This is a genomic window from Bradyrhizobium sp. i1.15.2, assembly GCF_040548425.1.
Classification (GTDB): Bacteria; Pseudomonadota; Alphaproteobacteria; order Rhizobiales; family Xanthobacteraceae; genus Bradyrhizobium; species Bradyrhizobium canariense.
In genome coordinates this window covers 114,534-172,204 of the sequence record NZ_JBEPRQ010000012.1, presented here as the reverse complement: position 1 = coordinate 172,204, position 57,671 = coordinate 114,534, and the positions used below count along the sequence as shown (strand labels likewise).

Below are 57,671 nucleotides of genomic sequence, written 5' to 3'. Positions count from 1 at the left end.
CGTTTGATCACCAGGCCGCCATGATCATGAAATCGTTGGCGAGCACCGCGGCACCAACAAACAATGCGAGCGCTCGGCCCCTGCGGCGCGGCAAAGGTTCATGCCGCGGCCGCGCATCAGCACCGAGATGCGCCCCTCGATGCCGGCGCGAAAGCGCTGGCCTTGCTTGAGCGCCAGAGATTGCTCCAAATTTGGGCGCCGCGGCGTCTTTCTGCTGCCGCGCCGTGGAATGCACACCTTCGTGACAGCGTCGCGCACGCAGGTGCGCCACGCTCTTCTCGCTGAAGAAGCAACGATCGCGCCGAAGGGTGTATCCCACCGGCGGCGACCGGCGGCGGCCGCCTTGTGTAGTTTGAGCGGCGGGCCGAGGATTTGACCTTAAGTCTAGCTTTAAGCTCACGTGGCGAATGCAGGTCAATGTGCTGGGCGCCGAGCGTCGGCGGCGATGGAGTTACGACGAGAAGGTTCGCCTGGTCGAAGAGACCTTGCAGGCTGGCGAGACGGTCTGCGGCGTCGCGCGCCGCCGGCACGGGGTGGCTCATAGCCTGCTGTATGCGTGGCGTCGACAAGCGCGCCTGGGTCGACTGGGCGGAGATGTCGCGCCTGCTCTTGTTCCCGTCGAGATCACACCTGTGGCGGCTCCGATCTCGGGCGGCGTGCCACAACCACCGTCTTCACCGCCTGCGCAGCGTGCAAGGGCTGGAATCATCGAGATCGAGCTTGGCGGCTGTCGCGTTCGCGTTGACCGCGACGTGGACGTTGAGGTGCTGCAGCAAGTTCTTGAACTCCTGCGGCGACGATGATCCCGATTCCGAGCGGCGTCAGGGTTTGGATCGCCACTGGCCACACCGATATGCGTCGTGGCATGCGAAGTCTTGCTCTAACAGTTCAGGAGAGCCTGAAGCGCGATCCCCACGCTGGCGATCTCTACATCTTCCGTGGCCGCCGCGGTGATCTGGTCAAGATTCTCTGGCATGACGGGTTGGGCCTGTCGCTCTACGCCAAGCGCCTGGACCGCGGAAAGTTCATCTGGCCCTCGGCGTCGGCCGGCGCGATATCGATCTCAGCGGCACAAATGGCTTACATGCTTGAGGGCATCGACTGGAGGACTCCCCAACAAAGTTGGCGGCCGCAGAGCGCAGGCTGAGCAGATTAATCTGCAGCTTTTTTTGCATTTTGGGGAGTCACATCGGGTCCAATCTGTGATTCACTGTGTCGGATGAACGCTAATCATGACGCTGTACCGGATGACATTGCCGCCCTGAAGGAGGCGCTGACTGTCGAGCGCGCGAAGGGTTTGGAGATCGCCGCTGAACTCGCGGTCGCCCGCGCGAAAGCGTCGGAAGACGAGGCGCTGATTGCCCAGCAGAAGCTGCAGATCGCCAAGCTAAAGTATCAGATTTACGGACAGCGGTCGGAGCGTTCTTCGCGCCTGATCGAGACGTGACGCGGACGCTGGAAGTGGTGCCGCGCCAGCGGAAGGTGATCGAGACTGTGCGGGAAAAGTTCAGCTGGATGGGCCTGGAGCGTGATGACGTCGACCTCGACGCCGGCGTGCTGACGGTCCGGCTGACCAAGTTTGGCAAGTCGAGGCTCGTGCCATTGCATCCGACGACGAGAACCGCGCTGCGCGACTACGCCCACCGGCGCGACGCGATGCTCGGATCACGCTGCGGCTCGACCTTCTTCGTTGCCGAACAGGGAGGCCGCTCTCTGCACCAGTACGTTCATCGCGTCTTCTGGCGATTGTCCAGAGAGATTGGGCTGCCCAGGTGATCATACCGGGCCACGCGCGCACGACTTCCGTCATCGCTTCGCCATCCGGACGTTGCTCGACTGGTTATAGCGCGACAATCTGGATGGGAAGCGCATCCAGATGTCGCGCGCAGTCGACCATGGCAGACGTCGTAGGGGCGTGCTGCACGGTATTGGAGCCGCTGTCGCGGCTCTTGGAAGCCCACGTCATGGCAGCCGAACGCCTCCATGGCGACGACACCACCGTGCCCGTGCTGGCCTTGGGCAAGTGCGATGTCGCTCGATGCTGGGTCTATGTGAAGGACGATCGCCCCTTCGGCGGCTCAGATCCGCCGGCGACGATGTTTTATTACTCGCGCGATCGAAGTGGTGAGCATCCGCAGGCGCATCTGGCCAACTACACCGGGATCCTCTACGCCCTATGCCGCGCGCGGCATAGGGCAGAGACGATGAGGCTATACATGGCGGCGACTCGGCACCCTCCGCGGTCGAACCCACAGAATAACCGCGACTTTCTGCCCAATCCGATGCCGCGCACCGCTCTTTCGGCGTCATTGTTCGAGAGGCAGACGCGGCCATCGTCGAGGAAGCGCGTGAAGGAGGCCCAGCGCTTGAACATATAGTTCATGGCCTTGGCCAGATCGTGACCGCGGGAGAGCTTGGCGCACTGCTCGCGCATATTGGCTTCCAGATCGGCGACGAGCGGCGCGCTCTGCGCCTGGCGAACAGCCTTTCGTTGGTCGGCATTTCGGCCATTGATAGAGCGCTCGATCTCGAACAGAGCGTCGATGCGGCGCACGATCTCCACGGCGACGGGCGAGATGACGATCTCCTTCTTTCCGGCCGCTTTGCGCCGCGCGTTCCTGTCGGCCCTCGGCGCGAACGAGTATCTCGCTGGCGCGCCAGTCGATATCATCGAGCGTGAGCGTCGCTACCTCGTCGGCCCGCAGGCCGAGCTTGGCCAGCAACAACAGAATGGCGTAGTCGCGCCGTCCCATCACCGTCTTTCGGTCGCAACCGTCGAGAGCCTTCCGCACCTGAGCGGGCGGCAGATAGGTCGGCAGAGTTGCGAGCTTCCATCGCCGCATCGATGGAACGCAATTCGCCAACGGGCGCCCCGCGATGGAGGAGGTAACGAAGAAAGGCGCGCAACGACCAGCACATCGCCTTGCCTGTTTCCGGGCTCCTATCCTGGGCGTGGCGCTCAATGTAGCGGATCACGTCCTCTTGGCTGATCTTGCACAGGTCGCCGGCGCCGCCGGAGCACACCTCGTGCAGGAACCTGCGGATGACCGGAGATGGCGGACGATGGAAGGCGGCAGCACCAACGGCGCGATCGCGCCTTCCGCGCGCAGCACCGACAGCCATCGCTTGAGCGCGGCCCGGTCACCGGGTTTGGGCAGACTGCTTCCCGCTCGATGTCGGAGGTACCGCTCAACGAACTGCTCATCGAGATCGGCCAGCTTATAGCGACGGCCCGCGATCCAACTCAGGAGCCCGCCAACCACATTGAGGCAACGCCAGGCGCTGTGCCGAACGAGCCTCTCTTCGACGAGACGAACGGCGTAGCACTCGACGAGCCGTCCGTGCGGCCCGCTTCTGAGATGCCGGTACAGCCGGCTTCTGCCCAAGTACTCTTCAACTTCCATCTTCCTGTTCTCCGCTGTTGAAAGCGGAGGCACAGAACGAACTATGCCGAACCGACCAAATGCCGGTCAGCCAGAAATCTGGGGAAAACAACCCGACTCGGCATAGTTCGGCGGGCGGCATAATCTGCCAAGATGAACGCAGTTGACCCTCAGGCCTGGCTCGCCGATGTACTCGCTCGCATCGCCACCGACCCGCCCACAGGCTCGATGAGCTGCTGCCCTGGAACTGGAAGACTGCGCAACAGCAGGGCCTTTCGGCGCAGGCGGCTTGATGGGGCACGTCAACAAAGTCAGCCACGTGTTCACTCTCAGCCATGTCGCTGAGATGCTCGGTGAAGACGAGGAATGGCTGTTCGAGGTCGCCGAAGAAATGGACACCGAGGATGGCCAGCTATGGGTCGTCGGCGTCGGTGAAGACGGGGTGATGGCGTTCACCGATGACGGGATCGAGAACCTCAAAGAGCTGATCGCAATCCACAAGGACACCCGCAGCATCATCGAAAAACGCCGCCAAGCGCTCGCTGCGATGATGAAGCCGAAGACCGAAGAGTCCGACGAGATCTAACCGCTAACCGGATAGATCAGCGCGCTTGCGGCCTACAGCGCATGGTTACCGAAGGGTTTGGCGGTTTCACTCTGCAAGCGCCACATGTACCTCGTCCGCAGGATTCCCTTCAGCATGTCATACGGGTGATCATTCCCAGCACTTTCGGCGAGAAACACCTTGTGGCTCGAACTCGACAGGCGTGCGCGCACTTTGCCGCGCCTGGTCGGGTCTGTATGCGGCTCGAAGATCGAATAGATCTTGTCCGCATTGGCGATCTGCCCGCTGCGGCGGGAGGTCTCTCGGTCACCCGGGCCCCTCGTCGCGGCGGCGTCGATTTCAGGGCAGTCAGCACGTCCGTAGTGCCGGCGTTGTCGAGAGCGGTCCCGGCGTTCACATCACCTCTTCGGCAACGTCGACCAGCGCCCGGTGGGTTGTTCCCTCCGGGGATCCGGCGGCCTGGCGCTGGCGCGTCGTCTTCTGAATCTCGTACATGCGCCGGTGCGCGGCGCGCCGGGAGTTGGAGAGCCCGAGAAGCCCCGCAATACCTCGCCATTTGCTTTCCGAGTGTCGGTGCCGCGGTGCGGATCGTATAGGGTCCTGCACCTTCGCGTATCGGCATCGAAGGCTTCGACGACGCAGTTGGAATGAGAGGCTCGCGCCGCATTGTTATGAAATCCTCGACGAGGCAGTTCCTGTCGACGACTATGCGGCCGTGGCAAAGACTGCTCAATTGTCGCCGATCAGCCGACTCTTACGGCGAGCACTTGCGCGGCTGCGTAAGATCAAGTCCGCCGTAGGAAGCTTACGCAGGCTCGGTTTTGTCGAAACGATCAACACGGCGCCGCACCTCCTCGCCGGTTGTCCAAGTAAGCCAGTCGTCGTCGACAATATTCTCTTCCACCAGCTGCAATATCGATCCGCCGGGTTCATGATGCCGGTTTTCGTATTGCGCAACGACGCCCTTATCCAGTAACCAGCGCGGTACAAGCCCACACAAGAAGTCAGGGGCCCACATGGCTAAAGACACGCCGTGCGATATTCCTGCCATGATCTTGGGCATACCCTGTCCTCTATAGTCTTTGCGAACCCAAAGATCCCCGTGATAGGCCACTTTGCCGATCATCTGCTTCGCGCTCGGTGCTGTGCAAATACAACGGTCCTCAGGATGTGCATGTATGGTCGGGTCCGCGTAAAACGCCTTAAGGGATTGAAGATGTTCTGCAAAGTTGCTGTGCGAAAGCTCATACAATCGAGCAGCCTGTAAAAGCGCGACATCGTTGTTCTTGTCGACACCTATCATCCAATATCCCTCGCCTGGTTTAATTGGCGAGCGATCCGGCCGGAAATTTGGATATGTACGCCCCTTTGTTGGAGTGGCACGTGTGATTGACACATACTTATGAAAATCGAACCCTACCGATAGGCTGACGCCTTTTTGAGCAGCGGCCTCATCATATATTTGAAGGAAGCGCGAGACATTCAACGGATTAACTACGCTTGCCATTGCTGCCCCCAGTCCACCGTGATGAGTTGCGTCTTAGTCTGTACGGCTCGTTACCAATTGACCTTACGCCACTAACAAAAAATTGTGACCTACTCGATCTAGTGAGGAATATTGTATCGATATTGAGAGTCCGGTCGCTGTCCGCCAGCCGCGTGTGCGCGACCGCGAGGCGGCGGTCACCGATCCTGACTGCATCCGGTTCTCTCCGTCGATCCTGCCGCCGTACATGCGTCGCTAGAAGTCGATCGAGCGATCGAGCCGCGAAGCCCGCCTCGAGGACGAAAACAGTGCGTCCTCGTGCTGATCGGTGATCGGTGCGACGCCGGAAGGGAACTGGTCGGCTTCACCGATGGCGCCCGCGGGAGTGCGCACGACTGGCGCGATCTGAAGCGGCGCGGGCTCGACGCTACGCATACGACGAAGGCCGCCTGATTGACGCATGCGCGTGAGGGCCGGGTAGCGCTATGAAGGCGTTGCGTGAAGATCAGGCAGCCTGCTGATCGGCGGGAGTGTCGCCTTGGCGGAGGAGCTTCCATTCCCAGGGCAGCAGTTCGTGCAGACGCGATGCGGGACGATCGGCGATGATATCGGCGAGCCAGGCCTTGGGATCGACATCGTTAAGACGACAGGTGGTGATCATCGTCAGCATGATGGCGGCGCGGTCGGCACCGCGCAGGCTGCCGGCGAAGGTCCAATTGGAATCTTCGGTGCCCCATACGTTGGACTCGTACGCCTGACGCGGCACGCCTTCCGGATCTGTCACGCCATCGGCGATCGTCGCAGGGGCAGATACGAGTAGCGCCTAAGCAGCTCCTCCCTTGCGCTATCGGGAAGCGTAGGTGCGCTCGATCCGGACCGACGTGACAGACTCGCTCCCACTGCAGCTCGCGGGCATGTATTCGGCTATCAGCTACCTGCGGTTGACGCGGGGTGAGACGAGCCCATCGTGATCCCCACGCAGCCGGCCGAGCCTTTCAGATCGGTTGTTGGCTTCCCCTCGTTGGGCATGACATGGCGATAAACCTAGCTTGCCGCTGCCGTTGAGCCGAAACGCGCATCCGTTGATTCATTGTAATCGGCCGCAGTACGCCGCGAGTTCCTTCTCGTTGACTGGGCGCGCCCCAGTCATTTTACCAGAGATTAACTGGCGGCGAAACCATAAGGTGTCGCTCTGTCCGAGGTTGGCTACGCCACGCATGTGCCGCGCCTGATCCTTTCTAAATTTCCGATGACCTCTCTTGACGTGCCGGTTCGAGGCCACAGTTCACGGGATAAAAGCTTCACATTTTGACGCTCAGGGGCAGAATTGCTGCGCTGTGACTGGTGATATTGCTCGAACGCAGATCCCGCGGCCCGGTACTATTAATTCGAGATCATTCTTTGCACCGGCCGGCCCGGCGCACCTGTTCCAACCGGTGTACTTGCTGCCGCTGATTGAGCTGTGCGCCGGACGGCGCACGGCGCCCGATGCTGGGGCGGCGGAGATCTACCGGCGGGGATGCACCCGCTCGGGTTGCGTAACGGTGGGATCGTTAATCGAGCAACGGGCATTCAAGTAGTCGTGGTCGAGGCTCACCAAGCGCCCGAGGTCACGGACCACAGCAGCAATGGAGCAACCGATGAATCGGCCCGCCAACATCCATAATGACCAATCCAGCAGTAACTCGCTGGATCTTACAAGCCTCACTGTCGAAGGCGTTCAAGCTGGATTGGCAATCGGAGCGTACACGGCCAAGTCGTTGGTCGAGGCAAGCCTCGACGCGGTTGAGCGGTACAATGCGAAATACAACGCGATCATCTTTCTGAACCCCTCGGCCGTCGACGATGCGAAGGAAATCGATAGGCGCCGTACGGCCGGCGAGCGCCTTGGTCCGTTGGCAGGCGTTCCGGTCGTCGTAAAAGACACCATAGACATGGCCGGCCTTCCCACAACTGCGGGATGGTCGCTGCTGTGCAGCACAACGGGCGGGGTCGATCTCACGCCGGAGCGTGACGCACCGGTCGTGGCCCGGTTGCGGGAGGCGGGCGCAGTGATCATCGGAAAGACAAACGTTCCCATTCTAAGCTGCAGTAGTTCTCACGCCAATAACAGTTGGGCAGGGCCGACACTGAATGTCGTGATACCCGAGCGCGTGCCAGGCGGCAGCAGTTCAGGCAGCGCCTCTGCGGTCGCCGCGGCTATGGTTGTGCTCGGCCTGGGCGAAGAGACCGGTGGTTCGATTCAAAATCCTGCTTCGGCGCAGGACCTCGTCGGCATCAAGCCAACTATCGGGTTGGTGCCCAACGCGGGCGTCTTTCCTGGATCGGCCAATCGGGATGTCGTCGGTCCCCTTGCGCGATGTGTGCGCGACGCGGCCATTTGCCTGGATGTGCTTGCCGGGTACACGTCAGAGGATCCCAAGACCCTCGCAAGTGTCGGCAAGAAGCCAAAGGGAGGTTACACCTCAAAGCTTGACGCGGATGCGCTTAAGGGCAAACGGCTTGCCCTTTACGGCAGCGGATGGCGCAATCAGGGTCTTTCAATGGAGGCGGAGGAACTCTATGGCAGAGCAAAAGACGAGCTCGAAAAAATCGGCGCAGTTCTGATCGAAGATCCCTTTGCCGGCTCGGGATTTGCGGACCTCCATTGGCCGATTCCTCCGCTTGCGAATTTCGACGCACGCGGCCTTGAGTCCGCTCCCTACGACCTTCACAAATACCTCGAGCGGCTGGGCTCTAAGGCCGCTCTAAAGACGTTTCCGGAGTTCGCCAAGGCGACTGCGAAGGAAAATCCGTTCGGGCCGACCGGCATAGCGTACTTCCTGGCCAATCTACCGCAGTTCGCAGCGGTCCTGGCAAACCCGTCGCACCCGCCGAACATCAGTGAGTTCATTGCTCTCAAGGAGGAGTATCTTGCGATATTCGATGAGGTGTTTGCACGTTATCACCTCGACGCCTGCGTCTTTCCCCAGATGCTTCAGGAGCTGCCGGCGCTGCACGGGACGGAGCTCATTCGTGCAACAACTGTCGACCAAATCAACATTGGTGGTTTTCCGGGGGTCACTGTTCCTGCCGGCTACTACGCGTCGGGGTCACCGTTCGGCTTGATCTTTGTGGGCGGAATGTGGAGTGAGGCCGAACTGTTGTCTTACGCATACGCATATGAGTGCGCAACCCGGCACCGTAAGGTACCCACTCTCAGAAACGAAGCTTAGCGCCTCGGCGCTCGCAGGACTAGTCAGGCTTGATCGAACACCGCGCATTGCGTACCTCGCACTTGAGCAGCCGGCGGCAGTTGACCTGTCGAGCTGAAGAGGTTGAGGATCCAAGATCCACGCGGGATGCTGAAACAGACTGGCGTCGCCTCCGCATAAGCGCGAGGTCGAGCCCGGAAACATGCGCAAGGACGCCCTGATCGTCAGTGATGTTGTCGGTCTCAAGCCGCAAGCGGGTCATCTCCCCAATCCCTGCACTCCGCTGGCCGTTTTCCACCTCTGTCGTGGGCGGCCTTTCAGGTCGTATCCGATCCTCGACATATGCCTCGTATCGCCACTTCGTGTCCGGCGCTCTCTCTTGTTGTTGAGCTCGATGGGCTCCGCTCGCTTCAACTCAAGGGGACAGCGCGTTCATGGCCCTCGTACATAGGCATCATCCACCTATGGCGTGCAGTTCCGTCCCGGATCAATACTGATCCCAACAGGGGGGGAGGTGCTGCTGACGGAGTTCCTGAAACTCGCAGAGAGTTCACAAGCGCATCGGTGAGCCCCGGAGCCAGCCGCGAACATTTCGACTCCCGCAAACCTGCACGCTGGTGTGATATCGGATCCGCGAGCTATCGCCAGATTGGCCAAGAGAGGACAGCCTGAATCGAGATGAATTCGACCAGAATCGCGCGGGAACGACAACAGGCGTCCCGGCCGATCTGAAGCATTGCTGCTACAGACGCAGTCGGCCGCTCTTCGGCGTGATTTCCCTGTTAGGCGCAGAATTTCGGCTGTGCGACGCCGCATTCGGGAGATTTGGTCTTTTGGCACACGATATGATTTTTCCCAGCAATGACGTTCTGCCCGCAGTAGAGCGACGCTTCGGAGCGCTCTCCTGAAGAACGGGCCAGGTACACCTATCGAAAAGATGAAGCAGAGAGACTGTGATGGGTCTGCTCGAATTCGACGGAAAGCGCTATCTCGACGGCCGTGCTTCCGATCCGCGTGAACTCGGCTGGATGTGTGGTGCGCCGCCGCCTCCGGAGAAGCGCATCACGTTCGAGAGCGATGCGTTTATCGATTTTCCTCAGATTCGCTGGTCGCTGTCGCACATGCGCGAACTCGGGCCGACCGCAAACGTGTGGCGCGGCCCCGGCGCGCCTTCACAATTTGAGCGTGTGGACAGGACCAGCGAGATCGAGGCGCTGACCTTCGCCGATCTGGATGGCCGTACCCGCCGGTTCGAGGACGCCCTCTTCGACACCTATGCCGACGGCATCCTGGTGCTGCATCGCGGACGAATTGTCTATGAGCGGTACTTTGGTGAGCTTGAGCCGCACCTGCCGCATGCGTGCCACTCGGTCACCAAGTCCTACACGGGTTCACTTGCTGCAGCATTCGTCCATGAAGGCGTGCTCGACGATTCAAAGATGATCCCGCACTATCTTCCCGAACTGAGGGGCACTGCATGGGACGACGCCACGCTGCGTCAGGTGATGGACATGCACACCGGCCTTGACTACAACGAGATCTACGCTGATGAGCGCTCCAGCGTTCGAGTACTTGGCCGCGCTTGCGGCAGGCGGCCGCGGCCGGCCGGCTACGACGGGCCGCGGACCTTGTGCGACTACCTGCGCACTGTACGCAAGGAAGGGGCGCATGGCGAAAGCTTCGCCTACAAGACGGTGAACTCAGAAGTCATGACGTGGGTCATGACGCGCGTGACGGGCCGCTCGTTCACGCAACTGATGCATGAGCGACTCTGGGCCCCGCTCGGCTGCGAGGAGGACGGCTACGTCAGTGTTGACCCTGCTGGCACTCAGATGGGCGGTGGTGGCATGTGCGCGACGCTGCGCGACGTGGCGCGCTTCGGCGAGCTGATGCGGCGCGAAGGCGAGTGGAACGGAAAGCAGCTCATTCCCGCAGCGGTCGTACATGACGTCCAGAAGGGCGATCACCCCGCGAGGTTCGTCTCCCTGGGGGTGACTCGCTCGTATCGCAGCCAGTGGTGGGTAACGCACGACGAGCTCGGCGCTTTTCAAGCCTCGGGCATTCACGGCCAGCGCGTGTATATCGCGCCCAAGGCTGAGATGGTGGTCGCGCGTTTTGCGTCGCACCCAGTGGCATCATCTGCCGCGAGTGAGCCGATCGTACTGCCGCAGATGCTGGCTCTGGGGCGGATGCTGCGCGAGTAACGAACACGACGACAAGGCTCGGCCCCACGCGCACCACGTTCAGCGCGGAGCACGCGCTGGCTAGGCGATCCCCCGGCGCCGGCGCGCGGAAAGATGGCGCCGAATGTTGCAGACCATGTCAATGATCTGCACTCAGTGGCTGGCAGAAACAGACACGCGCAGAGGATCAGCTTCTGACGACAGCGGCGCGCCCAGTGCGCGTTGTTTTCAGTACCTGCTGAATTGCGGCGGAAATCGGCCCGCACCCCTGGCCGCGGCGCGGATTTGCGCGGAACGATTCCCCGTACCGATGGATGCGCAGGGGGACGAGCGCTTCGTGATTTGCCCCAAGCCGGGACGCCCTGACCATTAACAGCTTGAGTCGATATTGCCGAGCTGCCTGTGTCGTCGCAGACCCCGCCCCCCGGACGGCTCAGCGCTTTTCGTCGGAGAAGGGATAGACCCGATCAACCGCAACATGTCTATATGGTAGGCTGCGCAAATCTGCAGGTCCCCAGTCCGGAGTGTCGACAATAAGAATGGCCGCGGATGCAGACTCGAAAAATGCGCGGAAGTGCGTCTTGGAGCGCAGGACGACGTAGTCGAATTCGTCCAGCGTGCGTCCGAATTGCGTCAGGCAATCGTCGTCGACGGCAGTACTTGGCAACGAAGTCAACGAGACGATTGCTGTTCCCGTGTCTATTACGGCGGTGTCGCCCAGCGCTACGGTGCGGCCAGTAAAGTAAGGACCGGTCGCGCGGTAACTGACGTGCCCCACGTGAACCACCTTCCCTTCGACCAAGACCGCCCCGCCCGCACGCCCACTGCTCCTTCCGCCGACCTTGAGATTGACTGCGGCGCCGACGCCGGCGGACACCGCTTCGGCAACTGCTTGAGGATCCCACAGATAAGGAACGGCCGTTCGCGGCAGCCTCTGGCTCAGGACCTCACGAAGGATATAAGTCGAATCATGCATCCGATCGGCATGTTCAAGCAGAATGACCGGGCGTCTGCCTTCGGATACGAGCTTCTTGGCCGCGTCGATTCCGCTGACGACGGAGTGCAGCAGCTCGCGGTGATTCAGAGCTTCCCGTTGCGTCCAGATCCGAGACGAGAAGCTGTTTGCGAGCTCGAGTGCGGTCGAACGGTCTCTGTCCACTACCACCACAACCGAGAAGCCACAGTTCGGTACATCGGCGTAGGAAAAGCCGGCGAAGATCGATACATCGAGATATCGGTCGCTCCGATCGCTCGCAGAGATTGACTGGGAGACGATCGACTTGAGTGGATTCAGGTTCGTCGTGCTGAAGATGCTCGGCACCATGACACCTGGCTTCACGAGAACGCAGACCGGTGTGATCTCTCCTCGCAAAGAACGAAACAGGCACTCCGCCGCGCGCTTTCCTGCCAGGCCCATGTCCGTGTGTGGCGAGAAGCGACAGCCGAAGACAGCATCCGCCGCCGCGATTGTTCCCTCGTCGAGATTGGCATGATAGTCGAGCGCAACCATGATCGGGATGTTCGCTCCGACAACCGCTCGGACACGTTCCAGTGTCTCCCGATCAGCATCAAGACGTGTCGGCGTCGCCATCGCCCCATGAAGATCCAGCAGGACGGCATCAAGCTTGCCCGCCGATCTCAGGCCCTCGACCAATCTTTCGACATAGTGCTCATAAGCTTCGTCGCTGGTCGGGCCGGCAGCCCCGCCTGAAGTACAGAACAGAGGAACGATCTCGGCACACTCGCGCTCGCAAACGTCGATCATCCCACCGACTCCGGTGTTGGTCCCCCGATACTTGTCGAGCAGATCCGGACCGGAGGTCTCGACCAGCCTGAATTCTTCAAGAGGCATCTGCTTGTCGATGAACGTCACCGATTCCTGGATGAAGCCCGCAACAGCGATACGGTGTCCCGTGCTGGCGTTAGAAGACATCAGTCATCTCCTTTTTGCGTCCGCTGCCGACAATATGCCGCCAAAACCGGTTGCCAGTCTCCTACGGACACGGCCTGACAATTATTGATCATGTTCGTTCATTTGGAGGACATCGGCAATCGGGCTCCCTCCGGGTTCGTTTGGGCGCTTTCGCAGTCGAGGACGGACGCGGATACATGGAATTGCATGATCGACGTTGGTCGATCGTTCCGGGCAGACCATTCATGCCTCAATACCGTTCTCCCGCATCAATCGCGCTCCAGATGCCTCGGTGAGAAGAATGCGGACGTCGAGGACGTCCAGACCATCGGGATGGACGAGGACCGGGTTAAGATCGAGTTCAGCGATCTCCGGGAATGCCTCAACGAAGCGCGAAATCTTCACCATGAGGTCTGCAAGCGCATCCCGGTCAACCGGGTCTCCTCCGCGTACGCCATCGAGAAGCGCTTTCGACTTGATTTCACCCAACATCGCAGCGGCATCATCTGGCGAAATCGGAAGCGCGCGGAAAACGACGTCAGCGAGGACTTCGACCAGGACTCCGCCGATTCCGAACATCATCACGGGGCCGTACGCTAGGTCGCGCACGACGCCGACGATGACTTCGACTCCCTCCTTTGCTGCCATCGGCGTGATCAGGACACCGGAAATATCCGGATTCGCTACAGCGGCCCTGGCATTTGCAACGATCTCGACAAAACTGCGTCGCGCCGATGCGACGTCAGCCACGTTGAGTTTTACTCCGCCTGCCTCCGTCTTGTGGATGATGTCTCGAGACACGATCTTCATCGCGACTGGCTGTGCGCCGAGGCGGAGAAACGCCTCCTCGGCATCCGCCTCGCCTGCAGCCAGCAGAGCCGGAGCGAACTGCAAGCCGAAGTCCTGCAGGCTTGATCTGCCTTCGTGTTCGAGTACCGCCTGCCGACCCTCGGCCCTGCAGCGCGCAAGAACCTGTTCAAAGATGCCGTTGCGTTCCGCGCGGCGTGGCGGCAGCTGCGCAAGGGCGCGACGCGCCTCACCATACTCTGCGAGGGCCTGCAGGCATTGCACGGCGGTTTCCAGGGAACTTTGCACGGGGATGCCGGCTCGGCGCGCGTACACAAGCGGCAACGGTCGCAGATCTCCCTGGAGAGCACCATACAGGCTGTGAATGATGATGGGCTTATCATATCGGCGCGGCATCGCGCCTATCGCGTCCGTCGCATCGAGTTCGACCGCGAGCAGGTCTTGCGAGAAACGGACCGCGTACCCGCCATAGAGACCGGATATGAGAAGGCCGTCGACTGCCGAATCCTGCAGAAGAATCTCGGCGGCGGCGGCAAATATTGACGGATCAGCATCCGTGCCGCCAGCGACATCGACAGGATTGCCAAGCGATGCGGCCGCAGGGAGAATTGCCGCAAGCCGCGACCGCGTCTCTTCACTCAGGCGGGCGAGCACCAGCCCGCGCTCACACATTGCATCGGCAGCAATCGTTGCGTGACCTCCGCCGTCGGCAAGGACGGCGATGCGGCGGGAGTTCAGGGCTGGCATTAATGAAAGCGCCTCCGCAACCGGCAGAATTTCATCGGATCGGTGCGTGAGGATCGCGCCGGCCTGCCGCAGTGCGCCCTCGCTCACCGCGTATTCACCGGCAAGAGCGCCGGTATGAGATCTCGCGGAACTCCTTCCCGCACTTGTCCGCCCCGCTTTGTAAATCACGACCGGTTTGACTGGCGAGATGCGCCTCAAAGCTTGCAGGAAGCGGCGACCATCCTTGAGACCCTCAATATAGGCGATCACGACGCTGGTGTTGGGGTCCGCTGCGAAATAGTCAAGATACTCGTGGAATTGTATGTCGACCTCGTTTCCAACGCCAACGTACGTACTCAGACCGACACACCCGTTGGCTTGAGCTTCCGTAACGAGCGACAGCGCCATGTTGCCGGACTGGGACAGGAGCCCGATCGTACCTTTGCGCAAGTCTGAAAACCCAACGATGTTGCAGGCCTTATGAGTATTGAACATGCCCGAAGTATTCGGTCCGATGATTCTTACGCTGCCGGCACGTGCGGCGGCAAGCATTGCATCCTGGACCGCTCGGCCATCGTCCCCGGCCTCGGCGAAGCCCCCCGCCAGAACTATGGCGCCGAGCACTCCTCTTTCCGCGCATTCGGTCATGACCGAAGGGACAGTGGCGGCCGGAGTACAGACCAGCACGAGGTCGACGGGGCCCGGCAAGCCATCCAGGCTGGAGAAGCACCGTACCCCGCAAATTTCATTCTCCTTTGGGTTGATCGGATAGATCGCTCCGGAGTAGCCGTCATCCAGCAGCGTTCTCAGTGACCGATAGCCGCGCTTGGCCGGATTCTGCGACGCGCCGATGATCGCGATGGAGTTTGGATATAGAATGTCGATCAGATTGTTCGATGCCATTATTACTCCCCGCGGAAGATCGGCAGACGCTTTTCGGCGAAAGCGTCAATGCCCTCCTGCCAATCACGCGTCTTCGAACAGAACATCATGCCCTCCAGCTCAGCTGTAAGCGCAGATTCGAAGGTCCCGTAGGCAGCCGACGCCAACTGCTCCTTGGCGAGCTGCATCGAGAATGGCGCCTTCTTTGAGAGTTCGATTGCCAGGATACGGACGCCTTCGGCAAACTCGTCGTCGCGGAAACACCGCGAGGCGAGCCCGATCCGGACCGCTTCCATCGCATCGATCTGATGGCCAAGGAAGATCATTTCACGTGCTTTTGCCAGGCCGACCAGTCGTGGAAGGATGTGCGTAGCGCCACCGCCGAGAAATGCGCCGATCCCGATCTCAGGAAGTGCGATGCGCGCGGATGTAGCCATCGCGATGAAATCGCAAGCAATCGCCATTTCAGCACCGGCACCCAGTGCATAGCCGTTTACGGCCGCAATGATCGGCTTTGGATGTGAGGCGAGACGCCTGCAGACCCTCTGTTCGCTCATCAGATATTGCCGTCTATCGAAGGTCGTGCGGCCAGCCTTGTGCTCCTTCATATCGGCGCCCGCACAAAACGCCCGCCCCTCTCCGGTCAGGACGATCACGCGGACGGCCTCGTCATTTTCGGCCTGGTCGAGAGCCGCGAGGAGATCGTCGTAGAGTTGCTGCACCACTGCATTGAGTCGGTGAGGCCGATTCATGCGAATTTCGGCGATACTGTCCTGGATCTTGTAGGTGGCGGTCTCCACAACATGTCCTTCCACTTGATCCGCCCCGTTCGATCAGGGGTCGTCATCAACCGAAAACATAAGCTTAAGAGTAAGAAGAAAATCAACCGCTTCCGTCCGCGCGCGCCCATATCATGCGAGTTTTTTGTTCTGGCGCAGGGATTCATCGTGGAAACTGGGCACGCGGCTGCATTGGCCCGGTCTGCTTTTCTGGGACAGGAATTCATGGGATCGAGCGGACGCGTGGAGATCGGCTGCAGAGAGCTGATATGCTGACACGGCGCACTCAGCCCGTCGTGAAATTGCTGGAGACTTCAACTTCCGTGCAGCGGGACCTGAAGTGGCTCAGCGGCGTCCGCTCGGCCGTTCTCGACGGCAGCCTGGCCGCCCATACCATTTTTGCGGCAGATGTGTAGCTACCTGCCGAACATTGGAGTGATCGACGCGACGAGTAGCATCGTTCTGGCGCCCAGCACCTGAAGGCGGTCCAGATGCCAGGATGCCAATCTGGGCGATGCAGGTCTGCCGGAACGGCGTGCGGCCTGGCGAGGCGTAATCGCAAGATGGGCTTTTCGTGCACGCTCGAGAGCCTGGATCTTGAGTGAGAAAGGCCCCCGGCGGGCATGCCGGAGGCCTTCTTGGAGGTTAAACTTGGATTGTATGAGCCGTTACTTGTCTCCTTCTGTCAGATTTGCCGATACTCAGAAGTTGCGCTGAGCGCGGAGCAGCAGCACGAGGCTGTTCTGGTCCTTGAGTTCATACGTAGCAGCCGGCTTCGCGATGCCCGCTTGCAAGGGCAGGGTCACCGTGCTCCCGCTCGCGTATTTCTGGTCGAGCATCATGTAGGCGAGCTCGGCCGAGAAGGTCAGGTTCTTGACCGGCGTCCATCCCGTCCTCGTACCAACGACGGCATAGTTGAAGTCGGGGTTGCAGCCACCAAGACCGCTCGAGAGCGCGAGGTTTGCGACGAACGCTCCACAGATATAGCCCTTGGCCGTGTTGTTATAGCGCACGGCAGCCCATGCGCCGAAGATGGACGTATTCCAGTAGGGATCCCAATTGTGCGTGTAACCACCATTGAAGCCATATGTTGTGGTCAGCTCCTGGCCGGCACCGGTCACGAACACGGAGTCCGACACACCGGCAACCCCGAGACTTTGATAGGTCCCGGCCACATTGCTACTACCGTACATCGCAAAGGCGGTGCCGACGTAGTCATGGAAATTGTAGCGGCTTGCACCGTTCGTATACACGCCCGTCAGGTTAATCGTGTCACCGGCGCCGGTTGGCAGGTTCTTGATTGACAAGGCCAACTGCCCGGCCCAACCCCACTTGTCATCCGGATGGCCGGTCAACTCGGTGGCACCGTAGTAGGCAGCATGATTGTCATGCGCGGCGAACGATGCCTGGAAGAGGCCCCAAGCCTGGTCCACGCGAACCCTCGCGACGAGGTCTGGAGCTCGCGAGCCACCAATGTCGTTGGCACCATACAGACCGATCGCGTTACCTGCAGCCGTCGCGCCGCTTACGTTCCAGATGTTGGTCTGGTAGTTGGCAACCTGATCCTGCGCCGAGAACGACGCAGTAATCCCCTGACCGAAGTCGGTGGTATACGAGATCTGGTTCACAGGGTCCCAGCCGGCGCTGCCGGGAAGCTCGAAGGAGTTCGCCGGATATTCGGCCCACGGCGTCCTGAACTGCGACTCCGCTTTGCCGAACGTAAACCCGCCGAACTGGATGAAAGCGTAGAAGATATTGAGCGTACCACCGGCAACCTGAGAAGCGGCCGATGTAGTGTAGGCTGTCGCGCCGTTCACGCCCGTTGTGCCAGCCCCACTGTAGGTGCCGCTTCTCCATGTGAAGGCCAATTCGGCGAAGGTCCGGACCACACCGTACTCGGTCGCGGTGCGCGTATCGATTTGCAGATCTTGACGGGTCTGGGTCGTGAAGTAGTTGCTGAGGCGATTCCGCGCACCAGCGACGCCAGCGCTGGCAGCATCAAAGTCAGCGCTCGTGCCCACAACGGTATCGGCGCGCAAATAGCCCCCTAACTTGATGCAGGTGTCAGTACCCGGGATGTAATAGAACCCGGCCCCGTATAGCGAGCACACCTTCACGTACTCGATCGGCTTGGCCTTTACGGGCAGATCGGCCGCCTGCGCTCCCGCCCCCGCGAAAATTGCCGTAGACCCCAGAACAAGACTCTTCATCACTTTCATCGATGAACCTCCAAGTTGGAAACGTCGTTTCCGTCCTTCAAAGATCCGCCACTGCCAACTCTCGGGCAGGCGTTTGACGGAACGACTTCGAGGACCCCCCTCGCCGTCCCATCGAGATGTACTTGTCATATTGAATTGTAGCAATTAATTAATTGACGCTACTGTTGTTTAGATTGAAGGCGTTGTAATTCGGCAACTACCCCCGAGTTTACAGAAGAAATAGAGGAATTTTGGCAAAAAAGCCCCTAGGGGGCATCCCAGGGACTCTGTTTGGAGATTTAACTATGACCAATGGAGCTGAGAGCGCAGCGATGATGCGGAATGATATCTCAAATCAATTGTATTAGTCAATTTCGTTTTTGACATTGCTTTCATGTCTTGTGCAGTCTTTTTCGAGCTGCCCACGACGAATAAGAGGAGGTAGCCGCTAAATGAAGAATCACCCGGGCGCGGCTCACGGTGACAATGAGCTTTCGCGGAAAGACCGACATGGCCGACAGAGAACGACTCGATAGAGCCCTTAGCGATTTCATCTGGAACATCGTCGAAATCCATTCCCAGATCGAGGAGATTCACAAAAGCTGGGCTCAGATGCTGGGCGTATCAGAACCGCAATGGTTGATCCTGATGGCGATCGATGAGCTCGATGAAAGTCGCGGCGTCTCGGGAATAGCGGTTGCAAACAAGCTGCGGATCCATCCTGCCTTTGTGACGAACCAGACGAAGAAATTGGAAGCAATGGACTTTCTTGCCCGCCGGCCATCGCCTGATGACGCACGATTTCTGCAAATGTCATTGACCCAAAAAGCGCGGGCTGAAATCGCTAAGCTCACAATCAAGAGACAAGCTCTGAACTCGACGATGTTCGACGGGTTAGATCAGGCGTCCGTCGACTACCTCAACAAGCGGCTGACCTCGATTGCCAAGAATAGCCGGCTGGCGTCTCAAAAATTGAGCATAGGCGTGCTGTAGGCGCGGTTCGCAGACGCCCAGCTCGCCGTTTCGGCAATGCTTTTCCGATTCAGGCCGTAATAACCTGATCGCAAGCTTACCCTGTGCATCGAAGGGGCTGCAGCCAAACGTTGCAGATGTATCGAGGCCTTACCCCGCGCCGTCTTGCGTGACGATTGTCCGGACCGAGATCTCATGTTGTTCGAACCTGAACTACATGTCCGTCCCTCGCCCTGATGATTGAAGTATCGTGCGCCGAAATCAAGTTGCTCGAGGAGGTCTTCACTTCAACTTCACTGCTGTTACCAGGCTGACCATGGCGACGTGGCTGGAGTGCTTGCAAGCTGACTCTTCAGCCATCCAAAGGTAAAGTCGTCGGAGGTCACGAAGTTTTCGATCTCGCCCATCGGCGTTCGAGTCGTGTGCGGTATGGCCAATTCGAGGTCCTTGCCTGTTGCAACACACTCAGCTTGTAATTTTATCGCTTCTGAAACACTCACAGTCCCACGCCCACCCGCGACAACGAGAACAGGGCACCTTAACCGTCGCACCAATCGCGAGCGACCCGCCAACACCGCGTCCGCATCCAATATGTCTGCGGCCCTCGTCATCCAGCCTACGGACGCCACAGTCCGCGCCCAATTCCAAAGGCCCCCGTCGCATACCGCCGCAGCAACGCGGTGATCAGACGCGGCAAAATCAGTCGCTAGAACGGCCGAAAAACCTTCTCCGTAGACGCCAATCCGCCCCGGATCAACCTCGGGCCGACCTGCCAAGTAATCCAGACAGCAAGACAGCAAGATATCCGCTCGGCCGCGCAAGTGTGTTGAAACGTCATCGTGAGAGACAATGAGAATCGATATGCCTCGATCAACGACCGCGGGCAAGAGCCTTCCGAGCAGTGTCTCCGCTGTTTCTTCTTCTCGAGTGATGCAAATGACTGCCGAGCCGGCCAAGTCACCTGCGCGCAAGAAGCAAGCGGGAAATTCGGCCTGATCGCAGCACGCGATCTTTACACGCTCTACCTTCTGCTCGAGGTTCAGTCTGAGCCTGTGAATGCCAGCCTCGATCTTAACCAGAACGTCTCCACATTGTGGATCGTTTTCGTCAGCGAGGCGCCTCGCAATCTCAAAGGCGGTCAGAGCGCAAAGCCAAGCCTCGCTCGCTTTATCCAGGGCGCCTTTTTTGATGTTCAGGTCAGCAAGAACACAGTGGTCATCTCCGACGCTGGTCCATCTTGTGATCCAGTTCTGCTGAACTGCGCTCCCGCATATCTCCTCCAGACTGTTCAGGAATATCGCGGCGCCTCGCCTTACGGACGAAAGATCGCCATTCACATGAGGCCAGCCTGCGTACTTCATCCCGTTTCCCCCAGGGCCTGGATCTGCCCCCCCCGCTCGGGGATTGGTCAGATGAACTTGATCGGACTCCACGGTAACGATCGGAGCTTCCTCGTCTCCATCGGCGAGGCACCCGGCTCTCACCCTTCAACCTCGGTATTTCACAAAAATATTACAACGCAGCCAAGTCGAAATTCTTCGATGTTGGCGGACACAAGTTCGAAATGCTGCACTTTTCCCTGGGAATATGCAGTTTTTCAGTTAGTCAGCGGGCAGCGCTGAAATTGCCGATGGCACCTCGGAAGTGCGTGTAGCGTTCGTAGCTTCAACTGGCCGAATGCGTCCTGCGTGACGTGACACTGTCTGATACGATGACCATCTAAAGCAAAACACGCTCCTCGCCTCGTCATCATAGCGTCAGGGTTTTGTTCGCGCGGTCTTCCGTTCCGTTCGAGCACTATCAGTGATAGGCGACCTTCTGTAGCTGTCCGAAGTCACTCAGGCGGTCCGACTAGCGCGCATGTGATCGAGCGAAATTTGTCGTTGCTGCAGCGTTCCGACCGATCGTTGTCAGGAACTCAGCAGATCGAGAATGTATCGGACGGTGAGCTCCGTCGCCGGTATGATCTGTTCATCGGACGCAGCGAATGTAGGCGTATGCACATATGAGTCGTTGCTGGGCGAGCAACTACCGAACAGGAAATAGATCGATGGCACGCAGGCGGCGTAGAAGCCGAAATCGTCGCTGCCCTCCCCCTGCCGCGGCTCGCTGAAGGCGTCGCGGCCAGCCGTTTCCTGGACGAGTTGCCGGAAGCGCCTCACCATCTCGGCATCGTTGATTATGGCGGGCTCGCCAATGCGGATGATGCATTCGGCGCGCCCCCGGTGCATTGCAGCGACGCCTTCGGCCACTTCGCGCACGCGCTGCGCGAGCAGCGCCCGACGCTCCGGGCTGCGGGTCCTGATTGTCCCCTCCATGACAACTAACGGACAGATGATGTTGGTCGCTTCGCCACCGTGGATGGTCCCGATCGTGACAACCGCGCCATCGTCGACCGGCATTTCGCGCGAGACGACTTTTTGCACCTCATTGACGAAGGCAGCCGCGATGGCGATCGCGTCGATGCCCTTGTGCGGTGCCGCACCATGTGCCATCTGGCCGTGGACGGTAAGTCTGAACTGATCCGCGGATTTGGTAATCGCGCCCTCGCGTGCGGCGAACATGCCGGCGGGAATCTCTGGCCAGACATGAAAACCGACGGCTCGATCGAAGTCATCGAGCAGATGCTGCTCCTTTACAGTGCGCCCGCCGAGCGGTTCCGCCTCCTCGGCAGGCTGGAAGAACACGCGAACCCTGCCCGCGAAATTGTCGCGCAAGCGGTGGAATGCGAGTGCGGTGCCCAGCGCGATCGAGCCATGCAGGTCGTGACCGCACGCATGCATGACGCCGTCGACCTGGGAGCGATAGGGAAGATCATCGCGCGCCTCCTGGATCGGCAGGGCGTCGATGTCGCCCCGCACTGCGATCGAGCGCTTCGGTCCGATGGCAGTACCTTCGATGTCCACGTAAACGCCGGTGTTGTGGAAGACCTTGGCATTGCTGAGGCCGAAGCGCCGCAGTATTCCAAGGATCCGCTCCTGGGTTCGCCATTCGGCATTGGAGAGCTCAGGCTCGCGATGCATGGCGTGGCGGAGCTCGATCACCGCCGCACACTCCGCATCCGACAGAAGGCTGTTGTTGTGTGTGCTCATTCTGGCTTGACCTCTCCACGCCGCTCGGCAGGACCGTCCACAGGTGAAATCTTATTCTGTCATCAAGAAAAAAGACCGCCAAGTTCTGCCCGCCCGCGCACAACTCCAGTCGATTTTCGCTCCTCCGCGAAGGAATTCGTCGCGAAATTCCACCGCATTGATGTACGAAACCGACTTCAAGATAGACCGGCAGAGAACTCGAGCCGGCGGAGTCGCAACTGGAGCGTCATCGCAGCTGGCTGGACCGCAGCCTGATGAGTCCAACGTCATCCTCGATGGCGATGTCGGTTCCGAACGGCTTCGAGAGCTTCTGTAGACGCTCCAGAATGACTTTTGCCTGCGGCGCGGGCGCCAGGCGTGGTACGCCCCGATTGGCCAACCTCTTCGAGTGACCAAGCTCGATAGGATAAAGACGCAGTTCAGCAAGCTGGTTCTGCTCTAATCGACTGACTGCGATGATGCTCTCATAGAAGACCGGGTCGGAAAAACCCGGATCCGTCTCGTATCCTCCTGTCATCTCAGAGACTGTCACCTCGGCATCCGTGTCGATCCGAGGGTCTTTGCCTTGAGCAGCAAACATGTCGGCCCCTACGGGCGTCCGAAGGTCGTCCATGATAAAATTTCCCAGGCTGTAGAAAATCGGCCGGCCCTTGTAGATCTCGATGCCCCGCAACTGGTGCGGTCCATGGCCGATATATGCGTCGGCTCCGGCATCGATTAGCCTGTGCGCAAACGATGCCTCGTAGTCAGCCGGCTCCTGGCTCCAATTCCCCGGCTCGTGACCATGGTTCGTGATGATGCAGAAGTCGGCGAACTGCTTGCCCCGACGAACGTTGCGCAGAATGTCGGCGACATCGCGCGGGTCGGCTTCGTAGCTGTAGCCGGCCCTGTCGCCGGTCTTGAATGTCACTCCAGCGAGCATCACCCGGTTTGGATCATCATGACCGGGCCGGAAGCCGGGCAGTGCATTACGTATCCGCCTCATGCTCTCGAGCATTTCCGGTGGCACCACGATGCTTCGTGCCAGACGAAGGCTGTTGAGTCCTGGTCTGCCTGGCGCTTCACCGGCGGGATCGGCCGCGCGAGACAGCGGCGTAAACGTTGAAGCACACGACACCAGGGCCGCACGCCCGCGTGGCGTCTCCAGGAAGCGGGCGGCGCCGGCTTGCGCGAGATTCTCGCCTGCTCCTGCATGCACGATGGCGTTCTGATCGAGAACTCGGCTCGTCTCGCGCATGCCTTCGACGCCCCAGTCAAGCGAATGGTTGTTGGCGCGCCCCAGGAAATTGAATCCCATCGCCTTCAAATCAGGTCCCAGCTCCGGAAGGCTGACGTGATAGGCGCCGCCATACTCAGCCTGCGGACTTCCGTTGAACGATCGAATGTCGAAGATATTGGTTTCCATGTTTCCGAACGTGACATCCGCATCATGCAGGATCCTAACGATGGCGCTGAAGCCGGAATCCGGTCCTCTGGTCAGGGGCCGCGTCACGATGAGGTCACCAACTGCTACCATCGTGAAGCCGTCCGCAACGTTCGTTGCAGTCGAACCGACGGTGTCATAACTGCCGCCCTGCTGGACGGGATCACAACCGTTCTCGTGTGACTCGTTCTCCATGGGACCTCTCACCGCGCTGACCTTACCCAAATCTGTAGACTCTACTTGTTCTTCTGACCGGACCTGACCTGGATCTTTCATGATCCCGGCGCAAATCCGCGGGTCTTCGGAACCTCAATACCGCTTGAGCGGCGTGGAGCAGTTTCTGACCCGCGGAGGGGAACCGGCTCATCGTGCCGGCTATCCGCGTAGCATCCGCCCGATGGCAAGCATCTGCGGAACAGTGATCGGGTTATGGGCGGCGCCTGATGCTACTGCGTGCGATGCGAAGCGCGCGACCACCATCTCAGCCTTCGGCGCGACATGCAGGAGCTGACCATGGATGCCCCGGCCCTCGAACGCGCCCAGCTCGTTGTGCGTAACCCACCACATGCTGCGATATGAGTAGCCGGGCTGTGGCATGTTCGGGCATTTGGCCGGGTCGACGCCTCTCTGCACATCGTGCACGACCGCCGCCGGAATAAGCTGCTTTCCGTTCCACTCGCCCTCGCACCGCATGAGTTCGCCGAACCGCGCCAGGTCGCGCAGCGTTGCCGAAAGCCCGCCGCCGGCGTTTGGCAGGCCGGCGGGATCGACGATGAGGTAGCCGTCCTCCTCGCAGCCGAGCGGAGCCCACAGCCGCCCGTGCAGCAGTTGCGCGAAGGATCGGCCGGTTACGCGCGCCATCACCCAGGCCATGACATCGGTGTTTACGGTCTTGTAGGCGAACGTTTCGCCGTGCGCGCCTTCCTCCCTGATGCAGCGCAGAAAATCGCAGCACGTCGTCGCCCCCTGATAGCCCGCAGGACGTGCACGCAGGCCTGCAGATCGTGCGTAGTCGCGCACGCTGGAGCGCTCGTCGGCATAGACCTCCGTGTATGCAATGCCCGCCTGCATATCCATCACCTGGCGTAGCGTGGCGTTGTCCCAGCCCGTGCCCCGCAGCTCAGGCAGATAGTGCGGGATCGTTTTCGAGTCGTCGAGCACGCCTTCGTGCACGAACGCCGCAGCAAGCGTGCCTGCGTACGACTTCGTGACTGACATGCACGCATGCGGCAAGTGCGGCTCGAGCGCGCCGAAGTAGCGCTCGTACACGATGCGCCCCCGATGCAGCACGACGATGCCGTCGGCGTAGGTGTCAGACAGCGCCTCGTCAAAGCGGCGGGTGCGACCGTTCATGTCGACAAAACTGAGCGCGCCGATGTCGGCGGCCTTGTCGCTGCGATCGAGCGGCGACGGCCCGCAACGCCCGCGCCACACGTTCACGGTCGGCGCAAGCTCGCGCATGTGCGACAACGACCAGCGAGTCTGCGGAAATTCGAGGAAGTTATCGCTCTCGAACGTGACCCACTTTTCGGCGGGTGGTGGCGCACCGCGCGTCCAGCCGAGCTCGCGCGGATCAGACGCACGGCCATCAAGGTAGCGCAGTCCGTCGAATTCCACCATACCCATCTGCAGCGTTTCCTTCTTCGAGCTGCTGCTCATCCGGCGGGTCGCGGCAGCGGACCACGGTAGCCGTCCTCCCGCAGATGACAGGCGACGAAATGACCGGGCACGACCTCGCGCAGTTGCGGGCTCTCGCCGCGACAGCGAGGCATGGCGAATGGGCAGCGCGTATGGAAATGGCAGCCGGAAGGCGGATTCATCGGGCTCGGCACATCGCCTTCGATGAGCAGGCGTTCACGCTTGAAGCGCGGATCCGGCACCGGGGCCGCGGTAATGAGCGCCTGGGAGTAAGGGTGCAGCGGTTCATTGAAGATCGCTTCCTTGCCCGCGATTTCGACAATGCGGCCCAGATACATGACCGCGATGCGATGGCCGATATGCTCGACGACACCGAGATCATGGCTGATGAAGAGATAGGCGAGCTTCAGCTCTTCCTGGAGATCCATCAGGAGATTCAGCACCTGAGCCTGCACGGACACGTCGAGTGCCGAGACCGGCTCATCGGCGACGACGAGGCTGGGATTGACGGCGAGCGCTCGGGCGATGGCGAGGCGCTGGCGCTGCCCACCAGAGAACTCGAAGGGATAGCGCCGCATCGCATCGGCGCGTAGTCCGACTCTTTCGAGCAAGCCCGCCACGCGCGCCTTGCGCGCGCTGGCCGAGAGGCTCTCGAAATTCTCGATCGGCTCGGCGACGATCGTTTCGGCAATGAGCTTGGGATTGAGCGAGGAGTAGGGATCCTGGAAGACCATCTGCATGCGCCGTCGGTGCTGGCGCAGCTCATCCTCGCCGAGATGCGTAACGTCGATGTCCTCGAGCCGGACGGCCCCCCCGGTGGGCTGGATAAGGCGGAGGACGAGCTTGCCCACCGTCGACTTGCCGCAGCCACTCTCGCCGACAAGGCAAAGCGTCTCGCCCCGGGCGATCGAAAAGCTGACGCCGTCCACCGCCCTGACCCGCACGGCCTCGCGCCGCATCAGGCCGCGCCGCACCGAAAAGTGCTTCTCGAGGTTGGTGACCTCGACGACTGGCGTACTCACATTACTGGTCATGATTCCAGGACTCCCCTGCCGGGCACCGGCGGCGTGCACAAGGCACGCCCACGTGAGGAAAAGTGACTCGTCATGCTGCGGCCACCTTCGTGGCTTCCCAGCAGGCGACGAAATGCGTTCCCTCGTGATGCTCGAAGGGTGGCGCTTCGGCGCGGCAGCGCTCGGTCGCGAAGGAGCAACGCGGCGCGAAGGCGCAGCCCTGGATGGGTTGGTTGAGCATCGGCACAATGCCCGGGATCTCGGTAAGGCGCTTCGGCCGCGCTCCCTGCCCACGGCGGCGCGGGATCGAGGCGATGAGCCCCTGCGTATAGGGATGGAGCGGTCGATCGAAGAGCTCAGTTACCTCGGCCTCCTCGACCTTACGGCCGCCGTACATCACGATGACGCGCTGGCAGGTCTCGGCAACGACGCCCAGATCGTGAGTGATGAGCATGACCGCGGCGCCCATGCGCTCCTTCAGCTCCAGCATGAGGCGCAGGATCTGCGCCTGGATGGTGACGTCCAGCGCCGTGGTCGGCTCGTCAGCAATGAGGAGCTTAGGGTTGCAGGATAGTGCCATCGCAATCATGACCCGCTGGCGCATGCCTCCCGAGAACTGGTAGGGATAGTCCTTGAGGCGCCGCTCAGCGTCGGAAATGCGTACGAGGCGGAGCATCTCGGCCGCCTGCGCCAGCGCCTCGCCGCGGTTCTTCTTCTGGTGGATCATCACCGCCTCGGCGATCTGGTCACCGACGGTGAGTACCGGGTTCAAGGATGTCATCGGCTCCTGGAAGATCATGGCGATGCGGTTGCCGCGGATGTCCCGCATCTCGGCCTCACGGAGCGTCAGGATGTCTCTGCCCTCGAAGCGGATGCGCCCACCCACCGTGCGCGCAAGCTTCGGCGGCAGCAGGCGCATGATCGACAGCGCAGTGACGCTCTTGCCGCACCCGCTCTCGCCGACGATGCCGAGCGTGTCGCCGGTGTTGACTTCGAAGCTCACGCCATCAACGGCACGAGTCACGCCGTCTTGGGTGAAGAAGTGGGTTCGCAAATCCTGCACCTCGAGAATGGGCGCAGTTGCAGTTGCAGTTGCAGTCATGGTCGAAACACTCTTTACATCCGCCGGGCGAGGCGGGGATCGAGGCGGTCGCGAAGCCCGTCGCCGAGAAGGTTGACGGCGAGAACCACCACGGTGAGAAAGGCGCCGGGAAAGAAGATCGTCCACGGCGCGCGTGCGAGGTAGAGCCGGTTCGCGGAGACCATGTTGCCCCAGGTCGGAATCTCCGGTGGCACGCCGATGCCGAGAAAGGACAGTGCCGACTCGGTAAGGATCGCCGCGGCCACGATGATGGTCCCCTGGACAATCAGCGGCGCAATTGTGCTGGGCAGGATGTGGCGGCAGATGATCTTGAGGTCGCGACTGCCCGACGAGATCGCCGCCTCGACGAACGCCAGCTCGCGCGTCGAGAGAACGACCGAGCGCACCAGCCGCACCACGCGCGGGACCTCCGGAACGACAATAGCGACCACAATGACGGCGACGCCGCCCCTGGTGACCGCGACAAGGGAGATGGCGAGCAGGATCGACGGTATCGCCATCGCCCCGTCCATGAAGCGCATGATGATGCCGTCGAGCCGCCGGTAATAGCCGGCCACCAGCCCGATCACCAGGCCAAAAGCGATCGACAACGCCGCAACGGAAATCCCGACCGTGAGCGAGATGCGCGCGCCATAAATGGTGCGCGCATAGACGTCGCGGCCGAGCGCGTCGGTGCCGAACCAGTGCTGCGGCGAGGGCCGCGCTAAGCGTTGGGCTGGTGCGATCACCATTGGATCGCCCGCAATGGCCGGGGCAAGGATGGCAGCGAGCACGACGAGGATAAGCAGCGTCGCACCCAACACGATTGTCGGGTTGCGACGGGCGAAGACGCGAAACGATCCGTGCTTTCGAGGCAGCGCGTCCTTGAAGTCGGTAGAGAGAATAGCCATCAGTAGCGGACCCTTGGATCGAAGAGCGGATACGAGAGATCAACGAGCAGGTTGATGAGCATGTAAACGCCTGAGAAGACGAGTGTGACGCCCTGGATGATCGGGTAGTCGCGCCGCGCGATGGCGTCCACGACGAGCCGGCCTATGCCCGGAAAATTGAAAACGGTCTCGGTGACGACGGCACCCCCAATGAGAAACCCCACTCCCATTCCGATTACCGTCACGATTGGCGGAGCGGCGTTCTTGAGGGCGTGCTTCATGAGTAGCGGACCGCTCGCGACGCCTTTGGCGCGTGCCGTGCGCAAGTAGTCCTCGCCCAGCACCTCGAGCATGGTCGCACGGGTGATGCGCGCGATGAAGGCGACATAGGGCAGTCCAAGCACCACGGCCGGCAAAATCAGGCTGCGCAGCCACGGCCCCACACCGTCGGCGATGGGTGAATAGCCCTGCACCGGCAGCCATTTGAGCTCGATGGCGAACACAAAGATCAGCAGGTAGCCCACGACGAAGGCCGGCACCGAAAGGTTCAGCACAGCAAAGCCCATCACGAACCGGTCAAGCGCGGTGCCCGCGTTCGCCGCAGCGGCAATGCCAATCAGTAGCGCGATCGCCACAGCGAAGGCGCCACTGGTTAAGGCGAGGGAGATGGTGGGCTCGGCGCGCTGCGCGATCAGCGTTGTCACCGGATCGCCCCAGAACATGGAGTTTCCGAGATCGCCATGCAGTAGATGCAGCACCCACAGGAGGAACTGCCTCCATAGCGGCTCATCGAGGCCCAGTCTCTCGCGCATCTGCGCGATGGCCTCCTGCGTCACGTTGTCTCCCGCCATGACCGCAGCAGGATCGCCTGGCGCGAGATGCAGCAGCAGGAAAATGATGACTGCGACTATCCCCATGACTGGAAGAATCGACAGCAGGCGGCGAATGATGTAGCTGCCCATGGATGATGCCTCACGCTTTCTCTGCGTTCCACCAGGGGGCGGACCAGGCGAAGGGAGTAGAGAGCACGCCGTTGAGATTGGCGTGCATTAATACCGGCTGGACCCACTGTCCGTACCAGACGTACGGCACGAAGTTCCACGCATTCTCCTGGATCTCGCGCGCGATTTTCTTCCGCTGCTCCACCGTCTCCCCGAGCGCCCACTCGGTGGTCAGTTCCTCGTTCCGGGCGTCCGTGGGCCAGCCGAGCCATCCCTTTTCGCCGTTCGTCCTGTGGCAGATCCACAGTGGGCTGTCGGCATCAGTGGAGGCGGCCGAAGTAATGAACATATGCCAGCCGCCCTGTTCGGGGGGCGCCTTGCTTGCACTGCGCGCCCACATGGCGGCACCGTCCATCGGTTCCATTCTTACGTCGATGCCGGCCCGGCGCATCTGGTCGGCAAGGATTTCGGCAGCGATCTTTGCGGGGGGGTAGCTGGTCTGCTGCAGAAGGATGACCGGGCGCCCATCATAGCCCCCTTCCTTGAGGAGTTGCTTCGCTCTGTCATAGTTGGGCGCGGCCTTGAACCAGCTGGTATTCGCATCGTTCTCCATCGGGACATCGCAGCCGAAGTAAGAGCCGCATATTTTGTAGTACTTGGGATTGCCGATGATCGCTTTGAGATAGTCGGTCTGGTTGACGAGGTTCAGGATCGCCTGGCGACACTTCACGCTATCGAAGGGCGCATGCAGGAAGTTGAAGCGGATGATGCCGACGTTGGCACCCGCATAGAGGACCTGGAGCTTCACGTTTCTGTCGTGCGAGAGTTGGTCCAGCAGGTCGAGCGGGGGCCCTCCGTAAAAGTCGATCTCGCCCGCCTGCACGGCTGCAACGGCCGTCTGTGCATCAGGCATGTTCACGTAGATGACCCTGTCGACCTTCACGACCTTGCCTCCAGCCAGTCCGTCGGGCGCTTCCTTGCGCGGCACGTAGTCGGCGAATTTGTCATAGACGTACTGCGTGCCCGGTTTGGTCTCGCCTAGGTTCAGTCTAAACGGGCCGGAGCCGATGACGGTGTCGATCTTCTGCGCCGGGTCGGTCTCCGCTTCCTTCTTGCGCATGATGAAGCAGTTCTTGCCGAGCAAGTCGATCACCAAGCCAAAGTGATCCTTCAACTGGATAGTGAAGGTCTTGGCGTCCTTTGCGGAGATCTCCTTCACGTACTTCATCATCACTTGACCCGCGCCGTCGCGGGCGCCCCATCGCCGGATCGAAGGAATGACGTCGGCAGTGCTCACGAGCGTGCCATCGTGGAACTTGAGCCCATCGCGAAGCTCGAAAGTCCAGGTGAGCTTGTCATCCGAAACTGCAAATTTGTCCACCATTTGCGGGCGGGGAACGTATTGCGAATCGTAGGCGAAGAGAGTGTCGTAGACCATCGTCGCGTGGTAGTGGCTCGAGTATGTCGCGCTCACTACCGGATCGTAGCTCGTGATATCGCCTACGGTCCTGATGGTCTTGCCGCCGCCCCTCTGGGCAAACGCGATTCGGGGCGCTGCGGCGGAACTCGCGAGTGCGAGGCCACTTTGCATGATGGTGCGCCGCGTGAAGCTGCTCATGTGCTTAACTCCTCCGTGATGAAATCGTTGATTCACTGCCGTGCCTTCCATGCGCCCGACATTCGTCCCGAAGCAGGAAGATCCTCTCGCGGAGGAGTTGCGGGCGTGATGGGCCTGACAGGTCCGGCCGTGTACTATTCACGGGGCGCGAGTCTCCCTGTGAGAGGTCCGGATACGACGGTGAACGTGCCGTCCCACACCGGATCGGCAGCACCGTCAAGATTGCCGCCTGCATCTTGTCCGACCGCATGAACGATGCCGAGGTGCTCAGCCACCTGAAGGCGCGGCCAACGTGAGCGCAATGCGGCGATGACCTCTGCACCCGCATGAGCGTGCACGCGCGGCTCACCGTTCACCACGTTCACGCGAGGCCAGCGCAGGGCGTCCCCCAGATTCAGCCCTCGGTCTACGACGTTCACGATTGCCTGGACAACCGCCCCCGGAATACGTTCGCTTCCCGCGGCCCCGACTGAGAGCAGCACGCGGTCACCGCGCGTGACGATGACCGGGGACATCTCCGTTATGTCGCGAGCGCCCGGTATGGGCTCGACATCCATTCGATAGCTCTTGGCCGGGAAAAGGCCAAACGCGGCATCGGTTGCGCAAAGTCCAAAATGAGGGCCGATCGACAGAGTGATCGCTACCGTTGAACCGTCAGCGTCGAGTGTCGAAAGATGCGTCGTGTCCTTGCTTTGCATCAACGCTGGAGACTCTGCTCCGGCCGGCGCAACGGAGGGCACGTCTTCGGCCAGGCGTTGCGCAATCTCGGCGGCGCGAGCAGAAACGAAATCGGGCGAAATGAGCGTCTCGAAGGCGCGAGCACCCGGTTTGGGTTCGAGCGAGCCGAGGCGCTCGGGACGATCCGCAAAGCAGGCTTCGATGACAGCGATCAAGCTGCAGGCTTCGAAGCCCGTCAGCTTGCGCCCGAACCGGGGCAATCGATCCAGGATGGACAGCATCTCGATGAGACTGTGACCCCAGCCCTGACGCCCGATGGTGGTGACCTGGCAGTCGCGAAAGCGACCATGCAGGACCTCGCCGTCCCGGGCAGGGTTTGCGCTCAGGTCTTCCACCCGCCAGTGCCCACCCCGGGCACGCACACCTTCGGCCAAACTCCTCGCAGTCTGTCCTGTCGTGATCGCTGCGGCACCGGCTGCACCGAAACCACGTAGCAATGCCGCCAGCCGCTCATGGCGGAAAAGGGCCGGAGGGTGCACGCCATCGAGATAGGGGTCGGCGCCGCCCTGCGCCAGCGCATTGGCGTTCAGAGCCCAGGCCGCGGCAAGGCGCTTTGGCGGAATGAAGCCCACCTCGGCCAAACGCGCGGCCGGCCCAGCGACTACCGACAGCGGCAGTCGACCATGCTCCGCGTGCAGCTTCTCGAGCGCCTGCGGCAGGCCAGGGATCGCCGCGCCGGCGAGCGGTCCAGTGCCAAGAGTCTGGGGCAGGCGAGAAGGAATCACGCTCGCCCCGTCGATCGCCGCAAAGCGCCGGTCACGCGTCCGCACGACAATGTGGCAACGTCCCAGCAGGCTTGCATTAGCAGGATCGGCAACACATATCGCCAACGCCGCCGCCACGGCGGCATCGGCCGCCGTGCCGCCCACCCGCAGCATCTCGGCCCCCGCATCGGTTGCCGCGGGTGCGCCTGTCGCGACTGCGCCGACCTCGGAATTTCGATGAATGATCGACATGCTCTGCTCTTATGCTGATGACCGTTGGATCGAGAAACTACGCACAGCCCATCCCGGATGAAGGCGATCCCGCCTGGCAAGCGCGGCGCGCTGCGCCGATCGACGTCGTCACAAATCCCGACCGATCACACCTTCTCGACGTTCCACCAGGGTACAACCCCGGCAATCGGTAGAATGCCGTTGATGTTGGCGCGCATCACCGCCGGCTGAACCCACTGCCCGAACCAGACCTGTGGCACGTAATTCCAGGCGTTGTCCTGCATCTCGCGCGCGATCTTCTTGCGCTCATCGAGCTTCTCGGCGAGAGCCCATCTGGCGCGCAGCTCCTCGTTCTTGGCGTCGCTCGGCCAGCCGAACCAGCCCTTCTCGCCATTCGACGGATGGCCAATGAACTTGATCGGGTTACCGACAATAGCAGAGACCGCCGAGGTGATGAAGATATCCCAACCGCCGTGATCGGGCGGTGCCTTGACGGCACGACGTGTCGCCACATTGGACCAGTCCATCGGCTCCATCTGCACGTTGATCCCGGCTTGACGCATCTCGCTGGCCAAAATCTCGGCCGCGGTCTTCATGTAAGCAATGTTGGTCGCCTGCATCAGCAAGACGGGGCGCCCGTCATAGCCCCCCTCCTTCAGAAGTTGCTTCGCTTTGGTGTAGTCGGGCGCAGTCTTGAACCAGCCAGTGTTAGCGTCGTTCTCCATCGGAGTGCCACAGGCGAACAGCGAGGCGCAGGTTCTGGAATATTTCGGACTGGCGATCGCCGCAACATAGTCGGCCTGCCTGACGATGTGCAGCATCGCCTGGCGACACCTCTCGTTGTCGAAGGGCGGATGAAGGAAGTTGAGGCGGATGATGCCGATATTGCCCGACTCGTTCAGCACCTGGACCTTGACGCTCTTGTCTTGAGAGAGCAGATCCAGGAAATCGATCGGCGGGGTCTCGTAGAAGTCGATCTCTCCCGCTTGCACGGCGGCGACCGCGGTCTGTGGATCAGGCATGTTGATGTAAACGACGCGATCGACCTTGACGATCTTGCCGCCGGCGATGCCGCTCGGTGCCTCCTTGCGAGGCACGTAGTCGAGATTTTTGTCGTAAACGTATTGCGTACCGGGCCTCGTCTCGTTGACATTGAACTTGAAAGGACCCGAGCCGATGACCGACTCGATCTTCTGCATCGGATCGATCTCGGCCTCCTTCTTGCGCATGATGAAGCAGAGCGACCCGAGCACATCGAGCACTAGGCCGTAGCGTTCCTTGAGCTGAATGGTGAAGGTCTTCTCGTCTTTGGCCGAGATATCCTTCACATAGCTCATCATGTGCTGGCCGAACCCGTTACGCGCGGCCCAGCGGCGGATCGACGGAACGACGTCGGCGCTTGTGACCGACGTGCCGTCATGAAACCTGAGGCCGTCACGCAACTCGAAAGTCCAGGTGAGCTTGTCATCCGAGAGGCCGTATTTGCCAACCATCTGCGGGTGCGGGTTCTCCCCGGCATCGACGCCGAAGAGCGTGTCATAGACCATGGCCCCGTGATACTGGGACATATCCGCGGAGCTCCAGACTGGGTCATAGCTTGGAATGTCCCCATGCATGACCGCGTTGATGATCTTGCGGTTGCCCGCCTGACCCAGAGTGCCCCGTGGCGCGGCCAGCGCTCCGGCAACGGCAAGACCGCCCTTCATGACTGTGCGACGCGTAAGCGTTCTCATCCCTGCTCTCCTGGCTTGTCCCGCGGGTTTCCCGCTTTTATCGAATGGCGTTTCAACCTGAGTCCGCAACTCACCCTGGCTTGAGGATGAAATGAGTGATGCCGCGCAACTGACCGCCTCCCCCAGGTCCTGAAGAGGCCGCTGTTCCTTGCCGGTTTTCGACAGAGCTTTGTGAAGCGCTGTGACGCGTGACAATAACGTGACCTTAACGCGCGCTGACGCCCGATTTGATCGATAATCTGGCTGTTGGCGCCTAATTTCAGCGCTCCCGCCCGCCATTCCGACGGAATCCGGGGCGTTTCAACAGGCATTGCCAATGAAGCATGCACGGCGATTGCAATGATGACTGCGTGTCAGCTTCTGCCCGATACGGATCGCGCGAACTCTCAAACGCTGGCCGGCAGATCCGTTCATCAAGAGGAGCCGCCACCTGTTCGACCGTGACGGCAGATCGCTGCCCGTCACCATCGCTCCTTCGTCGTTCATGCTCGCTCACCACGGCAACTTCTTGATCTCGTCGCCTCATTTCAGGGTTGCGAGCAGTCCGGCCATCAACCGGCCGCGGTCGGCGAGACTGTCGACCTCGATATGTTCGTCAAGTGTGTGTGCATTGGCACCGCGAACGCCAAGGCCGTCGAGCGTCGGAATTCCGAGCGCGCCGGTGAAGTTGGCGTCGGAGCCGCCTCCGGCGCTGCCATGCGGCAGCTCGGCGCCGAACTGCTTCGCTATTCCGAGCGCCGCTTCATACAGTGCGATCGTGCCGGCGTCCGGCTCCCACACCGGCCTTGTGACGCCGCGCGTCACCTTGAAGGTGACATCATTAGACGTACCTGACAACGCCAGCATCTTCTCAACACCGCGATCTAGATCGGCCTGGCGCCTGGCCATGGAAAGCGCCTCGCCGGTGCAGGTGGTGGCCACACAATTGACCCATCGACCCCCATGCACGATGCCCACGGAGAAGGTGCAGTCATCCGTGGTCATTGCATCGACGACCAGAATCTGCCGCGCCATTTCGCGGATCGCCGAGCGGCCCGACGAGAGTGTCAAACCTGCATGGCTCGGCCGCCCCGTCGCCTCCAGGTTGAAACGCGCAATCGCATAACGACCGGTGACGACGCCATTGTCCGTCCCTCCCGGTTCCGGCACCAGCACATATTTGTTGCGCTTGGCTTCCGCCTCGATGATGTCCCGCGTCGAGGGCGTACCAACTTCCTCATCGGGAGTGAACAGCACGGTGATCGGCAGCGGCGTGACGAAGGACGCGCGGATCAACTGCCGGATGGCCTCAAGGGCAAGATAGTTGCCGCCCTTCATGTCGAAGATTCCGGGGCCATAGCACTTGTTGCCTTCGCACCGCCACGTCAGCTTTTCAATTGTGCCGATCGGGTGCACGGTATCCATGTGGCCTGCGATCAGGATGCCCGGCTCGCCTTGGCGAGGATGCGGAAAGCGGGCGCGGATAACGCTGCCAAGGCCCTGCCGCCCGGCGATTCGCTCGATGGTTGCGCCCATGACCGCCATGTCCCGTGCCGCAAGATCCAGCATGCGGTTCACGGCAGTCGCATCCCATGTCGGGCTTTCGCATTCGACCCATTCGCGCAGGCCCTGCAGCATCGCTTCGGAATCGAAGGGGAGATTGGCCGGGTTCATCGTGTGCCTCTCAGTGTTGGACTGATGCGCCATGCACCGCCAATTTCGAGGAGCGGCGGGGCAGGCCGCAGACCGGGCCTCGGGGGTGACAAACACCCGCGACCGCGGGCCAGTCCCACCACGCCTGAACTCGAGTTCGTCGTGCCTGCATCAAAGCGTTACGCCGTCAGCTCCCGGGCGATTACCAGGCGCTGAATTTCACTTGTACCCTCAAGAATACGAAGCACCCTCGCCTCGCCGACGAGGCCGGATACCTCATATTCTTCGAACACGCCGTAGCCGCCATGGACTTGGAGAGCGATATCGGCCGCTTCGCTCGCCATCTCGGTCGCAAACAGCTTGGCCATCGATGTCTCGAGACGAAAAGGCCGCTCTGCGTCCGCCAGGCAGGCTGCATTACGGATCATGAGTTCGGCCGCATGAATCTTCGTAAGCGCGTCCGCGAGTGGGAAGGTCAGACCCTGGTGATTGAATATCGGCACTCCGCCGACCTTGCGGCCGGCCCCGTAACTCTTGGCCAAGTCGATCGCCTTGCGAGCAAGCCCCAGGCCCGTGGCGCCGACAAGAATACGGCCGATGCTGAGGGTGGTCAGTATCTGCTTCAACCCGTCTCCGCGCCTGCCAATCATATTCGCCTTCGGCACGCGACATTCGTCGAGAAACAGCTCCACCGAATCGGCGATCCGCCAGCCAATCTTGCGGCCCGGCTTGCCGACGCTGAAACCAGGGGTTCCAACCGGCACCAGGAAAGTCGATAGTCCCCTCGATCCAAGGTTCGGGTCAGTGACAGCGACGAATGTCGACGCCCCGTGCAGGGACGTGCCGGCGTTGGTGGAGAACACCTTCGATCCCGACAATACAAAACAATCGCCATCTTCCACAGCTCGTGTCTTGATGCTGGCGACGTCAGACCCGCCGCTGGGCTCGGTGACACCAAAGGAGGCGATGAAGTCGCCGCGGCACAGGGGCTCCAGCCACCTCTTCTTGAGTTCGTCCGAGCCGTAGCGTGCGATCACTGTCATCGGCGCGCTGTTGCACAGATAGATCGCCGCAAAGCCCGGTTCAGTCCGAGCCAGGGTCTCGGCCACTATCGCCGCGCCTCGCGTCCCAAGGCCGGCGCCGGCAAAGTCCGGATCGTAGGCCGTACCCATGAAGCCGAGCGAGAGAAATTCCTTGACGAGCTCGGCAGGAAACTCGTGTCGATCGACAAAAGGCTTGATCCTCGGCCGGATCGAGCCTTCTGCGAACTGTTCAAGCCCCTCTTTCAGGAGCCTTTCTTCCTCGTTGAGGTCGAGCAGCATCGATCCAGTCCTTTCTGGTTGGGTGGCAGCCATCAGCGGCGCCGAAACTTGTCAAGGGTGGCTTGGGCGGCTCTCTCCCGACAATTGTCGAGAGAGAGAGACGATTGGCTTCGAAGTCCATCGCTTCGGCATCTTTCATCAGATAGCTGGAGAAGAAGCGCATGGTCGCCGCAACCGCCGGCGGCCAGCTTTTCACCAGTGCTGACAGCGGTCGACAGTGCCGCACTATCGTCACAACAATAATCAACCACACCGAGTTCTCGCGCATTTTCAGCGGTCAGCGGCTCAAGGCAGAAACAGAGCAGACGGGCCTTGACCAGCCCCGCGCGAGCTACCAGCGACTTGATCCCCCAGGGCGTGAGCCACCCGTGCGGCACCTCGGGCAGGCTCCAGTTCGATCCGCGTCCCGCGACATTGACGTCGAAACCTGTGGCGAATGTATCCGCCTGGATCAGTTCCAGCTTGTAGATCTTGTTGCCGACCTTGAAGCCGCCCTCTGCGTTGATTTCCTCGATGGCGAGCCTGGTGCCTTGCGCCCACATCGATCCGTAAGTGGCGGTGGCGCCTGTAAGTGCCTCGATCTGGCCGATCCTGACGACATCCTCGGCGCGAACGGCTGGCGCTGCGAGCTGGCTGCACACCAGGGCTGCAAGCACAAATCCTCTGGATCCAAGCACGTTTCCCTCATCACGCCTTATTATCTTAGTAAGGTATTACTGATATCTTACACGGTCAAGCGCTCGAGGCGTCAGACACCGGGAGGGCGCAGCGCCGGGAGCCGACCGGGTTCTGGGGGGAAATCGCGACAAAATGGTATAGAACTCGACACAGCTCGGTTGACTTGGTGCTTGCGAGTTCTTCAATCAAATTCGGCGCACGGCAGAGGCTTTGGACGTCCCATGGGTAAGAATCCTGCGAACGAATCCACGACTGAGTCACAGGCCGATGCCGCGCATCGACGCCTCGAGGAGATGATTGTTACTCTGCAGCTTCCTCCGGGCAGCCACTGGTCTGAAGAAGGACTAGCCGACAAGATCGGGATTGGCCGCACGCCGGTCCGCGAAGCAGTAAAGCGCCTGCAGGCGGACTATCTTGTCAGCATCTTGCCTCGTCACGGTCTGATGATCACCGAGATCAATCTCCATCAGCAGTTGCTCGTTATCGAATTCCGCAGGGAACTTGAGATTTTCATTTCAAAGCGAGCCGCACGAAGGATCATGGCCGCCGATCGCGAGCGCCTGCTTGCAGCGGCCAGCGAAATCGACGCTGCCGGTAGGCAGGGGAATCTGGAACGGTACCTCCGCGAAGTATTCAATGCGAATCAGCTTCTCGCAAAAGCGGCAGGCAACCCTTTTGCGGCCAGATCGATCTCACCGCTTCACGCGATCTCCCGGCGCTTCTACTACAGGTATGAGTCTGACCTGCAGAACCTCGAAGCCATGGGTAAGCTGCACGGCGAGCGTGCGCGCGCCGTCGCGCGGCAGGACGAGAAAAAAGCGCTTGCCTACGCTACAGAGCTGATGGATCAGATCGAAGGCTACACGCGCAGGATCTTCGAGCGAGGCATCGGGTCACGTGTAGCTTGATCAGCGGTAGGGTTTGGCGATCGTCAGCTGGCCCTTGCTCGGCCCGGCATATCCAGGAAGAACTCCTCATCCATGAGCTTGAGATCGTCCGCTACCTTCCAGGGTGCGAATTCCATCTGATCGAGTACGTCCCGGCGGACGTCGATGCCTGGGGCAACTTCCGTGAGGATCAAGCCCTCCGTGGTGACTTCGAAGACGGCCCGTTCAGTGATCAACCGGGCCGTTTGGCCGCGTCTGACGCCATCAATTACGGAATAGGTAACATGTTCGATCCTGTCGACAAATTTGCGTACCTTACCTTCTTTGATGATACGCAGTTTTCCTTCCGCGAATGCGACTTCGAGGCCGCCGGTGGTGAAAGTGCCGGTGAATACCAGCCGTTGAGCGTTTTCGGCGATATCGATGAATCCGCCGGCGCCAGGATTTGCGGCGCCGAACTTCGATACATTGACCAGACCAGCCCCGTCGAACTGGGCAAAAGCCAGAGCCGCGAACCGGCACGCGCCGCCATCGATGGCATCAAACTGCTGGATCCCGTCCACAATCGCGTCCGGATTCAGGTTGGCTGAGAACTGCCATCCCGACATCACGATGCCCCCGTACGAGCCGTGTTCCGTCGTAAACCAGTAGTCCTTCAGGCCATTCTTCTCGAACATCCCCTGCTCGGCCATCACCAATGGGACATCCGCAGCCGCGCCGAATCCGAAAATGGACAGTTCACGCTTGCGGACTTCTTTCGCCGCACGCAAGGCAACGACCTTGTCGGGCGACATCATAATCAGCGGAAGCTCCGAGAATGGAAGCCGTCTCCCGCCGAAATACGCCGGTTCGAACTTCACGTCGGTCGTCATCATCATCGACGGATCAACCACTACGCAGTCGACGAACACGCCCGGAATTCGCACCTCGGAAGCGGGCCGATTTCCATAGGGTACCACTCGACGCACCTGAGCTATGACGCGGCCACCATGAGCCTTTGCCGCAAGGACGAGCGCAATGTTTGAGGAGACAAGTGCCTCATTCTCAAATGAGAGATTGCCCTCCTCGTCCGTTGATGACGCGTAGATGAAAACCGTGTCAAGCTTCCACGTCGGATAGAACAGATATGGCGCACCTTCGAAATTGATGCGCCGAACCAGATCGTCCTTTGCTCGCTCAGTGAACTTGCCACCGCCATTCTCAGGATCGATGTAAGTCCCGAGACCGATGCGCGTCATGTAGCCGGGGCTTCGGCGCGCGACTTCGCGAAGCCAGTGCATGGTTGCTCCGAGCGGCCAGGAGTAGGCTTCAATCCTGTTTTCCCGGATCAGACGCATGAGCTCCGGCCGCCTGCCTGTCAGCGGATCGACGGGATTGATGTAGGATCCACTGACGATGCGCTTCATGAGCCCTTCCTGCGCGACGTGATCCATTCCCTTGATACCCTGGGCGTCACCCGTTCCGACGGGGAAATAGAATGTCAGATCTCTCGGACCAGCTGTTTTGCGGAAACGTTCTCCAAGTGCCCTGAGCAGCGCATCCGGCGTCACCCAGCCGATTACACCGACGCAACCGACAGAGGATCCATCCGCTATCGAAGCGACAGCAGTTTCGGCATCAATAATCTTGCTCACGCGTTCACCATGAAACGTTGGAAGGTTTCGACAGAGTTCGGTGTCTTGCAGTTCGACGCGAATTCCCTGGACGCAACCTGATCCAGACGCTCCGCATCGGCCATGATGAACGGTTCAAAGAATCGTTTGGCTGACGCGATGGCTTCTCGTGGCACCGCGGCAAGACCAGCGGCCGATCGCATGCTAGAGCGCTCCGCCGACCACGAGTCCGATACGAGCCGCTTCAACACCGCCGATCGGCGCGGCCCCCAAGTCAGGCGACGCGCTCGAACAGGGCCGGTTCGCGCGACTAGTGCCGCCAGCACCCAGGGAGACAGCCAGCCGTTTGGGGCCTCGGGCAGATGCCAACGAGCTGTTGACGCACTGACAACAATGTCGCAGGACGCGGCAGGGATAAAACCGCCACCAAGGGCATACGTCTCCACTGCAGCGATCACCGGCTTCGCCCGATATCCGATGGCGCGCGCGAACGCCGCGGTCTCGGATTCATGTTTGCACATATCCGCTATCGACAGACCGGCCAGTTCCTTCAAGTCGCTGCCGGCGCAAAATGCCGGCGGTGCCCCCGCCAATACGACGGCCCTCACAGCGCCATTCTGTTCGGCACGGGATAGTGCCGCACCGACATCTCGCATCAACTGCGATCTCGGTGCGTTGCGACGTTCAGGACGATCGATTGTGACGATCGCCGGCGCTTCTCTGATCTCGGATCTGATCATGGCGAAGTGTTCCTTCAGTCAATCCGAGCGCCGTCCGCGTTCACTGCGGCTCTGACGTCCTTGCCATCGATAGATCGAGGCAGGGCGTTTTCATGCACCGCAATGGCAGCGGCGAGACCGATCGCATGACCATACGAAAAGCACTGCGCCGTCACACGCGCCGATGCCACCGCCTCATGCTCTGCCGATAAACATCGACCCGCGACGAGCAGCCCCTCACCACGCGCCGGCACGAAACATCCGTAAGGGACCTCGTAGTAGTCGTTGAGCAACCATTCCACCTTGGGCTTGTCGCCCGAGTGCAGCTCGATCGGCCACGGTGACACGGCAATACCGTCGGCGAATTTCGCGCCTTGGATGACGTCTGCATTCGCAAGCGTTTTCACACCGGATACCTGACGGGTCTGACGCACGCCGACCTGGACGCCGGTGTCATTGAGGAACGCCCGTTCACAGCCGACGAGATTGTCTCGGAAGAAGCGCGCATATTCGCGAGCCTGCAGGCGACCCTGGATTTCCGCGTCGGTAAAGTCCTGGTGAAACAGGGTGTTCAGCTCGCGGCCATCCGGTCCGATGACGCGCGTGCAGTTGCAGAGCAGTTCGCCCGGGCGCGTCGTGGGAAACAACCAGATCTTGGCGCGCGGGAGCCTGTATTCGCCGGCGTTGTGCTTGGCCCGGATCATGGCGGAGACCTTCTCCGGCATGATGGTGTCCACACCGTATTCGCGGATGAAGCGATCGACGTCGACGCCCATCATGCGAAAGATCATCGTCGGATTCTGTACCGCTCCGTTGTCGCCAATGAAGTTCGGCAGCCCTGCCATGGCGACCACGTCAGCATCGCCGCTGGCATCGATGACCACCCGCGCGCGAGCGTCTAGCGGCCCCTGCTTCGTCCAGATGGAAAGACCTTCGACCTTATCGCCTTCCATTTGCACCGATTGGGCAACCGCATGGAAGATGACGCGGACACCTGCTTCCAGCAGCATTCCATCGGCTGCCTCCCGCCACACCAGCGGGTCGTGGACGCGCGCCCATGTCTTGCCGTAGAGCAGTGGCTCGCCAAGCCCTCCCATTGCCTCCAGCCTGCGGCAGAACTCATCGGCGAAGCCGAAAACGACCTGCTGCGGGCCTGCCGCAATATTGTTTGTCGCTTCGTACAGACCACAGACCGTGCCGGAGAGCCCGGCAACGGCGCCGCCGCCGCAGAAACCGTAGCGCTCGACCAGCGTAACGTTAAGCCCCTGACGCGCCGATGCTATCGCCGCCGCTACCCCGGCCGCTCCGCCGCCCACAATCAGGACATCGCTATCAACACGAATGCAACTGCGGGCGTCCAAGGCCGCCTCCCGGTTCGTACACCAATGATGTTTTACTAATATCTCAGTTGGTCAATTGTTGCAATACGTCGGACCGCAAGAGCCAATCCGGAGGCGCACGCGGATCGCTGGAGGGACCGATGCCGAGGCCAGCGCTCTAGGAAGGCGTGGACGCCTGGAGGAGAGCCGGCGACTCTGACGAGATGGGCCGCTCGGGCAGAACCATCGGGTTCTGCCCACAATTGCCGCGCGATGCGCACGAATGCCCGCCTTCGCGTTCAAAGCTCACAAGTGCGCGGCCGCCCGCCACCATGCGTAACTGTCATGCGCGAGTCTTTCGAAGAGGCGCAGAACTTGCGCGCCGGCAGCGCGCCTCAGAAGCCCATGGGTACTGTGTCGGTCCGTGAAGAGCCTGCACCTGCGAGACAGTCCTCCAGCATGCGCTGCATCCCGTCGGGATCAAACGAGTCTCTGCGCGCTATCGTAACGAGCGAATTTTGACATTCTGACTTCGTGGCCATCTGGAAATCCAGAGATGATCGCTTTCCCACGAGCTGGAACAGGGCGCGCTCGCCAGGCGCCGAAGCGAAGGAGAGCAGACCTTTTGCACGATAGACACTTAGCGGAAACTGCTTGACGGCTTCACGGAATGCAGCCAGATCGAGCAACCGATCCGATTGCCAGGCCCAGGAAAGAAACGTATCGCCGTGGGATTGTGTCACGGCGCTTGCAATGAAAGCAGCGGGTCGCGCGTTCAGGTCTGGCCTTCGTCGATCCTTCGGACCGAATATGATTTCGGACGAAATCCCGGCGTGTGCAGCCTCCAGAATTCGCATGTGCGGCTGAGCGCCGCGCAGGATTCCGCGAACCTCATCAATGGTCTTCGTCGACGCCAGATCTATCTTGTTGAGAATCGTGATGTCTGCAACCGCAGCCTGATCGATCGCGAATTCGGTTTCCTCGTAGCTCAACTCGGGAAAACTCAGACAATCAAGCAGGCAGACGATGCCGTCCACCTCCACCGCATCCTTCAAGGCGTTCGAGAAGAAGGTCTCGGCTACGCGGCGAGGCTGCGACACACCGCTTGTCTCTATGATGATGTGATCCGGGGGCGCTTTGCTTGAAAGAAGCCGACGAACACCGCCAATCAGATCAGCGTTGATGTTGCAACAGACACAGCCATTTTTCAATGAAACGACATCAGGCAGAATCTCGCTTATGACTTCCGCGTCGATGTTCAACGCCCCGAAGTCATTCACGAGCACGCCCAGTCGACGGCCTTCTGGCTCTTTCAGCACGCGCCGGACAAGTGTCGTTTTTCCAGCGCCCAGAAAGCCGCCAATGATTGTAACCGGCGTCATGTCTGTTCTACGAGAGACTGCACTCTGACACCATCAACATATGTTCCAAGTACCTTTATTTCGCGCAAGTTCTCTAGGTCGACTGACAAGGGACTCCGATCAAGGACAACAAAGTCGGCACGTTTTCCTTCAACGATACTTCCGACAAGGTGCTCCATCTGAAGATGATAAGCAGCATCTATTGTTAGCGCCTTGAGCGCAGTTGCAATATCAACGCGCTCGCTCGCTCCGATCACCACTCCAGATTGCGTGCGCCGTGTTGTTGCGAAGTAGAGACAGACCATCGGGTTTGGCCACGTCACGGGCGAGTCACAATGGTAGGAAACCCGCATACCGATACGTGCCGCTGTTCCAAATGGCAGCACCGCATCCGCAGTTTCGTGCCCTAGCAAGTCCTCGCGCAAAGGATCGCCCCAGAAATGGGCAAGAGGGTTGAAGAAACTACAGACCAGGCCGAGTTCATGAGCACGCCTAACCTGATCCGGCTTCATGACCATGCAGTGTTCCAGGCGGCACGGTCCATTTGCATCCGGATAGGATTTGAATATCTTCTCAAACAAATCCAGAGTCGTATCGATTGCCACATCTCCCAGCGCATGCACAGCTAGTTGCCAGCCCTGCGAAATCGCAGCCGTCATCAACCTTTCCTGCTCATCGCGGCTGTATGTCGGATGTCCAACATTGTCAGACGGAAGGCCCAGTTTCTTGATCGTCAATTCCGTATTGAGATATGGGCGCGACACGGCAGCCGTGCCGAGGAACAGCGCGCCATCCGCCCAGAACTTGATTCCGATGGTCCTGAAATGATCGTCCCCGCTGCCCAGAGTTGACACGTAGGGCTTATCAAGTTCTCCCTGCTCATACACCCGAATCCGGATCGGCAGGGTTTCCTGCTTGCGGACAGTGTCGAAGTAACCGGCCCACTCGGGAACCATGCCCATTTCGGCCGTGGTTGTGTATCCCGCAGTAGAGTATTTGGACAGCCAGTCACGCAGTTCGCGGACCGCACGATCCTTTCCGCACTTCTCCAAGAACGCGTCGCGCGCGTACCAGCTCGCATTCTCGACCAGTTTCCAGGGACGTCCCTCTTCATCCCGAATGACCTGTTTATCAAGTTCGGGACTGAGCTGCCCATCGAGACCGCAGGCGGATATCGCTTTGCTGTTGAGGTATGATCCGTGAAAGTGAAACAGCGTAACCGACAGCGGGTTGTCAGGCGCAATGGCGTCAAGCTCGTCTCGGCTTGGCTCTTTCATTCCTGCATGCAGCGTGGGATCCAGGCCGACCGCCATGATGTACTCGCCAGGCTTTGCCTTCGCGACCCGACGCCTGATCTTGGCCAGAGCGGCTTCATAGGTCGCGGTATGCACGGCTCGGATATCGATAACGGGTTCACCCCAGGTCAGCGCACTGAACAGAGGATGCCCGTGCGCCTCGATGAATCCGGGCAGCAAGGCCGCGCCTTTGAGGTCAACAACATCTGTCTCCGGCTGACGCAGCGCCAGAATGGCGTCTCCGGTGCCCAACTTTGCAATCTTGCCACCCTTCACAGCCACAGCCGCCGCGATCGGCTGCGCAGGGTCCATCGTCACTACGGTGCCGTTGAAAAATATGCGATCAACCATCGTCCTTCAAGCGTTTCCTTTGTTGCTGCTATTTTTCGGCTTCCGGATGGAAGCTGCGAGCGCTCCAAGCCGGTCTCCAATGCGCCCCATTTTCCGGCACGCTCCTGAACGCCATTCGGCACCAGCGAGCGCTGCCTCGGACCATCACCGAGCCGCCGAGCTACGCTGGAGTTGCCTGCGTTCAGGATACCGGCATCGCAAAAGACATTTCCATCGCATTCCCTGAAGTTCTGCGGATTTTCTGCGCCGCACACGGATTGTCGGTGAAAATCTCCAGAATGGCATAAAGCGGCAACTGGAGAACCGACCTTTCAAGACCCCCAAGCTGAACAACTCGAGCTCGACGTTACCCCTGCTCAGATCGGATACGGAGAGACCCGAGACACGTCATTTTTCCACGTAGTGGACGGGAGATCAGGAAAGGAGGGTGTCTCTCATGAACCAACGTAAACGGTCTTCAAAGACGTGTAGAACTCGCGTGCGTGCTTGCCCTGCTCCCGCGCGCCGTAGGATGACGCCTTCCGTCCCCCGAAAGACACATGATAATCGACGCCCGCAGTAGGTACGTTGATCATCACCATGCCAGCTTGTGAGCGTCGCCTGAAATCCGCGGCCAGCTCGAGAGAAGTGGTACAGATTCCTGATGCAAGGCCAAATTCTGTTTCGTTCGCAACCGCAACTGCCTCTTCGTAATCCTTGACGCGGATGACCGAGGCGACCGGCCCGAATATTTCTTCGCGGTTGATACACATCTGATTGTCGGTGTCGACGAACAGCGCCGGCTGCAGGAATAGCCCTCAGTGTCGCGCTTCAGCAGCTCGCCGCTGAGCCCCCTCCTTGCGTCCAATGTCAATATATCGCAGGTCCTGCTCTAGCTGGGATGAACTCGCCACCGGACCTATATCAACCCCGGGCTTCAGAGCATTCCCGACCGTGAGGTGCGATATGGCGGAGACCATGTGCTCCACGAACTCATTGTGGATGGCGTCTTCGACAATAAGGCGGCTTGATGCCGTGCAGCGCTGGCCGGTTGAAAAATACGAGCCATTGATGGCTACGCTGACAGCAACATCGAGATCGGCATCTGCGGCAACGATCACAGGGTTCTTGCCGCCGAGCTCGAGTTGCACCTTCTTGCCGCGCTCCACGCAAGCGACGCTGATGCGTCGGCCGGTCGGCACGGAGCCGGTAAAGCTCACGGCCTGGATACGGTCCGATTTGACGATTGCGTCGCCAACCACCGCACCGGAGCCCCATGACCAGGTTGAAGACGCCGGCCGGCGTGCCAGCGCGCTGAAGGATATCGGCGAGGATCCAGGCGCAAGCCGGTACCAGCTCGGCTGGCTTGTAGACAACCGTGTTGCCGTAGGCCAGAGCCGGAGCGATCTTCCAGGCAGGGATGGCAATTGGAAAATTCCATGGCTCGATTATGCCAATGACGCCTTCCGGCTCCCGAATGACCTCGACCTGGATACTGGGACGGACAGAATCCAGTCGCTCGCCTTCCAGCCTGATAGCTTCGCCCGCGAAATACTTGAAGATGCGGGCTGCGCATACAGTCTCGCCAATTGCTTCAGAAAGCGTTTTGCCCTCTTCGCGAGCGAGGATGTGCCCAATCTCAGCCCTCCTTGCGAGGATCTCGCTTCCGACGCGGTCAAGAATGTCCGAGCGAAATTCGGTCGTCGCGCGCGACCAGGCCGGAAACGCCGCTGTCGCCGCATCAATGGCCCTCTCGACATCCTCCCTGTCGGCCGCCGCGTACTCGCCGATGATGTCGCTGGCATCGCTCGGGCTCGAGTTGACGCTGCTGTCGTAACCAGCGATCCATTCGCCACCAATGAGATTGCGATTCAACATTCCTCTCCTTCCATCATGCCGCGAGCCTGTTCAGAACAGGGAGGGCGTCCTTGAGCGCGGTCGCATAGCGCGCAACACCTTCCTCGATGTCGGAGCGAGAGATGGACAGCGGTGGCGAGAACGAATTGACATCGATATAGGGTAGCGCCCGCGTCAGCACGCCACGTTGTGCCGCCAGCTTTGCCACCAGCCGGTGCGAGTTTGAGTCCGGCGCGAACGGCCGTCGCGTGGCTCTGTCGGCAACAAATTCGATACCGATCATCAGGCCGACGTCCCTGATGTCACCGATGTATGGATATTAGGCCAGACGCTCCCGTAGAAGCTGCAGCATGTACGGCCCATCCGCGGCGCATTTTTCCACTAGTCCCTCTCGCTCCATGATGTCGATGTTGGCCATGGCGACTGCACTGCCGACCGGATGGCCGCAGTAGGTAAAGCCGTGCATGACCGCTCCGGTCCGGGGCGAGGCGTCTTCAAGAACCTTCCAGATGCGATCGGAAATGGCGGTGGCTGAGACCGGGAAGTATGCGCTGGTAATGCCCTTTGCCATATTGACGATGTCCGGCTTCAGCCGGAGTGTGCGCGTGCCGAACCATCGGCCCGTGCGGCCGAATCCGGTTATCACCTCATCGGCAATGAGCAGAATATCATGCTTGTTGAGCAGGGTCTGGATTTTGGCGTAGTAGTCCGGCGGGGGGATCAGCACGCCGCCTGTTCCCATCACCGGCTCGGCTATGAACGCCGCGATCGTGTCCCCCCCTTCGTGCCCGATCATGCTCGCAAGATCAGCAACCATGCGGTCGCAGAATCGCTCCTCGCTCTCGCCGTTCCGTGCAAACCGATAGTAATGCGGACACGAAGTATGCAGAACGCCTTCGATCGGCAGGTCGAAGGCGGTGTGGTACGCAGAAATACCCGTCAGGCTGCCGCTCGCGTACGACACACCATGATAGGCTCCCAGTCGCGAGATGACTTTCTTCTTTTCCGGTTTTCCGCGCAGGTTGTTGTAATAGCGGACGAGCTTGTATGCCGTATCATTGGCATCGGATCCAGACGAGCCGAAGGCGACGCGCGCCAGATACGGCGCCTCCGCTCGTTCCCGCAGAAGCGACAGCACTGGATGGCCAATCGTATTGTGGCCTCGTTCGAGGCAGTGCCGAACATATGAGAGTAGCTCAGTTCCTGCATCGCTTTGGAGGCGGCAGCGGCTATCTCGCTGCGTCCATAACCGACGTTGACGCACCAAAGTCCCGCGCCGAAGTCGATCAGGTCTGCACCGTTTCGCTCGGTCAACCTTGCCCCTGTGGCCTTCGTATAGATGATTGGTCCATTTTTCTGCTGATCAGCGATGGACGTTACCGGATGAAATACACTGAGCTTATCCATCTCCTCGAGGGAGAAGTTCGCCTGCGATCGGGTCATTTCTGCTTACTCCGCAAATCTTTTCGGACGCCGGCGGACGCGTCTGCCGTGCCGGCTATTGTGCGCAGTGCCGCGACTGGCGCGAACTGCCGTATTATTTCAGCGCCAAGCTGGCCGGGGTACTGCACGATCAGTCGCATCGGCTCTTCCAGCGCTTAGGTCAACGCGATGCGAGGCGCGGCTCTCATGTAGATCGCGCCGCCCGTGTCGCGAGCACCTTCAAAAGAGACCGATCGCGCTCGGCTTCGAGTTCGGCTATTGAGCGACCGTTCGCTTCCGCCAGGACCCCGGCCACGAGCCGGTCACAAACATCGGGCGTGAGAGCCGGTGCCCCGAGCGTTGCCCAGCGACGCTCCTGGCTTGACCCAAGATGCTTCAGGTAGTGTTCCATACCGCCGGCTCCGCCGCCGAGATGATAAGCCATATGCGCGCCAATCACCGACCAGCGCAATCCGGGCCCATGCACAAGCGCGGCGTCGACAGCTGCGACATCGGCGATGTTCTCCGCAACGATGTTCACGGCTTCCCGCCAGAGCGCCGAAGCGAGCCGATTAGCTATGTGCCCGACCACATCGCGAGAGAGCACAACCGGCTCGCGACCGAGACCCTTGAAGAATTGAATAGCTGCCTCGCGCACATTTGCGTCGACGGCATAGATTTCAACGAGGGGCATGATGTGTGGCGGGTTGAAAGGGTGCGCAGTGATGAAGCGTGCACTGCGCTCCAACCCGATTGCAAGCTGGGACCATGTCAGGGACGAGGTGCTGCTTGCGATCACGGCGTCGGGACTGGCCGCTGCTTCTACGCGGGAATAGAGCTCCATCTTGACCGACACTGATTCCGGAGCGTTCTCCTGAACCCAGAACGCATCAGCGACGGCTGCCTCAGGCGTTTCGGCAAGGCGAAATGATCCTTGCTTCAATCGAGACGCCGAGGGAATGCAAATCTGGTCACGACATCGGGTAACCCGTTCTTGCATGCTCGATATTGACTTCGGCATCGGATCCCAGCCGACGACATCATAGCCGTAGGCTGTGAACAGCGCCGACCAGCTCTGGCCGATGAGCCCGCAGCCCAGGACCGCGATTGTACCGTTTCGAGCGGTCATACTGAGACACCAGTCCGGCTGCCTGAAAGATTGGCGAACTGTGCGAAACCGGCCGCCGAGGGAGGGAGAACTGACGATCCGCAAAGTTCTGGCGCCGACGCGCATGGATGGGGCCGATTTTGCAGTTTAGTGCAAGAGCTCATCATCAGGTCCAAGGATCGAAGGTCGAATGATCACGCTGCAGAGAGACGGCCCCGCGCGTTGGCATATCTGTCGCCGGGCCGGCGCGGCGATAGGCGGCTGCGCCTCACCGACAATGCCCGAGGGTGTCGACCGCGCGATATGGAATGCTCGGCATGGCCGCGCTGCGGTGCCGATATGACTCCACGCTCACGTAGGGCTGCCTATCTCGTCAGCTCATCCATGACCTGCCTGGTCGCCCGAAAGGCGAGATCAACAATTTCGTCTATCTCTGCTTCCGATACGACCAGAGGCGGAGCAAAGCCGAGGATATCCCCATGCGGCATTGCTCGCACGATAAGTCCCTGATCACGAGCAGCCTTCGAGATGCGGGCCGCCACCTTTTGCTCAGGATCAAACCGTCGCTTAGTCTGACGATCGGCAACGAACTCGATCGCGCCGAGCAGGCCCACTCCTCTCACTTCTCCGACGATTTCCAGCTGTGCAAAACGCTCCTTGAGCCGCTTTTGGAAACGGGAGCCGACGACCCTCGCGTGATCGGTTAGTCTTTCTTTCTCGAAAATGTCGAGAACTGCGTTCGCAGCAGCGGCAGCAATCGGATGGCCGGAATAGGTATATCCGTGCGAGAACGCCCCGACGCGATCGGCTGCCTCCTCCATCACCGCGTAAACCTTCTCGCCAACGATGGCTCCCGACAGCGGCATGTAGCCCGATGTCAGACCTTTGGCGACTGTCACCAGGTCCGGCTGGATGCCGTAGAGCGTGCTACCGAAGTCCGCGCCGGTTCGACCGAAGCCGCAAATGACTTCATCCGCGATCAGAAGTACGTCATACCGCTTGAGCACGGCCTGAATTTCACGCCAATAGCCGGCAGGCGGCGGTGTGATACCCCCCGTACCAAGCACTGGCTCGGCAATGAAGGCGCCAATCGTCTCCGGCCCCTCCCGCACGATCAGCTCTTCTAGCTCGGCTGCGCGGCGACGAGAGAAGGCCTCCTCCGTCTCGCCTCGCTCGGCGCCCCAATAGTGGTGCGGCGCACCCGTATGCAGAATGCCCGGGAACGGGAGGTCCATATGATCGTGGTAGAACGACATGCCGGTCATCGACCCGGAAATCACCGAGCAGCCATGATAGCCACGCTCGCGCGAGATGATCTTTTTTTTTCTGGGCTGACCACGCAGATTGTTATAATACCAGACGAGCTTTGCCTGGGTTTCGTTGGCGTCCGATCCGGACAGTCCGAAGAAGACTTTGCTTGGCTTGCCCGGCGCCATTCGTACGAGGCGATCTGACAGGGTCGCCAGCTCTTCGGTCGTGTGCGCCGCGTATGTGTGGTAGTACGCCAGGCTGTAAGCCTGCCGTGCAATGGCCTCAGCAACTTCGGCGCGACCATAGCCGATGTTTACGCAGTAGAGACCGGCAAAGCCATCGATGTAACTGTGACCCTCTGCATCCTTGATACGAATGCCCTTGCCGCCTGTGACAATCGTGGGATCACCGATCTTGCCACTAGCGAATTCCTTGAGCTGAGTGAAGGGATGCAGAACTGTCGCGCGATCTCGTTCAGCAATTGTTTTGACATCAATCATGCCGAATTCTTCTCCTAGGCCGTCAGATCGCCGAAGCAGACGTATTTGAGTTCCATGTATTCCGCCAAGCCATGTCGCGAGCCCTCGCGACCGAGCCCGGATTGCTTCCACCCCCCGAACGGAATGGGCGGGCCCGTGAATGACGCTGTATTGATACCGAGCATGCCGCACTCGATCTGCTCAGAAAGTCGGAGCGCTCGACGCAGACTGTCCGTGTAGATGTAACCGGCCAACCCCATTTCGTTAGCATTAGCCCGGGCGACAACCTCTTCTTCGGAATCGAACGGGAGCACGGCAGCCACGGGTCCGAACGTCTCCTCCCGCGCGATCAGCATGTCCTCGGTGACATCACTCAGGAGCGTCGGAGGAACGAAGTTCGGACCGAGACTGGCGTCCTGACTGGCAGAGAATGCCCGGGCGCCTTTTTTCACCGCATCATCGATGTGAGCCCTGCATTTGTCGGCAACCGACAGCTTGGTCATTGGACCAATGTCCGTTGCAGACTCAAGACCGTGACCGACTTTCAGCTGAGCAACAGCCTCGGCAAAAGCATCAACGAAGGCATCATAGATACCTCTCTGTACATAGATGCGGTTTGCAGCAAGGCAGTCCTGACCCGAGGTCGCAAATTTTGCGGCCATCGCCCCTTTGACAGCCTTCTGAGGATCGACATCGTCGAAGACTAGAAATGGGGCATGCCCACCCAGCTCGAGCGACACCTTCTTGACCGTGTCAGCCGCCCTCTCCAGAAGCAGACGCCCCACCTCCGTAGAACCCGTAAACGAGAGGGCGCGTATTCTTGTGTCGCGCAACAGCGGCGCAGACAGCTCGACCGGATTACCGACGAGCATCTGAAGCACCCCGCGCGGGATGCCGGCCTCGTCGGCCAATCGAGCCACCGCAAGAGCGGAGAGCGGCGTCTCGGGAGCAGGCTTCACGACGATCGGACAACCCGCCGCAAGAGCAGCCCCCGCTTTTCGCGTGATCATGGCGACAGGAAAATTCCACGGGGTGATGGCCGCCGCCACACCGATCGGCTGCATCCGCACCTGAAGCAGACTCCCAGGCTTGTGGCTGGGCATCGTCTCGCCGTATGCGCGCTCTCCCTCTGCAGCAAACCAGTCGAGAAATCCAGCACCATACGCAATTTCATGGCGAGCCTCAGCGAGCGGCTTGCCCTGCTCGCTGGTCACGAGGACAGCAAGTTCTTCGGCATGCTCGAGCATCAACAATGCCCAGGACCTGAGGATCGCCCCACGCTTTGCAGGCAACAGATCTCGCCACGCAGCGTACGCTCGTTCGGCTGCCGCGATCGCGAGACTCATATCCGCGGCAGAGCAACGAGCGACCTCTGCGATCTTTTCTCCGGTGGCAGGATCGACCACAACATCTCTATGTTCGCCCGCAGTCCAGCGGCCGTCGATAAGCGCAGCGCCCGCCAGAAAGTCGCGACGACGGAGATCTTGCAGATGCTGGGAGGCAAGACCGACCCGATGCCGACTTTCGTGCCGAACAGGTTGAAGCGCCATTTTGGAAGTTCCGCCGGTCGTCAGTTGAAATTGCCTCGGCAATCAGGATACTGATATCACAAACAGATTTACGCCGGATTCTCCTGTCGTTCGGAGGAATTCCTGCATCCCATGGGCATTTTGCGCCGAAAGGCATCTGAGGGCTGGACATGAATATGCAATACGACCGAATAGACGCCCGGATCCTCGAGATCGTGCAAAAGAACAACCGCTTAACGTCGGAGGTGATCGGAGAGATGGCGGGGCTTTCGGCTACGGCCTGTCAACGGCGACTGAAAAGACTCCGTTCGGAAGGCATCATCGAGGCCGATGTCTCGATCGTTTCGACGAAGGCGGTAGGAAGACCGATTCAGATGCTCGTGCTCGTGAGCCTCGAGCGGGAGCGTTCCGATATCATCGACAAGTTCAAGAAGGCGATCAAATCGTCGGCTGAAGTCGTCAATGGATTCTACGTCACCGGCGATGCGGACTTCGTCCTTTACATCACCGCGCGCACGATGGAGGATTATGAGCAGTTTACCCGGCGGTTCTTCTATGAGAATCCCGATATCAAAGGTTTCAAGACGATGGTCATAATGGACCGCGTAAAGGCGGGCTTTGCTGTTCCGATTGAGCCTCCGCCCGAGGATTGATGCGAATATCACACCGTGCATTCAGCGATTGTGCACTACTGCCGCTCACTCGCGTACAACGCAAAAAGGCCGCACGGTCGCTCTTCTACTGTATGCTGCTGTCGTCAGAGCCGAGCAGTGTACTTTTCAGTTTGAAGTTCGAAAGAAATTGAAGCTACGAGATCGCGTCTCATTCAGTTGCGCGCCCCATTCACTCTCAGAAGACCGTCCCAAGAACCGCAATCGGCGGTCGAAGAGATTCATTTGAGGTTCAGCTGCTATCGAGATGTCAATGCCACGCCCACCCGCAGCGCAATAAACGAAGATACGGGACATCATTAGATTCGATTCGGGCAAGGGAGCTGCTATGTCATTACATTCAGGCACCGCGAAGAGTGCTTGGCGCTCGGTCTCACAAGCGCCTCGCGCGGTGCCAATTGTTATTACGACGGATACGTCAGGGTGTTGGCCGGTCTCATAAAACTCTCGAACACGTTGGGGCGGAGGCCCACTTTCGAGCCGCCGAATGTGTCTTCTCACTGATGTTGTACAGAATGAACCTATAGGAGGCAGCGCAGAAGCTAGATGACGCAGCCGGCCAAACCTCTGCTGTCCGGCATTAACGGCATATTTGCACCGTTACGGTATCCGAGCTTCCGGCGCATACCTGAGCCTTGATGCAACATTTGAGCGCGAATCTGAGCCTTCTTTCGGTCGATAGAACTCACCGGTCGTCATCATCGCCCAGATGATCCGTGCCCACTTGGTGGCAACGGCGATTGCAACGACCATGGGTCGACGTCGCTCAAGTAGTGCTTCGATCCAACCCCCTCCGACCCGTAATCGCGCTTTCGGGTACCAGACGATGTTGCGGACCCGAATAACCGACAAGTGCATGGGATAGGCGTCTCCCTGTTTGGTTATACGGTGGAGCCGATCCTCCCCGCCCCTGGGGTTCTGCCTTAGCATTAGTTCGAGCCACGCAGCGAACTCCCGACTGGCGGAACATAGCTGGGTCTATGACAGCGGCCGCGACGGCCGTGGCCGCTATGGGGCCAACGCCAGGGATAGAAGCCAGCAACTTCGTCGTCGGATGTACTTTCTGATCCGGAATTCGACGGCGTCTAACTGCCTGTCGAAGTTTTTAATTGATTTGCAGTGCTAAGAGCGCCATGCGGGCGGTGGTCTGCAGGATCAGCTCCTCGTCGTCCAACATATCCACCAAACGTCTACCCTCTGCCGACCTGTCCGACAACGAGACCGAACTCAGCAAAGTGAGCACGGATCGCGCAAGATGTCATTGTCCTCTGACGGACCACCAAACACTCGCCCGCGGAAGCATCAAAAAGCCCTGGTTCGGGGGCACAAACCGCACCAAGCTTACCGAGGCAAAACCCGCTACCAACCGTTCGAAGCCAGCGCGTTGTCGCGCTATGCGTGAACGACTGAAATCATCATCGGATTAATTCGATCTCCGCCCGCCCGAGAGCCGTCAGCCGGTCCCCCCATGGCGCATTGCAACGCGCAGCTCTCGCGATTATGCAACACCTGATGTGCTGAGGATTGGCACACATAAAGAATCGCCTTGTGCTCCAGGTGATGAGGCCTGACCTCGTCAGAGACCATGACCGACCCTCCTTCAGGAGGTGTCTTCGCAGCATGGTCGAGGATCAACTATAGCGCGACAATCTGGATGGGCACTTCCATCCTGATTGCCGCGTCGCAACATGGCTCGCTCCCCGATACTGGTCGCCAAAGACGTAAGCATCCGGTGAGGGCCTCACCGGCTTTCAATTACCCACATTTTTGATTGTGCTGAGTTCAACGCCGAGCGCGATGTCGGTAAGCTACGGTAAGCCACGCCATGACAATGTTTCCGGGCGGTGGATCGTGGGCTCTGACCAAATAGCCGCCTAGCGAGCTTGACAAGGTAGTAGCCGAGCGTCGCCATGCGGCACCTGCGGCTACCGACGCCGTTTACGAGCGCGTCCAGCAGAGCGAATTCGACGCCAGTAAATGCCGTAGTGGGCGACTTGTTGGGGTCGGTGCGGTTCAGCATGGTCGCCACAGATGCGCCAGCTGAGAATGCAAAAAATCGCCATCAGATTAGCGAGACGATTTCAGCCGTGCGCAGCCTTGAGTCCTCGGCGTTGCAGCCCGATTTCAGAATCTTGTGCAACACCTCGATCTTCCATCGCAGAGCGTATCAGTTGATCTTTCCGGTCGCTTCGGAGCGTCCGTGCACCGGCAGATCAGTTATTAGTTTCCACTCGATCGGCTTCCGGCCTCTTGGGTCTCCGCGTTCGCTGGCATGTATGACAGTCAGATTGAGCCCAGGATAGCGCTTCTGTTTGCCAATCGAAGGCAGGACCTTGATCCGCTTAAACTTAATTTCTAAAGCGGCCCTCGTCATCTCACCGCGATCGTTTCGAAATTCGATGTGGTGCAAGCCTCTGATACTGGTTCCTTCCATCTCAGTTGTGATCGTGTGCCGCCATCCCCTGCAAGCCGATCAACACAGGCGCGCCCAATATTGATCCCTCACTGTGATGCTGTTTTGATCATGATGAGTGCAACCAGCCAGGCGTGGACGCGTAAATCGTGGGTTGTAAGCGCCCGGTCGAAACGGCGCGGAAGGCAGCGGCGACTTCGCCTTCTACTCGGCCTGCATGCCCTTGATCTATTCCAGCATTTCGCGCGAGAGCACTTTCTGCACCTCGTTGACGAAGGCGGCGGCGACGGCGATCGCGTGTTCTTCCAGCGAGCCGATTGTTCTTCAGGGTGCTCGTTCATACGCCTACGTTGTAGAGCGTCGCATCGGCTCCGATTATTCTCAATCGCAAAAACACGCTCTTCTGCGGCCACGACGAGAGGACGGAGAGCTGGCCTGCATCGCTCGCTCATCGGCCGGCGTTGATCCGCAACCCCTACTTTGCGGATGTGCTGACTAAACTCGTCAATCTGTGGCCGGCCTCACGCATTGACGAGCTCATGCTCCGGGCCTCGGCCGCCGACCACTTCGCTAACAAGCTCGCCGCTTTAACATCCGCCCCCGGTTGGAGAACTAAGCTGTCAGCGCCGTGGGGCCAGAAGTCCCTTGCTATGTACCGAGGTGACGCAGATATGCCGGGCCTAGTCACGGCGTGCTCCGAATCAATTCGCACCACGTGACGAGCCCAGGATCGAACGGCGACATTCCCGCCTATGCGCGCGGACCCGGCGCCTTCGAGATCGCGCGCGGCTAACCCAGAGGACGGATGGGCACCAAATCCCGAGCGCCCGAAGGGTGAGATCGCATAGGGCATATCATTCTCAAGCACGCGTTCGAGGTCGGCATGACAGCGCTTGAGCCTCCCTCCCTCGTACCATCCATGTCCGGCTGATGACGCCGATGTCGGAACCCCGACAACGCCTCGCAGCCATTCCAAGCGGCGTGTTGGCGCGTATGCGTGTTTTCACTCTCGCAGGGCAAGCGCGCCCCATATTCCGCGAGTGGCACGCCTATTGCTGGGATGAGGAGCAAAGAGCCGCCGATCCGGACGAGACTTGCCCCAGTGATCCTAACCAATGCAACGTTGATGCTGCGTATGCTGGGAAACGCAGAAGCGCCAAACATTGATGTGGCGGTCGTCTCGAACTTCACTGCGGCCAATGAGATAGCGGCGCCGAGCGGGCACGAGGCAGTGTTACGCTTTGGCGCAGTTTTGCAGCCAAGGTGCACGTCCTTTCGGCGATTGGTTGTTAGGCAATGAAACTTGTCAAGGCCACGCGGTTTTGCGAAACAACGATGGCGCAGTAAGGAGATACGTAATGAAACTCGCTTCCGGATACGAGGCCTTTTGGGAGGCCGCTCACAAGAACTACCCCGATCAAACAAAGCCGGGTGGTCTACTTGATCAGGGAATGTTTGACGCGATTAGCAGCATCGTCAATGCTGACTATTCTGACCGTTTTGCAAAGCCATCGACCCGTGGATGGGGGTCGTCTATTTTCCCATGGAGTTTTCCCGTCAAGCGCTCCGCAAAAATTGGAGCTTTGGCGCTGACCT

Annotated in this window: 40 protein-coding genes and 11 pseudogenes (1 of these 51 only partly in view); 17 read left to right on the top strand and 34 right to left on the bottom strand. The window is 60.0% G+C overall.

Annotated features, from left to right (window positions below):
- The first annotated feature begins 407 nt into the window (after window positions 1-407).
- The 5 genes and pseudogenes from tnpA to ABIB80_RS22330 form a co-directional block, all read left to right on the top strand.
- Complete coding sequence (gene tnpA / locus ABIB80_RS39405; RefSeq protein ID WP_502918739.1) at window positions 408-803, top strand: IS66-like element accessory protein TnpA; 396 nt, start codon at window positions 408-410, stop codon at window positions 801-803.
- Complete coding sequence (gene tnpB, locus ABIB80_RS22340; RefSeq protein WP_354128363.1) at window positions 800-1,147, top strand: IS66 family insertion sequence element accessory protein TnpB; 348 nt, start codon at window positions 800-802, stop codon at window positions 1,145-1,147. Before tnpA ends, tnpB begins: the two co-directional genes overlap by 4 nt.
- A gap of 72 nt (window positions 1,148-1,219) precedes the next feature.
- Window positions 1,220-1,447 (top strand): annotated as a pseudogene (locus ABIB80_RS22335) (IS66 family transposase); the annotation flags it as partial.
- A gap of 68 nt (window positions 1,448-1,515) precedes the next feature.
- Window positions 1,516-1,840, top strand: a pseudogene (locus ABIB80_RS39400) (tyrosine-type recombinase/integrase); the annotation flags it as partial.
- A gap of 49 nt (window positions 1,841-1,889) precedes the next feature.
- Window positions 1,890-2,174: pseudogene (locus ABIB80_RS22330) on the top strand (IS66 family transposase); the annotation flags it as partial.
- A gap of 20 nt (window positions 2,175-2,194) precedes the next feature.
- On the opposite strand, the pseudogene ABIB80_RS22325 reads toward ABIB80_RS22330, so the two are convergent.
- Window positions 2,195-2,626 (bottom strand): annotated as a pseudogene (locus ABIB80_RS22325) (IS66 family transposase); the annotation flags it as partial.
- Window positions 2,627-2,666: 40 nt separating this feature from the next.
- A pseudogene (locus ABIB80_RS22320) lies at window positions 2,667-2,753 on the bottom strand (hypothetical protein); the annotation flags it as partial.
- Between the two features lie 300 nt (window positions 2,754-3,053).
- On the opposite strand from ABIB80_RS22320, the gene ABIB80_RS22315 reads away from it, so the two are divergent.
- The 3 genes and pseudogenes from ABIB80_RS22315 to ABIB80_RS22305 all read left to right on the top strand — a co-directional run bounded on the left by ABIB80_RS22315 (window position 3,054) and on the right by ABIB80_RS22305 (window position 3,969).
- Window positions 3,054-3,425 carry a hypothetical protein gene (locus ABIB80_RS22315; RefSeq protein ID WP_354128362.1) on the top strand — a complete coding sequence of 124 codons (372 nt, stop codon included), beginning with the start codon at window positions 3,054-3,056 and terminating at the stop codon, window positions 3,423-3,425.
- Window positions 3,426-3,527: 102 nt separating this feature from the next.
- Window positions 3,528-3,676, top strand: a pseudogene (locus ABIB80_RS22310) (transposase domain-containing protein); the annotation flags it as partial.
- Window positions 3,676-3,969 (top strand): hypothetical protein, encoded by a 294-nt coding sequence (locus ABIB80_RS22305; protein ID WP_354128361.1) that lies wholly within the window; start codon window positions 3,676-3,678, stop codon window positions 3,967-3,969. The pseudogene ABIB80_RS22310 and the gene ABIB80_RS22305, both read left to right, overlap by 1 nt.
- Before the next feature lie 784 nt (window positions 3,970-4,753).
- Here ABIB80_RS22305 and ABIB80_RS22300 read toward each other — a convergent pair.
- Entirely contained in the window at window positions 4,754-5,455 is a 702-nt protein-coding gene (locus ABIB80_RS22300; protein ID WP_354128360.1) for a hypothetical protein, read from the bottom strand.
- 130 nt (window positions 5,456-5,585) lie between these two features.
- Here ABIB80_RS22300 and ABIB80_RS22295 point away from each other — a divergent pair.
- A pseudogene (locus tag ABIB80_RS22295) lies at window positions 5,586-5,860 on the top strand (IS256 family transposase); the annotation flags it as partial.
- Between the two features lie 79 nt (window positions 5,861-5,939).
- Here ABIB80_RS22295 and ABIB80_RS22290 read toward each other — a convergent pair.
- A pseudogene (locus ABIB80_RS22290) lies at window positions 5,940-6,152 on the bottom strand (transposase domain-containing protein); the annotation flags it as partial.
- 922 nt (window positions 6,153-7,074) lie between these two features.
- Here ABIB80_RS22290 and ABIB80_RS22285 point away from each other — a divergent pair.
- Together ABIB80_RS22285 and ABIB80_RS22280 are read left to right on the top strand one after the other, a co-directional pair.
- Window positions 7,075-8,649: an amidase gene (locus ABIB80_RS22285; protein WP_354128359.1), complete on the top strand. Its 1,575-nt coding sequence runs from the start codon at window positions 7,075-7,077 to the stop codon at window positions 8,647-8,649.
- A 935-nt stretch (window positions 8,650-9,584) separates the two neighbouring features.
- Window positions 9,585-10,832, top strand: coding sequence for a serine hydrolase domain-containing protein (locus ABIB80_RS22280; RefSeq protein ID WP_354128358.1), 1,248 nt, complete (start codon window positions 9,585-9,587; stop codon window positions 10,830-10,832).
- Window positions 10,833-11,244: 412 nt separating this feature from the next.
- On the opposite strand, the gene ABIB80_RS22275 is transcribed toward ABIB80_RS22280, so the two are convergent.
- The 3 genes from ABIB80_RS22275 to ABIB80_RS22265 form a co-directional block, all read right to left on the bottom strand.
- Complete coding sequence (locus tag ABIB80_RS22275; RefSeq protein WP_354128357.1) at window positions 11,245-12,744, bottom strand: M81 family metallopeptidase; 1,500 nt, start codon at window positions 12,742-12,744, stop codon at window positions 11,245-11,247.
- Window positions 12,745-12,966: 222 nt separating this feature from the next.
- Window positions 12,967-15,159, bottom strand: a complete 2,193-nt coding sequence (locus ABIB80_RS22270) for an acetate--CoA ligase family protein (protein ID WP_354128356.1) — start codon at window positions 15,157-15,159, stop codon at window positions 12,967-12,969.
- 2 nt (window positions 15,160-15,161) lie between these two features.
- Window positions 15,162-15,938, bottom strand: coding sequence for an enoyl-CoA hydratase/isomerase family protein (locus tag ABIB80_RS22265; RefSeq protein ID WP_354128355.1), 777 nt, complete (start codon window positions 15,936-15,938; stop codon window positions 15,162-15,164).
- 248 nt (window positions 15,939-16,186) lie between these two features.
- Between ABIB80_RS22265 and ABIB80_RS22260 the strand changes: the two genes are divergently transcribed.
- On the top strand, window positions 16,187-16,333 hold the full coding sequence (locus ABIB80_RS22260; protein ID WP_354128354.1) for a hypothetical protein: 147 nt from the start codon (window positions 16,187-16,189) through the stop codon (window positions 16,331-16,333).
- A gap of 285 nt (window positions 16,334-16,618) precedes the next feature.
- Here ABIB80_RS22260 and ABIB80_RS22255 read toward each other — a convergent pair whose 3' ends face one another.
- Entirely contained in the window at window positions 16,619-18,136 is a 1,518-nt protein-coding gene (locus tag ABIB80_RS22255; protein WP_354128353.1) for a porin, read from the bottom strand.
- Window positions 18,137-18,625: 489 nt separating this feature from the next.
- On the opposite strand from ABIB80_RS22255, the gene ABIB80_RS22250 reads away from it, so the two are divergent.
- Entirely contained in the window at window positions 18,626-19,108 is a 483-nt protein-coding gene (locus tag ABIB80_RS22250; protein ID WP_354128352.1) for a MarR family winged helix-turn-helix transcriptional regulator, read from the top strand.
- A gap of 818 nt (window positions 19,109-19,926) precedes the next feature.
- Window positions 19,927-20,709: a hypothetical protein gene (locus tag ABIB80_RS22245; RefSeq protein WP_354128351.1), complete on the top strand. Its 783-nt coding sequence runs from the start codon at window positions 19,927-19,929 to the stop codon at window positions 20,707-20,709.
- A gap of 288 nt (window positions 20,710-20,997) precedes the next feature.
- Here the strand turns inward: ABIB80_RS22245 and ABIB80_RS22240 are convergent, their stop codons facing one another.
- The 13 genes from ABIB80_RS22240 to ABIB80_RS22180 form a co-directional block, all read right to left on the bottom strand.
- Window positions 20,998-22,179, bottom strand: a complete 1,182-nt coding sequence (locus ABIB80_RS22240; protein ID WP_354128350.1) for a M20 metallopeptidase family protein — start codon at window positions 22,177-22,179, stop codon at window positions 20,998-21,000.
- A 226-nt stretch (window positions 22,180-22,405) separates the two neighbouring features.
- The gene (locus ABIB80_RS22235; RefSeq protein WP_354128349.1) at window positions 22,406-23,797 is read right to left on the bottom strand and encodes a CapA family protein; all 1,392 of its coding nucleotides are present in this window, start codon (window positions 23,795-23,797) and stop codon (window positions 22,406-22,408) included.
- A 180-nt stretch (window positions 23,798-23,977) separates the two neighbouring features.
- On the bottom strand, window positions 23,978-25,261 hold the full coding sequence (locus ABIB80_RS22230) for a serine hydrolase domain-containing protein (RefSeq protein WP_354128348.1): 1,284 nt from the start codon (window positions 25,259-25,261) through the stop codon (window positions 23,978-23,980).
- Complete coding sequence (locus ABIB80_RS22225) at window positions 25,258-26,262, bottom strand: ABC transporter ATP-binding protein (protein WP_354128395.1); 1,005 nt, start codon at window positions 26,260-26,262, stop codon at window positions 25,258-25,260. Before ABIB80_RS22225 ends, ABIB80_RS22230 begins: the two co-directional genes overlap by 4 nt.
- Window positions 26,263-26,344: 82 nt before the next feature.
- Complete coding sequence (locus ABIB80_RS22220) at window positions 26,345-27,355, bottom strand: ABC transporter ATP-binding protein (RefSeq protein WP_354128347.1); 1,011 nt, start codon at window positions 27,353-27,355, stop codon at window positions 26,345-26,347.
- Between the two features lie 14 nt (window positions 27,356-27,369).
- Window positions 27,370-28,245, bottom strand: a complete 876-nt coding sequence (locus ABIB80_RS22215) for an ABC transporter permease (RefSeq protein ID WP_354128346.1) — start codon at window positions 28,243-28,245, stop codon at window positions 27,370-27,372.
- On the bottom strand, window positions 28,245-29,186 hold the full coding sequence (locus ABIB80_RS22210; protein WP_354128345.1) for an ABC transporter permease: 942 nt from the start codon (window positions 29,184-29,186) through the stop codon (window positions 28,245-28,247). The genes ABIB80_RS22215 and ABIB80_RS22210 overlap by 1 nt, the downstream gene beginning before the upstream one ends.
- A gap of 10 nt (window positions 29,187-29,196) precedes the next feature.
- Window positions 29,197-30,783: an ABC transporter substrate-binding protein gene (locus ABIB80_RS22205; protein WP_354128344.1), complete on the bottom strand. Its 1,587-nt coding sequence runs from the start codon at window positions 30,781-30,783 to the stop codon at window positions 29,197-29,199.
- Window positions 30,784-30,917: 134 nt separating this feature from the next.
- A complete protein-coding gene (locus ABIB80_RS22200; protein ID WP_354128343.1) occupies window positions 30,918-32,477 on the bottom strand; it encodes a gamma-glutamyltransferase in 1,560 nt (519 codons plus the stop codon).
- Between the two features lie 125 nt (window positions 32,478-32,602).
- Window positions 32,603-34,468, bottom strand: a complete 1,866-nt coding sequence (locus ABIB80_RS22195) for an ABC transporter substrate-binding protein (RefSeq protein ID WP_354128342.1) — start codon at window positions 34,466-34,468, stop codon at window positions 32,603-32,605.
- Window positions 34,469-34,711: 243 nt separating this feature from the next.
- Window positions 34,712-35,842 (bottom strand): M20/M25/M40 family metallo-hydrolase, encoded by a 1,131-nt coding sequence (locus tag ABIB80_RS22190; protein ID WP_354128341.1) that lies wholly within the window; start codon window positions 35,840-35,842, stop codon window positions 34,712-34,714.
- Window positions 35,843-36,000: 158 nt separating this feature from the next.
- Window positions 36,001-37,143 carry an acyl-CoA dehydrogenase family protein gene (locus ABIB80_RS22185; protein ID WP_354128340.1) on the bottom strand — a complete coding sequence of 381 codons (1,143 nt, stop codon included), beginning with the start codon at window positions 37,141-37,143 and terminating at the stop codon, window positions 36,001-36,003.
- Window positions 37,144-37,175: 32 nt separating this feature from the next.
- A complete protein-coding gene (locus ABIB80_RS22180; protein ID WP_354128339.1) occupies window positions 37,176-37,799 on the bottom strand; it encodes an ABC transporter substrate-binding protein in 624 nt (207 codons plus the stop codon).
- Window positions 37,800-38,042: 243 nt separating this feature from the next.
- Here ABIB80_RS22180 and ABIB80_RS22175 point away from each other — a divergent pair, with 243 nt between their 5' ends.
- On the top strand, window positions 38,043-38,729 hold the full coding sequence (locus tag ABIB80_RS22175; RefSeq protein ID WP_354128338.1) for a GntR family transcriptional regulator: 687 nt from the start codon (window positions 38,043-38,045) through the stop codon (window positions 38,727-38,729).
- Between the two features lie 23 nt (window positions 38,730-38,752).
- Here ABIB80_RS22175 and ABIB80_RS22170 read toward each other — a convergent pair whose 3' ends face one another.
- The 13 genes and pseudogenes from ABIB80_RS22170 to ABIB80_RS22115 all read right to left on the bottom strand — a co-directional run bounded on the left by ABIB80_RS22170 (window position 38,753) and on the right by ABIB80_RS22115 (window position 53,012).
- Window positions 38,753-40,342 carry an acyl CoA:acetate/3-ketoacid CoA transferase gene (locus ABIB80_RS22170; RefSeq protein WP_354128337.1) on the bottom strand — a complete coding sequence of 530 codons (1,590 nt, stop codon included), beginning with the start codon at window positions 40,340-40,342 and terminating at the stop codon, window positions 38,753-38,755.
- Window positions 40,339-41,061: an enoyl-CoA hydratase/isomerase family protein gene (locus tag ABIB80_RS22165; protein ID WP_354128336.1), complete on the bottom strand. Its 723-nt coding sequence runs from the start codon at window positions 41,059-41,061 to the stop codon at window positions 40,339-40,341. The genes ABIB80_RS22170 and ABIB80_RS22165 overlap by 4 nt, the downstream gene beginning before the upstream one ends.
- A 14-nt stretch (window positions 41,062-41,075) precedes the next feature.
- Window positions 41,076-42,401, bottom strand: coding sequence for an FAD-dependent oxidoreductase (locus tag ABIB80_RS22160; protein ID WP_354128335.1), 1,326 nt, complete (start codon window positions 42,399-42,401; stop codon window positions 41,076-41,078).
- A 353-nt stretch (window positions 42,402-42,754) separates the two neighbouring features.
- Window positions 42,755-43,741 carry a CobW family GTP-binding protein gene (locus ABIB80_RS22155; RefSeq protein ID WP_354128334.1) on the bottom strand — a complete coding sequence of 329 codons (987 nt, stop codon included), beginning with the start codon at window positions 43,739-43,741 and terminating at the stop codon, window positions 42,755-42,757.
- A complete protein-coding gene (locus ABIB80_RS22150) occupies window positions 43,738-45,366 on the bottom strand; it encodes an amidohydrolase (RefSeq protein ID WP_354128333.1) in 1,629 nt (542 codons plus the stop codon). Before ABIB80_RS22150 ends, ABIB80_RS22155 begins: the two co-directional genes overlap by 4 nt.
- A gap of 434 nt (window positions 45,367-45,800) precedes the next feature.
- Window positions 45,801-46,565, bottom strand: a pseudogene (locus ABIB80_RS39395) (aldehyde dehydrogenase family protein).
- A gap of 115 nt (window positions 46,566-46,680) precedes the next feature.
- Window positions 46,681-47,223, bottom strand: a pseudogene (locus ABIB80_RS39390) (aldehyde dehydrogenase family protein); the annotation flags it as partial.
- Between the two features lie 13 nt (window positions 47,224-47,236).
- Window positions 47,237-47,485 carry a hypothetical protein gene (locus ABIB80_RS22140; protein ID WP_354128332.1) on the bottom strand — a complete coding sequence of 83 codons (249 nt, stop codon included), beginning with the start codon at window positions 47,483-47,485 and terminating at the stop codon, window positions 47,237-47,239.
- A 36-nt stretch (window positions 47,486-47,521) separates the two neighbouring features.
- Window positions 47,522-48,340, bottom strand: a complete 819-nt coding sequence (locus ABIB80_RS22135) for an aminotransferase class III-fold pyridoxal phosphate-dependent enzyme (protein WP_354128331.1) — start codon at window positions 48,338-48,340, stop codon at window positions 47,522-47,524.
- Window positions 48,341-48,384: 44 nt separating this feature from the next.
- A pseudogene (locus tag ABIB80_RS22130) lies at window positions 48,385-48,609 on the bottom strand (aminotransferase class III-fold pyridoxal phosphate-dependent enzyme); the annotation flags it as partial.
- 220 nt (window positions 48,610-48,829) lie between these two features.
- A complete protein-coding gene (locus tag ABIB80_RS22125) occupies window positions 48,830-49,753 on the bottom strand; it encodes a 3-hydroxyacyl-CoA dehydrogenase NAD-binding domain-containing protein (RefSeq protein ID WP_354128330.1) in 924 nt (307 codons plus the stop codon).
- Between the two features lie 344 nt (window positions 49,754-50,097).
- Complete coding sequence (locus tag ABIB80_RS22120) at window positions 50,098-51,483, bottom strand: aminotransferase (protein WP_354128329.1); 1,386 nt, start codon at window positions 51,481-51,483, stop codon at window positions 50,098-50,100.
- A gap of 14 nt (window positions 51,484-51,497) precedes the next feature.
- Window positions 51,498-53,012 (bottom strand): NAD-dependent succinate-semialdehyde dehydrogenase, encoded by a 1,515-nt coding sequence (locus ABIB80_RS22115; protein ID WP_354128328.1) that lies wholly within the window; start codon window positions 53,010-53,012, stop codon window positions 51,498-51,500.
- 155 nt (window positions 53,013-53,167) lie between these two features.
- Between ABIB80_RS22115 and ABIB80_RS22110 the strand changes: the two genes are divergently transcribed.
- Together ABIB80_RS22110 and ABIB80_RS22100 are read left to right on the top strand one after the other, a co-directional pair.
- A complete protein-coding gene (locus ABIB80_RS22110; RefSeq protein WP_354128327.1) occupies window positions 53,168-53,644 on the top strand; it encodes an Lrp/AsnC family transcriptional regulator in 477 nt (158 codons plus the stop codon).
- Window positions 53,645-57,433: 3,789 nt separating this feature from the next.
- Window positions 57,434-57,671: the 5' portion of a CmcI family methyltransferase gene (locus tag ABIB80_RS22100; RefSeq protein WP_354128326.1), read on the top strand. Its footprint extends 533 nt past the window's final position; only the first 238 of its 771 coding nucleotides appear in the window; the start codon lies at window positions 57,434-57,436; its stop codon lies off the right edge, out of view.

Excerpts from the sequence above, each read along its gene's own strand:
- ABIB80_RS22275 (WP_354128357.1), bottom strand. The coding sequence starts at position 12,744 with ATGTCTTCTAACGCCAGCACGGGACACCGTATCGCTGTTGCGGGCTTC.
- ABIB80_RS22210 (WP_354128345.1), bottom strand. The coding sequence starts at position 29,186 with ATGGGCAGCTACATCATTCGCCGCCTGCTGTCGATTCTTCCAGTCATG.
- ABIB80_RS22110 (WP_354128327.1), top strand. The coding sequence starts at position 53,168 with ATGCAATACGACCGAATAGACGCCCGGATCCTCGAGATCGTGCAAAAG.
- ABIB80_RS22235 (WP_354128349.1), bottom strand. The coding sequence starts at position 23,797 with ATGGAGAACGAGTCACACGAGAACGGTTGTGATCCCGTCCAGCAGGGC.
- ABIB80_RS22230 (WP_354128348.1), bottom strand. The coding sequence starts at position 25,261 with ATGAGCAGCAGCTCGAAGAAGGAAACGCTGCAGATGGGTATGGTGGAA.
- ABIB80_RS22155 (WP_354128334.1), bottom strand. The coding sequence starts at position 43,741 with ATGACGCCGGTTACAATCATTGGCGGCTTTCTGGGCGCTGGAAAAACG.
- ABIB80_RS22280 (WP_354128358.1), top strand. The coding sequence starts at position 9,585 with ATGGGTCTGCTCGAATTCGACGGAAAGCGCTATCTCGACGGCCGTGCT.
- ABIB80_RS22270 (WP_354128356.1), bottom strand. The coding sequence starts at position 15,159 with ATGGCATCGAACAATCTGATCGACATTCTATATCCAAACTCCATCGCG.
- ABIB80_RS22175 (WP_354128338.1), top strand. The coding sequence starts at position 38,043 with ATGGGTAAGAATCCTGCGAACGAATCCACGACTGAGTCACAGGCCGAT.
- ABIB80_RS22215 (WP_354128346.1), bottom strand. The coding sequence starts at position 28,245 with ATGGCTATTCTCTCTACCGACTTCAAGGACGCGCTGCCTCGAAAGCAC.
- ABIB80_RS22200 (WP_354128343.1), bottom strand. The coding sequence starts at position 32,477 with ATGTCGATCATTCATCGAAATTCCGAGGTCGGCGCAGTCGCGACAGGC.
- ABIB80_RS22285 (WP_354128359.1), top strand. The coding sequence starts at position 7,075 with ATGAATCGGCCCGCCAACATCCATAATGACCAATCCAGCAGTAACTCG.
- ABIB80_RS22115 (WP_354128328.1), bottom strand. The coding sequence starts at position 53,012 with ATGGCGCTTCAACCTGTTCGGCACGAAAGTCGGCATCGGGTCGGTCTT.
- ABIB80_RS22250 (WP_354128352.1), top strand. The coding sequence starts at position 18,626 with ATGGCCGACAGAGAACGACTCGATAGAGCCCTTAGCGATTTCATCTGG.
- ABIB80_RS22315 (WP_354128362.1), top strand. The coding sequence starts at position 3,054 with ATGGCGGACGATGGAAGGCGGCAGCACCAACGGCGCGATCGCGCCTTC.
- ABIB80_RS22240 (WP_354128350.1), bottom strand. The coding sequence starts at position 22,179 with ATGAGCACACACAACAACAGCCTTCTGTCGGATGCGGAGTGTGCGGCG.
- ABIB80_RS22190 (WP_354128341.1), bottom strand. The coding sequence starts at position 35,842 with ATGAACCCGGCCAATCTCCCCTTCGATTCCGAAGCGATGCTGCAGGGC.
- ABIB80_RS22120 (WP_354128329.1), bottom strand. The coding sequence starts at position 51,483 with ATGATTGATGTCAAAACAATTGCTGAACGAGATCGCGCGACAGTTCTG.
- tnpA (WP_502918739.1), top strand. The coding sequence starts at position 408 with ATGCAGGTCAATGTGCTGGGCGCCGAGCGTCGGCGGCGATGGAGTTAC.
- ABIB80_RS22305 (WP_354128361.1), top strand. The coding sequence starts at position 3,676 with ATGGGGCACGTCAACAAAGTCAGCCACGTGTTCACTCTCAGCCATGTC.
- ABIB80_RS22220 (WP_354128347.1), bottom strand. The coding sequence starts at position 27,355 with ATGACTGCAACTGCAACTGCAACTGCGCCCATTCTCGAGGTGCAGGAT.
- ABIB80_RS22185 (WP_354128340.1), bottom strand. The coding sequence starts at position 37,143 with ATGCTGCTCGACCTCAACGAGGAAGAAAGGCTCCTGAAAGAGGGGCTT.
- ABIB80_RS22255 (WP_354128353.1), bottom strand. The coding sequence starts at position 18,136 with ATGAAAGTGATGAAGAGTCTTGTTCTGGGGTCTACGGCAATTTTCGCG.
- ABIB80_RS22205 (WP_354128344.1), bottom strand. The coding sequence starts at position 30,783 with ATGAGCAGCTTCACGCGGCGCACCATCATGCAAAGTGGCCTCGCACTC.
- ABIB80_RS22140 (WP_354128332.1), bottom strand. The coding sequence starts at position 47,485 with ATGATCGGTATCGAATTTGTTGCCGACAGAGCCACGCGACGGCCGTTC.
- ABIB80_RS22300 (WP_354128360.1), bottom strand. The coding sequence starts at position 5,455 with ATGGCAAGCGTAGTTAATCCGTTGAATGTCTCGCGCTTCCTTCAAATA.
- ABIB80_RS22125 (WP_354128330.1), bottom strand. The coding sequence starts at position 49,753 with ATGACCGCTCGAAACGGTACAATCGCGGTCCTGGGCTGCGGGCTCATC.
- ABIB80_RS22195 (WP_354128342.1), bottom strand. The coding sequence starts at position 34,468 with ATGGCGGGCGGGAGCGCTGAAATTAGGCGCCAACAGCCAGATTATCGA.
- tnpB (WP_354128363.1), top strand. The coding sequence starts at position 800 with ATGATCCCGATTCCGAGCGGCGTCAGGGTTTGGATCGCCACTGGCCAC.
- ABIB80_RS22260 (WP_354128354.1), top strand. The coding sequence starts at position 16,187 with ATGCTGACACGGCGCACTCAGCCCGTCGTGAAATTGCTGGAGACTTCA.
- ABIB80_RS22150 (WP_354128333.1), bottom strand. The coding sequence starts at position 45,366 with ATGGTTGATCGCATATTTTTCAACGGCACCGTAGTGACGATGGACCCT.
- ABIB80_RS22165 (WP_354128336.1), bottom strand. The coding sequence starts at position 41,061 with ATGATCAGATCCGAGATCAGAGAAGCGCCGGCGATCGTCACAATCGAT.